Raw genomic sequence first — 57671 nt, 5'->3', positions numbered from 1 at the left:
GGACAAAAAATAGTAAAGGGAAGCCTGTAAACCGCGTGGCAAGAAAAGCCAAGCTAACAATTAAAGTGGCACAGGTTACGTTCAAAACGAAAGGTGAGACTAAGCCAGTAAACGTGGTGTACGCTCAAGAAAAAACATCAAAAAGCGTTACTGAGCCGTTGCGCTGGGTGCTATTAACAACAGAGCCAATCGATACGTTAATTCAAGCACTTCATATTATTGATATTTACACCGCAAGATGGCGAATTGAGGATTTTCATAAAGCATGGAAAACGGGTGCAGGAGCTGAGCGCCAAAGAATGACAGAGCCTAAGAACTTAGAAAGAGCGGTTTCAATCTTAGCTTTTATCGGCGTCCGTTTACTGCAACTCAGAGAAGCCATCACCATCCCTTATTATTTACGTAAAAAAGGGCTGGTTGAGGAGGCCAAAGCAGTGGAGGCTCAACGCTGTGACACGGTACTCGAAGAAGATGAATGGAAGGTGCTAATGCGGTTTAATAAGCCTAGAGGGCATAAAGATAAAGGCGCGCCGAGTCTGAAATGGGCGTATCAATCAATCGCAAAGTTGGGTGGTTTCACCGATACCAAACGAACAGGGATCGCAAGCTGGACGGCGGTTTGGGAAGGTTGGAGTACATTACAGTCTCATGTTGTAGGCTACCGAGTCGCGAAAGAAATGATTGCTGATGGCGAGAGCTTATGAGATCTGATCAAGAGACAGGGACCAGGGCTTAAGATATTGACTCGAGGATGACGATTAGCCAGTTTAATCAGCTCCCACACATTGATTTTAAGCTTGTCACTAATAACAGATAATTCATTAGCAAAAGCAATATTGACGTCACGGAACGAGTTTTCAGTAAGTTTTGCCATTTCAGCTGTACGCGCATTGGTGATAATACATTCGCCACGGACAAATGTTTCATATAGTTCCACCGCTCTCAAACTACAGGCTTTGCTCATTCCACCAATAACACGGTCATTAGAAACTAATTCTTGCAATACATAGCCAGGTAAAACACGTTCTGGACAATGCGCAATTTTGATGTCCGCACTATCACCTAAGTCTTGTGGGAAAGTTAAGTCAGGACGAGCCTCCTTTAACCAAGCTGATAGTTTTTCTGTTGCACCAACTGGTGATGTCGATTCTAGAATAACCAAGTTGCCCTTTTCTAATACAGGCGCAATCGCTTTTGCCGCCGCTTCTATGTATTTAAGATCTGGCGCATTACCTTCTTTAAAGGGAGTTGGCACGGCAATCATAAATGCTTCTGCTGGCTCTGGGATTGTTGTCGCGCGAAGGTTTCCGGTAGTCACTACACCACGAACGACGATGTCTAGATCCGGTTCTACAATATGAATACGCCCTTCGTTTATTGTATCAACGGCTTGTTGATTGACATCAACACCAACTACTTCTAAACCGCGAGATGCTAAAACTGCAGCAGTTGGTAAACCAATATAGCCTAAACCAATAACAGAAACCTTTTTGAACGACATGACTATTCCTTAAAACGAATTTGATATGTATGAAAATGTAGTTAATATTTAAACAGCTTGATTAATTAGTTTTATTAGCAAAATGCTGTTTAATACTGTCAATAATCCGCTCGCAAGCTTTACCATCACCATAAGGGTTATGTGCTCGGCTCATTGCGCGGTATTCATCTTTATTAACCAATAAGCTTTCAACTGCATCAATGATAACTTGCTTGTCTGTACCAACCAGTTTTACCGTACCTGCGTTGACAGCTTCAGGACGCTCTGTTGTATCGCGCATGACTAAAACAGGCTTACCCAGTGATGGGGCTTCTTCTTGTATACCACCAGAATCAGTTAGTAGAATGTGAGCTTGGTTCATGAAATACACGAAAGGGAGATAATCTAAAGGTTCGATTAAATGGACATTATTAACATTTTTCAGGATACGATTAACCGGTTCGCGCACGTTTGGGTTTAAATGTACCGGATATATGATTTGGCACTCAGGATGATTGCTTGCTATTGTCACTAAAGCTTCGCATATACGTTCAAATCCACCACCAAAACTTTCGCGACGATGGCCAGTTACTAAGATCATTTTTTTCTTTTTATCAATTACTGGGTATTGTGCCGCCAAAGCTGCATTTAGGTCAGCATCTGTATCCAGTTTATTTTTTATAATGAACAAAGCATCAATGACAGTATTACCCGTTGTTGCTATTTGGCTTTGTTTTACACCTTCATTTAATAAGTTATTTAATGAAGCTTCGGTAGGCGCAAAATGCAAAGTTGCAATGGCTCCAGTTAATTTACGATTGCCTTCTTCTGGCCAGGGAGAATAAATATTACCGGTTCTTAATCCAGCTTCTACATGGCCTACGGGGATTTGTTGATAGTATGCAGCTAAACTGGTTGATAACGTTGTCGCTGTATCGCCATGCACTAAAACGATATCTGGTTTGAACTCTTCTAATACAGGTTTTAAACCAAGCAAAATATTAGTCGTTACGTCATAAAGTGTCTGACCCGGCTTCATGATATTTAGATCGAAATCTGGTTTTATGTCGAATAAGTTTAATACTTGATCAAGCATTTCTCTGTGCTGAGCGGTAACACATACTTTTGCATCGATACCGTTATCAATTTCTAAGGCTTTGACCAACGGGGCCATCTTTATCGCTTCTGGCCTTGTGCCAAATACAGATAATACTTTCAACATTATAAATTCCTTTGATTTTTAGTCATTACCAAATAAATCTCTGGTATAAACTTTATCGGTAACATCACTAAGCTCATCAGCGGCTCTATTAGAGACAATTACATCCGCATCGGCTTTAAACTGTTCGAGGTCACGGTATACTTTCGAATTAAAGAACTCGTCTTGTTCTAGTACAGGTTCATAAATGATGACTTCTACGCCCTTGGCTTTAATGCGCTTCATGATCCCTTGAATACTCGATGATCTAAAATTATCTGAGCCTGACTTCATGATTAAACGATAGATACCGACTATTTTAGGGTTACGCTTTAGAATCGATTCAGCGATAAAATCTTTACGAGTGGTATTGGAATCAACAATTGCACTAATTAAGTTATTTGGCACATCGGCATAGTTTGCACGCAATTGCTTAGTATCTTTTGGTAAACAATATCCGCCATAGCCAAACGATGGGTTGTTGTAGTGATTACCTATACGAGGGTCTAAGCAGACTCCGTCGATAATTTGTTTACTTTCGAGTCCGTGTGCTTCTGCATAGGTGTCTAGCTCGTTAAAGTAAGCAACACGTAAAGCTAAGTAAGTGTTTGAAAACAATTTTACAGCTTCGGCTTCGGTTGATTGGGTAAACAAAACCTCAATGTCTTGTTTAATCGCACCTTGCAGTAACAAGTTAGCGAAGGTTTGTGCACGTTCGCTTTGTTCGCCAACAATAATACGTGACGGATATAAGTTATCGTGCAGAGCTTTACCTTCGCGTAAAAACTCTGGTGAGAACAGAATATTAGGACAATCAAACTGTTGCTTTATGCGCTCGGTATAACCAACCGGCACAGTAGATTTTATGATCATCACCGCATTAGGGTTTATGCTCATAACGTCTTTTATGACTGACTCTACCGATGAAGTATTAAAATAGTTAGTCGCTGGATCATAATCTGTTGGTGTTGCAATAATAACAAAATTTGCATCTTTATAAGCTGATACTTTATCTAACGTTGCAGTAAAATTTAGTTTTTTATTTACTAGAAAGTCTTCGATTTCTGTATCGGCTATTGGTGAGATTTGGTCATTAAGTAAGGCAATTTTTTCTTCTACTATGTCGACTGCGACAACCTGATTGTGTTGTGCCAATAACATAGCGTTAGATAAGCCTACATAGCCTGTGCCTGCGATGGCAATTTTCATATAAATAAACGTCCTGGTGATTCTTAATATAAGAGTAAAGATAGAAAACGTTGTTGAGCTTGATAAGAAGAGATTACGAGCTAGATCAAAAGCTGAAGCAGGATCTATTGATAACGACTTGATTAATCCATCGATGACGCCTGGTTAGCTGAAAAAAGACACGCTACCGCCACTAGATTACAGCTTCCAGATTGCTGAGACACGTTTCAAATTTTTACTCTGTTGGAGTTTGACGTTTCAGAACGAAACTGTAGATAGGTTCCCACAAGATGTTAATTAAACATCTTCAACTTGTTTGTTTAGCTTTCTATATCGAGCTTGTCGATTGTTAAGCATAACCAGTTATTGCATCTAACAGGTGATTTAGCACAAGGCTTTACTCCTGAATTGATGTAGTAGGATACTGCAGGAAAAAACAATGATATGAGGTTGCATCGGTAAGCTAATGAAGCAAAAACTATAGGTTTATTGGCTTCAATACAGTTATCGTTGGCGTCATGCCTTGCTTAAAATTTCCCTTTCTACTTTCTGTTTTACGTCAATCCTCATTAATTAGTTGGTAATTATAATGTATACAGTAATTTAATGACAGTTTTTTGACGTTTTTTTGCTAAGTGTCACTTTTTAGTTGTTTCAACCCAATTAAAACGTAAATTGGCATATATTTACTCCTTTAGTACTAGTTGCAAGAAGTATGTTTACAAAAGGCCTACTACGATTAATTTGTTCATTAAATAATCTACCAGTGATTGTATAAGTCTCTTTCTGATTACTACTTTTGCACACCAAAATGCCACTTTATAGTTCACCTGCACTTTTTTTGTGCTGATAAAACATCAAACCACCAAGTTATATCGCAAATCAATTAAAAAAAAGCTAACCAACATCAAAAAACAAACAATCAACCATAAGTAACTGTTTGTAAATTCTATTTAGATATGGCTGAAACAAAATTATTCGATCCATGCGATATTTTTTAATCGTTTTTAATTCAAGTAATCCCATTAATGCCTGCAAACAAGCTAGTACTACTGTTTATATGACAATTGGCATGCCAATAAATTGACCTTATCAAAGCTCAATAATGATATGAGATCGTCTAGATAGCCCATTTTAACGGATTAGCTTAATACCACTTTCATACTAGAGGGGAATTAGTTTGTAAATTCAAACACTCAAAATAAGAATGTGTCGTCATTTTATTGTCGTTTTACGACTAACTAGCTTATGATATGCATCGTTATCGCATAAATTCTGTAAAATTATTACAGTGTTATCATTAACTATCATTTGCAGTGAGATTTGCGTATTAAACTCGTTTTGTGTTGCATAGATAGATATCGCCACTGGCTTGTTACGTCATTGGTGTTTTCGGCTGTGTGTGTTGCCACCATAACTGACGATTTATTTACCACTGATTTTTTTACACAAGTAGAGCAGCGCTATGGCTCTGATCGAGTAGAAGATTTTAGTGACTGGCAAGACACTATAAATGATGGCGTTACATTGAACGATTACGACAAGCTTAATTTAGCCAATCAGTTTGCTAATAGGCGGATTCGATTTGTGAGTGATAGCGACCATTGGCATAAAAGTGATTATTGGGCCACGCCGCTTGAATCCTTAGGCACTAAAGGCGGCGATTGTGAAGACTTTGCCATCTTTAAGTATTTTACTTTAAAGGCCATGGGTGTTGATGAGAGCAAAATGCGCTTGATGTATGTGCGTGCGTTATTGATTAATGAGCCTCATATGGTGTTGATTTACTTTGAAGACCCTAAAGCGATGCCTTTAGTGTTGGATAATTTAAAAACCAAAATTTTACCCGCTAGCCAGCGCCGAGATTTAAAACCAATTTATTCATTTAATGGTCAAGGGCTATGGTTAGCAAAGGCACAAGGGTTGGGCAGTAACAAACCCACTAGCAGCGGTACAAAAAGTTGGACTGATTTAGTTAATCGAATTGAAAACGGTGAGTAATCGTTACAAAATGATCTGGAGCAAACAATGTTTACAAAAGGAATGTCTTTGCGGCTACAGCTTTATCTGCTGATAGGTTGTTTATCTTTATTTAGCTTCGGTACCGCGTTATATAATAACGTATCGAACATGCGTGGCTATTTAAATGAACAGTTAGCATCTCATGCGCAAGGAGCAGCGCACAGTTTAGGTTTATCTATCTCACCTTATATGGATGAAGAAGGTTTGGTGATTGCCGAGACAATGACTAATGCAATTTTCGATTCAGGCTATTACCAACATATTATTTTTACCGACTTGGACGGCAAAGTCTTATTTGAGCGCAATAATCCTCAAGGTAATTTTGCTGTTCCACAGTGGTTTATTAACTGGTTTACCCTGCATCCTCCGATAATGACAAGTGAAGTGAGTGATGGTTGGCGTATTGCAGGTAAATTAGAAGTGCAATCGCATGCGGGTATCTCATATAAAAGTTTATGGGATCACGCGGTTAATAATTTAACCTCTGCATTATTTCAACTGGTTATTGCACTGTTATGTGCTTACTTTATTCTAAAAGCGGTGTTGACCCCACTGAGTAGTATTGAAAAACAGGCTGAGTCGGTCATTCAAAAGCGCTTTGAGCTTAATCCTATTAAGCCTTTCACCTCTGAGTTACGCACGCTAGTGAATGCGATTAACCGCATGATTGAGAACATTCAGCGCTCGTTTAATGAACAAACTCAATTGGCTGAAGCCTTGTCGAAGGAGGTTTATATTGACTCGCATACTGGTTTACCTAATCGCCGCGCGTTGTTAAAGAAGTTTGAGTCAATTCAAGCTGAATATGAGCAACACGGTAACCGTTTTTATTTAGGCTTATTGTCGATGACCTCTTTAAAGCAGGTTAATGACAACGATGGTTATGGCAGCGGAGATGACTATATTTTATCTGGTGCGCAGCTTTTTAGTGAACAAATGAATAGTTTGCAAGAAGCAACCTTATACCGCATTTCAGGCTCAGAATTTGCTTTTTTAAGCTTACTTACTGAAGATGCCGCCAAAGAAGTCGATCAGCAAATAGCCTCTTGTATTTTAATAGAAAGCTCGTCGCGTTTTAGTAATGGCTTTGCAAAACATAGTCTCACCCGTGTAAATCACCAAGAAGACTTTGCTGATGTGGTCATGCGTTTAGATAACCAACTGGTGCATAATCAATATGCTGATAACCCTATGGGGTTGGTTTCTGCTAAGGGCATGCAAAAGAATCATTCACGTGAGGAATGGGTGGGTATTTTGACCCAATTTACTCAGTATTTTAAAGACGAAATTAATCACTCAAATAGCAAAGATTTTGCGATTAAGTGTATTCCGTTAGATAAATTATTCGATTTAATGTTGCAGCCTGTGGTGGATGAAAATCAATCTATTTTGTATGTTGAGTCGTTTGTGCGCTTTAAAATAGCGGGCGAAACACTATCGACTTTAGATGTGTTTGCCATGGCAGAAAGATTGGGCGTGTTACAAGAACTCGAACAAGCTGTTGTGTGCTTTATTTTTTATAAGCTGCAACACATTGAACACACCCGCGTAGCCATTAATATTAGTAATCGTGCGCTGCATAATCCGGTGTTTACCGATTGGTTGTTTGATTTATACCAAAAAATGCATAAAACGCTTCCACCACTTTTGTATGAATTTAACGAGTCTGGCGCAATGCTTTCGCTTGAATCGACAGAGAGTTTTATTCGCCGAGCAAAACAATTAGATATTGATATTGCCATTGAACGTTTTGGGTCTAGTTTGAGTTCGTTTTGCTATATTAGAAACTTAAACATTGATTATATTAAGATTGATCCTAGTTACGTGCGTGATATAGCAGAAGCTGATACGCGCTTTTTTGTGCAAACAGTGATTCAAATTTGTCATGGTATTGGTATTAAAATCATCGCACCACAGGTAGAATCGGCTGTTATAGGTGAACACTTTTCACTCATGAACATCGATGGTTTGCAGGGTAATGGATTGTATGCTGTACGAAATTTCAGTACAATAATCCCTGCAAACGCAACAAGTACATGGATCAGTGCATTGCAGCTGAACTACTTTAGTAATTCACCAAACCACGAGGCAGAATAATGCGCAAAAATAAATTTACCTTGTTATTAGTTTCAGCATTAATGACAGCGGGCATGTCTGCCGGTGCGATAGCTGCAGAAACCTTAACGGCTAGTACTCAAACGGTTCCTGTATCAGAAGCTGCTACACAGTTAGCTAATTCCTTTGTTGCTGCTAATGGCGATGAAGCATTGATTATCGAAGCGATACAAGCGGCTGTTGCAGCAGGTATGACTCCTGATGAAATTTTAGCAGTTGCTGTTGCTAACGGTATTGACCCTGCAATTGTTGCTGCGAATCTTGAAGATGCGCAAACAGCAGGTGGTGGCGCATTTGGTGCTGCACCATCACCAGGCGGCCCAGGCTTCGGCGGCGGTTCAGGCGGCGGTGCTGGAACAATATCTAGCAATTAATCGTATTCTAGATTGTTGAAGAATAATGAAAGCCCATTAAATTGGGCTTTTTTGTGGGTGTTTGTAAAAGAAGGTACTAGGTTCTAGGTTCTAGGTACTAGGTTTACCCCCCCCCGCACGTCATCCCTGAGTGCTCGTATCAGGGATCCAGGTGTTTCTTTAAAATCAGGTACTAGGTTCTAGGTTTCGTCCCACCCGCCCGTCATCCCTGAGTGCTTGTATCAGGGATCCAGGTGTTTTGTTTGACTTACCGCTTGTATAATTTTTTACTGCAGTGCTTGTTCTATATCCGCGATAAGATCTTCTACATTCTCTAATCCGACTGAGATACGTAGTAGGTTGTCGGTAATGCCTGCGGCTAGTCGGGCTTCTGGGGTGTAAGGGGAATGGGTCATTGATGCAGGGTGTTGGATCAGCGATTCTGCGTCACCTAAGCTTACGGCGATGGTAAATAGCTTTACACGATTAACAAAGTTGATTGCGTCTTGCTTATCACCCGCCAACTCAAATGCGATAACGCCGCCGGCGCGTTTCATTTGGTTACCAATGAAGCGATGACCTTGGTGGTGTTCTAAGCCTGGATAAAAGACCTGGCTGAATTTAGGGTGTTTATCTAAATATTCGGCTAACACTTCTGCATTGTCGCAGTGACGAGTTAACCGTACGTCGAGGGTTTTTAAACCGCGTAAAATTAACCATGCATCGTGAGGTGAAATCACGCCACCGAAGTCTTTTAGGATTTCGTATTTCAATCTGTGCATGTGCTCTGCATTGCCGCACACAATACCTGCGATGACATCGCCATGACCGTTTAAGTATTTGGTGGCACTGTGGATCACCATGTCAATGCCTAACGCTAGCGGTTGCTGCAAAAGTGGTGTCATAAAGGTGTTGTCGACGATTGAAACTAGATTATGTGCTTTAGCTACTTTGGCCATAGCAGCAAGATCGAATACTTGTAAATGTGGATTTACTGGTGTTTCGCAAAACAACACTTTGGTGTTTGGTTTAATGGCGGCTTCGATTGCAGCTATGTCGGAAAAATCGACCAATGTTGATGTAATGCCTAAGCGCGTTAGCTGAGTGGTCATGAGCGCGAAGGTACAACCATAAACCGCTTTAGATGCGATTAAGTGATCGCCTGCATGCAGATGAGTTAATAATGCACTGGATACTGCCGCCATACCAGATGCAGTTGCTGCGGCATCTTCAGCACCTTCTAGCAGCGCCATTTTACGCTCGAGCTCTGCGGTGGTTGGGTTACCGAGACGAGTATAAATATAGCCAGGTTCTTCTCCGGCAAAACGTGCTCCGCCTTGTTCGGCTGTATCAAATACAAAGGTGGCAGTTTGATACAAAGGTGTGGTGAGTGAGCCAAAGGCTTCGCGTTGATGTCCGCCATGAATGGCTAATGTGGCTAAGTTCCATTTACCCTGATTGTTATCTTGCATTGCTTCTCCCTGCGCCACCTTGTTATGAGTTGTTACCCTCTTTGGGGTTATTGTTGTGGTGGTCGGAATTTAAGATACAGTGGAATAAAATATAACCAAGTGATTATTAAAAAATAACTACAGCAACTGATGTAAAAACAATTTTACAAACAATTTTACAAACAATTGTTTGCATCATTTACTTTGGGGCAATCGTGAATATATTTGAGCTACCCACAGGCGTGCTTAAGGTCAGTTAAGTTATCTGAGTAATGATGATTTGCCATTAGAATTATCGTTAACAGGCGGATAAAGCCAGTTGCTATCTTAAGCCGCTAACATAAACAACTAGCTTAAATAGCAACGATAACCGTTAGTGCGAGAGCGATTGCTTAAGCTTGTCCATTCCTTGGTCAATACTCACTAGCGGTTGGTAACCTAAATCTTGTTTGGCAGCGCTGATGTCAAAGTAATGGCTGGTTGATAGTTGTCTTGCGACAAAACGCGTCATGATAGGTTCTTGAGATTTATTGAGTAAACCATATGCTGTTTCGAGCACCACACCTGCGACATAAGCAACACTTGCAGGAACACGTTTGGTTACGGGTGGTAAATCAACACACGCGAGAATACGATTAAGCATATCTGCCATGGTAATAGGTTGATCGTTACTGAGAAAATATGCTTTACCTGCGCACTTAGCATTAGTGACTAAATCTAACGCTGCTAAAACATGGGCATAAGCAGCATTGTCGACATAAATGGTATCGACCCGTTTATCTTCATGACCCACGAGCTTTAATCGCCCTGCCCGTGCACGCTCAATCACTCTAGGCACAAGATGAGGATCGTTTGGTCCCCAAATTAAGTGTGGCCGCAAAGCGGTAGTGTAAAGTTGAGCGGAATTAGCCGCAAGCACATGTTGCTCTGCTATGGCTTTAGATTCACCATAGTAATTGAGGTATGAGTCTGCGTAAGGTGCAGACTCATTGATGCCGTTTTCATCACGTCCGGCAAACGTCACGCTTGGGGTGCTGGTATAGACTAAACGTTTAATATTAAGCGTTTTACAAGCATTGATAATGTTGTTTGCACCATCGACATTGGGCGAGTAATAGCTTTGTTTACTGCCCCAAACACCTGCCTTTGATGCTACATGAAATACCATGTCGCAACCTTGCATGGCTTGTTTAACGCTTTTGTAGTCACTAATATCGCCTTGACGCATATCGACGCCCAGTTCGACTAGTTTAGGATAGTGGCCTCTGGCAAACCCAACTACCTCAATTCCGGCGGCTAATAAACGCTGACAAAGAGCCAAACCGAGAAAACCACCCGCCCCGGTAACCAACACTTTGCTCACCGACAATGCTAATTGCTTAAGCGCGGTTTGCTCTAGAGAATGTAACTCTGTCAGATTCATGCTGATGACCTTATTGATACTTTGAGACGACTTTAAGACGAGGCTTATTCTTTCCACTGCTTTTGTGCCCAAACCGCCAGTTTTTCTCTGAATACTTTTGCGTTATGACGCACGTCGACCGGAAATTGAGGATGAATTAAAAAGCGCCCTATTCCGTCGGTATGCGGATATTGTTCTGCGATGGCTAATAGCTCTTGATAAAGGGCTTTAGAGGTTGAACACACTATGTCTTTTTGTAGTTCAATACACAAAACTGGCACTCTATCACCAGCGATAGTCACACCAACGATAGCCGAACGTTTTACTTGTGGATGGGTGTTAAATACACGCTCACACGGTAATGTATAAAAGCGCTTTATTTTTTGCTGGCCTCGCGTAGCATCAACAATATGGCCTTTACGACCGCACATCCACAGTAAGCCGTTATCGTCTACATACCCCACGTCACCCATACGATGCATAATACGTTGGCCGTCGCTCATTTTAGCTAAATCAGTTGCATGTTGACGTTGATAATAGGCCTGGCTGACCATTGGACCGCTGACGACTATTTCGCCAATTTCGTTAGCGACAAGTTTTTTAACATCGACCCAATCAGGCTGAGCCTTATCTGTGATGGCAATAATATCCACACTTACCGACGATATTGGTTTGCCGACACAAATGCCTTTGCCTTGGTCGGTTAATTCGCTGGTCGCAAACAATGCGTGGCTGCCGATCATGCTGATGGGCAAAGATTCAGTCGCACCGTAAGAATTAAGCACTTCAACCTGTGGATTGAGCATTTGGCTAAAGCGTTTAATAGAACTAATGGTTGCCGGTGCGCCAGCTGATATCACTCGCTTAACGCTAGTGAGTTTATGCTGAGTTTGCTCGCCTGCTTGACCTAAGCGCTCTAACAAGGCTGGGTTAACAAACATGTTGCTGCATTGATATTGCTCTATTGCGGCAAACAAATGCGCAGGATTTGCCGTTATCGGTTTACTGGCGTCCATGTCTGGCACAATCGATGCCATGCCAAGCGCAGGGCCAAATAATGAAAACAGCGGAAACGTTGCTAAGTCGCGCTCACCTGGGCTAATGCCATAATCATGTTTTAGGGCACTGATTTGTGCTTCAAACATGGCGTGGCTGTACACCACGCCTTTTGGGGTACCTGTGCTGCCACTGGTAAATAAAATGGCCGCCATATCATCTGGTTTTAACAAGGCCATTTCAAAGGGATAAGCCTCATTTCGGCCTATTTCTATAATAGTTTCAAGACTGGTGGCATTGGCTAGCCAACGCTGTAAACCTGAACCACCGACATTAATAACCTGTTTAACACTGCCTTTGCCCCAACCCAGTACGCGCCTGGCAATATGTGCTTTAGGGATGCCAATAAATACATCGGGCTGAGACTCTTCAAAACACTGCTTAAGATTTTTGATGCCCATACCAGGGTCGACTAAAATAGGGATAATACCCGCTTTAAATAAGCCAAAGGTTAACGAGAAAAACTCAATGCTTGGGGTGACCATTAACACCGCTTTCATGCCACGCTTGATGCCGTATTGAATTAACCCTTTGGCAATCATGTCCGATTGACGGTGTAAGGTCACAAAGTCGATTTCTTGATAATTGAATTGGCCTTGCTTAACGTGTTGCACTGCAACAGCAAGTCCGGCAGGCATAGTTTGCGCAGCCGTTTTAAGGTGCTGACAGATATTGGCATTAGCAAGTGCAGAGGTTTGAGTCATGTGGCTTCATTTTGGGCTAATGTGAATAACGCATATGCTGGCTAACGACAATAACGAGCCAATATATAGATAATTTTAGACGATTAAATAGCTAAAAGGCTCAAATGAGCCTTTTAGGGTGTAATTAATTTTTTGCGATAAAGTCTTTAATTAAGCCAATCACTTCATCGCTGGCATCTTCAAGAATGTAATGACCGCAGTCAGCAAACTCGTGCACCGTGGCGTGAGGCATTCGCTGTCGCCATTCTTCTAAAAAATACTTATCGAATACAAAATCTTGTAAACCAAAACAAATCAATGTCGGTACTTCAGCAAACTCGCTTAAGCTATCGCCAATACTGGTCACTAGGTCGTAGTTTCTGTCGCCAGGTTTGAGTGGAATGTCTTGTACGAAACGTAAGGTCGAAATACGGTTTTTCCACGAATCAAACGGCGCTACGTAAGCTTCACGCACTTCTTTAGACATGGGTTTACGTTTAACACCTACATAGGATGCGGCTGATGAAAATGCATTTAAACCACGAACCAACAAGGTGCCGAGTAAGGTTTCGCGGCAAATCCACAATGCCCACGGAAAAGGCTTAGTTTTAGGAAGATGAAACGCTGCCGTGTTTAAACACACAATGCGTTTGATGCGCTCAGGATGACGAGCCGCAAAGCCCATTCCAATCATACCGCCCCAGTCGTGTACCACTAGGGTGATGTTTTGTTTTACATCTAAACTGTCAAGCAAGGCTTCTAAGTCATCAATACGGTTTTTTAGGGTGTAATCATATTGTGGATCATCGGGTTTGTCTGATAAGCCGCAACCAATATGGTCTGGCACAATACACTGATGCTTATCGCTCAACGCGCTCACTAAATTACGGTAGTAGTAACTCCAACTAGGATTACCGTGCACCATAACGACGGGCTCGCCTTGGCCTTCGTTTATGTAATGTAGTTTATTGCCGTTACGGTCTAAATAATGACTTTTAAATGGCAGTAAGTTGTCTAGCATGATGCATCCTGTTAACTATTTTTATAATGATATGCAAAAACTCAGTGCAGCCCAAGGCTTACCACTTAATTCCTAACATCATGCAGTTCAAACCACTGCCTATCCCTAAAAAGCTGACTTGATCGCCAACACGTAAAAAACCTTCATCGTGGGCAATTGCAGCAGTAACCGGTAGTGAAACCGTGCCCATGTTGCCTAAGGTTTGATAGGTGGGATATTCTTTTTCGTGGGGGATGTTTAATGCATTTAGCACTTGTCGGCGGTTTGATGCGCCCACTTGGTGACAAATCACTTTATCAACTTGCTCAACAACCCAATCACGCTGCTCTAGAAAGTGCTCCCACGTGTGCTTAGCAAGTTCTACGCCTTCTTTGAGCAAGGTAACTGCATCGGTACGCATAAACTCGCGATACAATAAGTGCCCTGCTTCTTGTAGGCCCCACTGACACAATTGGTGATGCTCTGGTGCAGACAAATGGCTCGCACCTAGCAATTGATGCTGGCGTGTGGTGGTAAGTGGCAAAGTGCCATCGGTTAAAATGACTGCTACCGCACCTGAACCACCGGTTAACGTAGCCAATGACTGAGCAAAATTCTGCATTGTCGGTTCGGCTAGCATGTGATCGATGGTGGCATCAACGATATCTCGTGCAGATTCGCACGACACAACCATGCCGGCTTTGATTTGCCCAAGTTCAATACGATTGGCAATATCTAAAATACCCGACAACACCCCTAAACAAGCATTGCTGATGTCGTAAATGGCAGTGTCTTTAGACACGCCAAGTTCGGCAGCAATACGGCAAGCGGTTGCTGGTTCGTGTTGGTCACGGCACACACCCGTGTAAACCACAGCACCTAAGTCGCTGACATTAATACCGGTTTCATTCACGGCTTTACGTGCAGCAGCAATAGCGCCGTCTGATAAACGATGACCTTTAGGCCACCAACGACGCTCGGTAATTCCGGTTAATGCGGCAAGTTGCCCCATAGGAATACGAAACTTTTGATAAAGCGGGGCCAAGCGAGATTCTAAATCGCTACTCGACACTACTTGGGGTGCTAGCTCATAAGCCAGACTATTGATAAAGACGCGTGAATATTTCATTAAACCGTATAATTCGCTTCGCTCTAGCAAGCACAAAAGCCACTAGAATAGTTGTTATTCGTTATTAACCCGCCATTTGAACAAGAATGGCTTAATTATTCAATCAAAAACAGCAAGCTAATGCGGTAATTTGGATAATATATTGTGGTTAGATTTTATTATTTGATTAACTAGTTTGTTGATTTTCACAGTTTTAGGGCAAATAGACTAGTATAAACAAAGGTTTAATTTACAGTTTTGTGACAAAGGCTGCTATTAGTTTGTTTTAATTGCTTGGATCATCGCATTTCGTGGTGTAACACTGTTTGCACAAAATTCAGTCAAAGCCACTTGATATCCCTGCTCTTGTAAAAAACACACTCGATCGAGCAACAGCCAATGCTCCAAAGCTCGGCGAAATAGATGGGCCACTAAATCTATTCGCTTAGTAAGCCGTTGTCGCTCAATTCCGCGGTGCAAATAATGGCTCAAATTAATCTCACTGGATATAACTAAATGCTTTTGATTTGCAGCCCATTGGCAAAAGTCGCTAAAACTGCCACTAAGCTGGCTTTTTTTAATGGTCGGCACCGATAAATAAGCATCGATGCCGCGAATTTCTCGTTGCAAACTGTCAAAACCTAAGCGCCATGATATCTCTTGATTGCGTAATGTTTGTTTTTTGGTGCCTGCAATAACGCTTTGTTGCAATGGCAGCTGTAAGTCATGCTTTGACAATTTGACCGCACTGACTTTGGCTAAGGCCGATAGCGGTTGATAATGTGTATGTTCAATCAAATGATAACAGCAGGGTGAAATAGACATCACCCGAGTGCCTGCCGATACTGCGAGTTGGAGTAAACGAATGTGTAAATCACCACAGGCGTGCAATGCGATTGCATGTTGATCAATTAACAAAAGCGGTTTACCTGGGTCGATTGGCGCAAAAGCATCGGCACAAATAAAAGTTTGCGGTAATTGCCATTGTTCTGCAAAAACCTGGCCTTGTGAGCATAAACTCGCTTGCCACTCAATACTTGTTACCTCAACATTTTGCTGCTTAGCCACCAAGCGGCCCAAATGCCCTTTACCAGCACACCACTCTAAAATAGGTAACCGAGGTAGTTGGGGTTGAGATTGTGGATCAACTTGCTCCGAGAACGCGGTAATCTGTTGCCACTTTCGACCTTTAATATGGGCACTAAAATGCGCTGAATCGCTATTTAGGTGATCATTCACGAGTGTTTCAGTGTCAGAAACAGCTTGAGCATCGTCACTGTTAATCGTACTTGTAGGCAAAGTGATGACTAACAAGCTTAATTGGCTAATTAACTGATCAACCTGCGGCAGTTTGCTTTGCTTGATATCGCTAATCAGACTTGGCAACAACGACTCTACAAGCTGTTGCTGATCCATATCAATAGTATCAATTTCTACATCATCAAGTTGCCACACCTTTTGGGCTAATTGTGGGAAATCGTGCTGCCAAGGTAAGTGGTCACACTCAAACGCGACCAGCTGCCATAAGGGTTTTAGAGCCTCAAGAAGTGAGTCTATGGCATTAAAGGTCTGTTGATATTTGATTACGGACATATTGAGACTTGTAGTTAACCTTAGCCGATTGAAATGATAGGATGCGAGTCATTAAATCACCGAACTGGAATTATAAACTATGCACTCACCTTGTGTCGCCCGTTGTGGCTTAAATGCTGACGATTATTGTATGGGCTGTTTTCGTCACATTGATGAAATTGTAACGTGGTCACAAGCCAGTGAAGAACGTAAGAAACAAATTTTTGATAGTTTAGAAGGCAGAAAACAGCTGTATTTAGGCGACAACAACAACCAAACGTTGTCACGGGCAAAATGGTTAGAAGCTGAAAAGCGGATTAAACGGTAATAAGTGATTACGAGCGATTACGAGCGATTACGAGCGATTACGAGCGATTACGAGCGATTACGAGCGATTACGAGCGATTACGAGCGATTACGAGCGATTACGAGCCTAGATGCTAGGGCGGACTTCGTCCAGCTAGTGCGCTTCGCTTCTATAACAACGGTAAAGCATCAAGCAGATCCAGCTCAGAAGTATTTCCATGATGGGACCTAGCCCTAAGCTTTTATCTTTTGAATTTGATTTTATAGCATCTCGCCGCGAAGCGACCTAGCTCCGAGGCGGTTTCCCGCTTGTCATCGCCTGTTATCGATTTTTATCGTTCTTACCAGCTTTTGACATTGCCTGTATAGCATCTCGCCGCGAAGCGACCTAGCGTCTAGGCGGTTTCCCGCTTGTCATCGATTTTTATCGTTCTTACCAGCTTTGACATTGCCTGTATAGTATCTCGCCGCGAAGCGTCCTAGTTCCTAGGCTTTTTATCGCTCGCCATCGCTTGTTATCGATTTTCATCGATCTTACCGACTTTCACCGTCTCAGCTCTACTTCTTCATCATCGCTTTTAAGTCTGCGAACGGATTGAAAGTGGCAGCATCTTGTTTGGCTTCTTTAGTGCTACCGTAACGAATAAGCTCTTCAAAGCGTGAGTGTTCATTGTCGTGACAGTACAGGCACAACAACTCCCAATTCGTACCATCTGACGGGTTATTGTCATGATTATGATCACGGTGATGCACAGTTAATTCAGATAAATTTTTATGAGTAAATTCTCTAGTGCAACGCCCACATACCCAAGGATAGAGCTTAAGCGCTTGCTCACGATATCCTTTTTCACGAGAGGCTTTGTAGTCTCTGGCTTCAGCTAATACTTTATCTAATTTACTTTCGTTGGCTGACATTAATTTATCACTCGTAAAAAAAAATTACCCCAAGGATAATCACTGTTATCGCTTGGGGCAATTGTTTGCTAGATCTTATTTTACGATTATTCAGCTACAGGCGAAGAATTCGATAAATAAAGGTAATGTAAATAACGCTCATATTGAGTCACGATATCTGCAATTATCTGTGATTGGGTATAACCCATCACATCATATTGCTGACCGCCGTGCTCAAGATACACTTCAACACGATAGAAAGCTTGTTCAGCATTTTCGACAGTTAATTCAGCACCCATCATGTTGTGTGCTCGAATCCGTAAACCATACGCAAACGCCAGAGCTTCATCTGAACCAATCACCAAACGTATACGCTCATCACTCAGTATCATTTCAGCTTTAATATTTTTTGCGATAAAGGTGTCTTTGACTTCATTAAGTGCAGGACGAGCAATGGTGTCGAGAAACACCTGTGCATCTTGATGGCTTGGTTGTGACACCAATACGTCAAGGCGATCTTGCCAGCTCATGTTAGCTTTAACATATTGCACACTCGTATTATGCGACTGCACACTGTTGATTTTAAGCCAATCATCTTGCAATGCTCGGTACAAACCAACACACATAAATAACATTACAATTAAAAATGGTAATGCACTGGCAATTGCCGCGGTTTGTAAGGCTTGTAATCCGCCAGCAACTAACAATACAGAAGCAACAACACCTTGTAACAGAGCCCAAAAAATACGTTGCCAAACAGGCGCGAAAGCATCGCCACCAGATGTGAGGTTATCAATCACTAATGAACCCGAATCCGATGACGTAACAAAGAAAGTTACCACTAAACATAAGGCGATAACAGACAACAAATTTGACATTGGCATATGCTCAAAAAACATAAACAATGCCACTGATACGTCACTTGATACCGCTTCAGCCAAATAAGTTGCACCATGATTCATGATGGCATCAATTGCTGTGTTACCAAATACCGTCATCCATAAGAATGTTAACGCACTAGGTACAAACAACACACCAATTAAGAATTCGCGAATTGTACGACCACGACTTACGCGGGCAATGAAAGTACCGACGAAAGGTGACCATGAAATCCACCAGCCCCAATAAAGCAGAGTCCAACCACCGATCCAGTCGTCTTTTTGCTGATAGGCGTATAAGTTAAACGTTTTACCAACAATATCACTTAAGTAACTACCTGTGTTTTGTACAAAAGCTTGCAATAACATTACGGTCGGACCAAGTAATAACACTGCAAGTAATAACAAACATGCTAAACCAAGATTTAACTCACTTAAGCGTTTAACCCCTTTATCAAGGCCAGAAAATACCGATACAGTTGCAATTAAGGTGATAACAATAATTAAGCAAACTTGCACTGTGGTATTGTTTGGAATATCGCTCATTAGATAGCTCAGGCCAGAGTTAACCTGTAAAACACCAAAGCCTAATGACGTTGCCACACCAAACATGGTACCGATAACCGCAAAAGTATCGACCGCATGACCTATTGGGCCGTATATGCGCTCACCAATCAGCGGATAAAGCGCAGAACGAGGTAACAAGGGTAACTTATGACGGTAGGAAAAATACGCTAAACTTAAGGCGACTACAGCATAAATAGCCCAAGCATGAATACCCCAATGGAAAAAGGTAATTTTAAGCGCATCTTTTGCTGCTTGGATGGTTTCTGGCGTCGCATCTGGTGGGGCTAAATAATGCATCACCGGCTCTGCTACACCAAAGAACATCAAACCAATCCCCATACCAGCAGAAAATAGCATCGCTATCCAGCTTTTATAGCTGTAGTCAGGTACGGAATGATCTGGGCCAAGCTTTATGTCACCGAAGCGACTAACCATGACAAAAATAATAAAGATTAAAAATATCGCAACACTGAGGATATAAAGCCAACCGACTTTTACTTCAACCCAAGATTGGACACTTTTAAAAAATTGACTGGCACCTTCCGGCCAAACAGCACAGAGCAACACCATTAAAAATATGATCACCACCGACGAGAAAAAAACAGGTGGATTGATACTCGACTTTATAGCCACAAACTCTCCTTTTCGAGTGAAAAACACTCGAAAATCAAAAATACCGAAATAAGTGCAAGAAATTCTATCTAATAAAAATGGCTTGCTTTATAAAGAATAACGGACGTTATTCACACATATTGTTGGTTAACTAGATGATAGTTACCATTTTGTGCACTTATACTAAAACTATGCTGACAATGCAACAAAGATAAACTAAAGCCTAAAACCAATCTCTGCCTGACTAACTACAGGTTAGAACTTAGCATTGCTAGATGCTATACAAGCAAAGTAACAAACGATGATAAGCGCATCGCTCGCCGTTATCGCGTGATACCGATTGTTACCGTCAACTGGCTCTTATAGCAGCGAAGCGAACTAGCAGTCCGCTCTAGTCTCTAGGTTTGTTATCGCTTGTTATCGCCATTATCGTTTATTAGAGCCGCTATCGCTTGATACCGATTGTTACCGTCAACTGGCTCTTATAGCAGCGAAGCGAACTAGCAGGACGCAGTCCGCTCTTGTATCTAGGTTTGTTATCGCTTGTTATCGCCGTTATCGCTTGATACTGCTCGATACCGATTGTTTCCGCTTCAACAGGCTCTTATAGCAGCGAAGCGAACTAGCAGGACGCAGTCCGCTCTAGTCTATAGGTTTGTTATCGCTTGTTAGCACCGTTATCGCTTGTTAGCACCGTTATCGCTTGTTATCGCCGCTATCGCTTGATACCGCTTTTATCAGCGTTATCGCTCAAACCGTCTTCCAGCCTATTTAAGTTGCTTTACTGTTCGATATTCCAGCGGTTAAATTAAAGCGCATTGCATCTTCAAATGACCAATCGACAAAAATAAGGTCGTCGCGTTTAACCAAACTTGTCACCCCAGCTATTTGGTAACTGAGTTGGAATAATACTGGCACCCAATCACCTTCTGGCAATGCATCGGCAAGGGGTTGTGGTGCTGAGTCACTCATAATAAAGCCCACGACAAAACTACCATTGGCTTGTTTGACTAATACCGTTTTTTGGGTTTTAGGTTGGCCGTCGCGGTTCATTAAACTGGCGATATCACGAATACTGCCATAAACAGATTTAAACAAAGGAAACTTCATCAGTTGGTTTTCTACCCAACTGTACACCCAAGCAATTGGACTAACGGAAAATAATAATCCCGCTACAAACACTAAACTCGCCACCAAACAAAATCCTGCGCCAACAAAAGCCGATTTTACCCCCACAATATCAAGCAATAATTTACCTAAGCCATCGAGTGAGATAAACAATGACCAAAATAGCCAAATAGACAACACCATAGGTAATAAATTGGTTAAACCACGAGCAAGGGTATTTTTCATGAACGATTTCTTCTACATCAGATTTAGGCGCCAAAGATAACAAATATCCATCAAAACCGCTAAACAAAAACGCCCTATGCGGGGCTGTTTGTTAGATAAACAGTGCAACATAGGGCGTTTCTAAAGTCGCTAAGACCTATTACAGCTCTTTTTCCATTTCTTCGTAAGAAATATGGCGAACGTCTTTACCTTTCACATAGTAAATAACGTATTCACAGATATTTTTACAACGGTCGCCGACACGCTCAACTGCACGCGCAGCCCATAATACGTCTAACACACCAGGGATTGAACGAGGATCTTCCATCATATGAGTCATTAATTGACGAATAATACCTTCATACTCTTTGTCTAATTTCGCATCTTCTTTGTGTAACTCAAATGCTTGATCAGCATCCATACGTGCTAATGCATCTAACGTTGAGTGCAACATACGTGTGGCGTGACGCCCCATGTTTTCAATACTCACCAATAAAGGCTGTTGACTGTTAGCGCGCTTTTCTACCGCGGCTTTGGCGATACGAACACAAGCATCACCAATGCGTTCAAGATCGGTAATGGTTTTAGAAATAGCCAAAATTAAGCGTAAATCACTGGCAGCAGGTTGACGCTTAGCAATAATACGGGTGCACTCTTCATCAATAGCCACTTCCATACCATTGACTTTGTGGTCGCCTTCAATCACTTGTTGCGCTAATTCTGAGTCAAGTGTTGCTAGCGCATCCAATGCTTGCTCAAGCTGGCGCTCAACAAGCCCGCCCATGGCTAATACGCGATTACGAATATCATCAAGCTCGGCATTAAACTGACCTGATATGTGTTTACTTAAATTCATTTTTTCCATGATACCCACCTAAATTCTGTATGTTAATTAAAAGCGTTTTAAGCAAGATTAACCGTAACGACCAGTAATATAATCTTCTGTTTTACGCTTTTTAGGGGTCGTGAAAATGGTGTTGGTATTAGCGTACTCAACCAATTCACCCATGTACATAAAGGCCGTTTGATCTGACACTCGTGCCGCTTGTTGCATGTTATGCGTCACAATCACCACGGTATATTTTTGCTTTAACTCAGTAATCAATTCTTCAATAGTTAAGGTTGAGATTGGGTCAAGTGCTGAAGTTGGTTCATCGAGCAGCAGTACTTCTGGCTCAATGGCAATGGCACGGGCAATCACCAAACGTTGTTGCTGACCACCGGATAAACCAAATGCATTGTCGTGTAGACGGTCTTTCACTTCGTCCCAAATCGCTGCGCCACGCAATGAACGCTCTGCCGCTTCGTCTAAATCACGACGATTACTTAACCCTTGCAAACGTAAACCATACACCACGTTTTCGTAAATTGACTTAGGGAACGGGTTAGGACGCTGAAACACCATGCCGACGTTACGACGTAGTGCCGCTACATCGACTTTCTTGTCATAAATGTTCTGCCCATGAAGTAAGATTTCACCTTCAATTTTACAACTATCAACCAAATCATTCATGCGGTTAATACAACGTAACAGCGTTGATTTACCGCAACCACTTGGGCCGATAAATGCCGTAACTTGTTTTTTAGGGATCTTCATCGACACATCAAATAGCGCTTGTTTGTCACCGTAACGTAAATCAAGATTACGGATTTCAAGTGCGGTATCCTGTGCCGGTAAATTAGCTAAATCAACGGCTTCTGTTTGCATTGCTGAACTATCAATAGAAATCATTTTATCTTTCCTCAGGATATCGCTAATTAATGTTCTAGCGAACGGAATTTTTCACGTAAATGGTTGCGCACGCTGATAGCGGTTAAATTAAGAGCAACAATTACAGATACTAATAAGAACGAAGTTGCGTACACCAATGGGCGTGCAGCTTCTACGTTAGGGCTTTGGAAGCCTACATCGTAAATATGGAAACCTAAGTGCATGAACTTACGTTCTAAATGCACAAACGGGAAGTTCATATCAATCGGTAATGTTGGGGCTAATTTTACTACACCCACTAACATCAACGGCGCCACTTCACCGGCAGCACGTGCCACGGCTAAAATCAAACCAGTCATAATTGCTGGGCTTGCCATTGGAATAACAATGCGCCATAAGGTCTCGGCTTTAGTCGCGCCTAATGCCAAGCTGCCTTGACGTACCGCACTCGGAATTCGGCTTAAACCCTCTTCGGTTGATACAATCACCACCGGCAAGGTTAAAATGGCTAAAGTTAATGCAGACCAAATCACCCCAGGAGAGCCAAATGTCGGAGCTGGTAACGCCTCAGGGAAGAACAATTGGTCAATTGAGCCGCCCATCATGTACACAAAGAAACCTAAACCAAACACACCATAAACAATTGACGGTACACCGGCTAAGTTAATCACCGCAATACGGATAAGCTTAGTAATAGGGCCTTTCTTGGCGTACTCGTGCAAGTAAATAGCAGCGACAACTCCAAATGGGGTCACAATAACGGCCATGAGCATCACCATAAATACCGTGCCAAAAATTGCGGGGAATACACCACCTTCAGTATTGGCTTCACGCGGGTCATCACTCACAAAGCGACCTATTCCCACAAACCAGTGACCCACTTTACCTAGCAAACTCATGTGATTGACATAACTTACGTCTAAAATTGAGTCCAGTTGCAAGGTGACTTCAACACCGCGCATGTCTTTAATCACCACAGAATCACGCGCCGCTTTATCACGCAGGGCAAACAAGTCTTTTTCAAGCACTAAGTAGTCTTGGTTAAGCAGTTCAATTTGCGCCTTGATATCCGCTTTACGCTCAGCAGTTAACTCACCATCAAGCTCATAACCACGCTCTTTCAAACGTAGACGTTCCATTTGATAATTTATCGAGCCAATATCGCTTTTTTGCAACGCCAAGGCTTCGTCAGAAATTGCCACTGCGCGGTCGATATGGTCAAACAAAGACGCTTCTATGTCTGCTTCATTAGTTAACTCTAAACGTTTACCGTCTTCGATTACCGCAACAGGATAACCGTAAAAATTACCGTTTTTAGTTCGTTCAAGTTTAGCGACATCAGCAGGCATAGAGCGGCTAACGATATCGGTTCCTAAAATCCAACGAAAATCTAAACCAACAAACTCACGGTTACCGGTTTTTACCAAGTAACGAGTAACAAACTCACCAGGGTGTTTGGCAAATTTATGACCAGCTGAAATTAAGCGCTCTGTAGGCACCTCTTCACGGTCGTAAATCTCACCAATTAAGGTACTTTTAACACCATTGTTGTCTTCGAGTTGCCATTCATAAACATCAGCAGGCCAAAAGTAACTCAAGCCACGCCAAGCGATTAACAGTAATAAGCCTAAAACGGCAATCAAACTGATACTAACGGCACCACCGGTCATCCAAATCCACGGTGAACCTGATTTAAACCACTTACCCATTGCACAAACCTCTCAAGGCGATTGGCGAATTAATCATTAATTGAGTCATCATCTTTCCTTACAGTGAGCTATAACGTTCGCGTAAACGTTGGCGAACAACTTCAGCAATGGTATTAAAGAAGAAGGTGAACACGAACAATACAAAGGCAGCTAAGAACAATACGCGATAATGCGTACTGCCAATGGCCGACTCAGGCATTTCTACGGCAATGTTTGCCGCTAAGGTACGCATACCTTCAAATACACTCCACTCAAGGATTGCAGTATTACCGGTAGCCATTAACACAATCATGGTTTCACCCACTGCACGGCCTAAGCCCATCATGATAGCCGAGAAAATACCCGGACTGGCGGTAAGCAATACCACCTTGGTCAGGGTTTGCCAGTTTGTTGCACCCAGTGCCAAACTGCCGTTTGATAAATGACGTGGTACAGAGAAAATCGCATCTTCAGCAATCGAGAATATGGTTGGAATTACCGCAAATCCCATGGCAATACCCACAACCAGCGCATTACGTTGGTCGAATGTGATGCCTAAATCATTGGTAATAAATTGACGAGTATTGCCGTCAAATAACGCCACTTCAATTATTGGGCTGATTTCAAAGGAGAACCAACCAATAAATAGAATCACTGGCAATAGCATTAGCTCTTGATAGGTTTCAGGTAAGCGCTGCTTCCATTTTTCTGGCAATTTACTCCAAGCAAATGCAGTGGCAAGTATTGATGTGGGCAATAACATCAACAACACCACAATGCCGGGCAAATGATCTTCAATCAGTGGCGCTAACCATAAACCAGCCAAGAAACCTAAAATAACCGTCGGTAATGCTTCCATGATTTCAATGGTAGGCTTTACTACATTACGCACTTTAGGTGTCATGAAGTAAGCGGTATATATCGCCCCCGCAATCGCCAATGGCGCAGCGAATAGCATGGCGTAAAATGCCGCTTTCATGGTACCAAATGCCAGTGGCATTAAGCTCAACTTGGCTTCAAAGTCGTCAGAACCAGAAGTGGACTGCCACACATATTGTGGTTCGGGGTAACCTTCGTACCATACTTTTTCCCACAGAGCGCTCCACGATATTTCTGGATGATCATTTTCAACAGAGAAAAGGTTAAGTTTGTTATCGGCTTCAATCACCAAGGCGTTTGAACGCGGGCTAAAGCCCATTTTACCTGGGTTAGTTAACTGAAATTTCTCGTCAAATAACTGACGTTCACTGGTTGTATAAAGCAGGGTTAATTCGCCATCTGCACTCAACACTGCAAAGCTTTTACGATAAAACTCTGTCGCCATTACACTGACAGGAGCAAGATCATCAAACTCACGAATCTGCTGATATAAACGACCTTTTTCGCTATTAACTTGGAAGTACTGACTCACAATACCGCTGTCATAACTCACCAATATAGAGCTTGCTCCGGCAAGTAAATTTACTTGCTTAACTTCAGCATTCACTTTTTTAACATCGACAACTTGTAGTAACTCAATAGAGTCGGCATCGCGAGTGTTATAAATAAATAGTTTATTATTGGTACTCAAAATAAGCTGACGATGATCAGGAGTCATTATTGCTGATATAACATTACTAGGAGCATCGCTTATAAACACTTCAATAGATGACCACTCAACTTCTTCAGTCATCATGTTTTCTTCGCCTTCTTGGCGATTAAGCTTCCAAGCACCATTGGCATTTTGGTAAGCAAAGCTCATGCGGCTGTCGCTAAAATCAAACACCAGATTATAAACAGCGCCCTCACTATTAATCGTTAATGGCGTTTCTCCCATCGGATAACGTAAAGTCGGCGTAATCAAGCGTTTATTGTCTGGGTAGGTTAATCCAAACTCAATGCCGACAACAATCACTTGGCCGTTGCTCAGCCCTAATGCAAAACGTTGCTCACTTGGGCTCGATTTAGCACTGCTGGTGACCGTTGTGCCTTCAGGAATTTTTGGCTTAAAAGATGAAATCAATTCACCGCTCGCGGCTGAATAAAAGTCAACTATACCCGATTCGGTCACGCGATAGAGCACTTCGTTTTGTTCATCGCTACCAACAGTTAAGGTTTTAACATCAGCATGTTGATAACTCACACTCGTAACAGGTTCTATATGTGCCCCATCAAAAATGGGCTTGATGACATACAGCAAATAGAAAAATATTAATAACAGGGTGACAAACACTAATGTGCCGCCAACGGTTACCCCAATCTCTGCTGCTTTATCCTTAAATGCTCTGCGGGTTGCATGTCTATCAACGAGTAGACTTTTTTCCGCAGAACCAGGTTTATTGACCTGACTTTCCATTAAGAACCTCTAATAATTAATCGATGCCATAATTAGCGCTTTGAATGTGTAGTCTACTATGCTAACAATAAATATTTATGACTAAATATATGAAAGTAAACAGCAGTAAAACAATAACACAATCTTAAGTGGCTGCGATTATATGACGTAAATATGACATTTGTGTTACAGACATTATTTATAGGAGAAATATCGAATGATGCGTTATCTTATTACTCTTCAAGCACCTGATAGAAAAGGTTTAGTAGAACAAATTGCTAATGTAGTTAGTCGCCATGGTGGTAACTGGCTAGACTCTGAAATGCGCCATATAGACGGTATTTTTGCAGCAATATTACAATTAGAAGTGCCTGCGCTAAAATGGGATGAGTTAATTGACGCCTTGGAATGCATTGACGGCTTAACTTTAACCTTCGCTAAAACAACCTTAAGTGCTAAACCTATTAAACATTTACACTATAACTTAGTCGCATATGATCGCCCAGGGATTGTGTTGCATATATCTAATAAAATGAATGCCCTAGGCGTAAATATAGAACAATTTAGTAGCCAATATGAAACCGCCAGTCACACGGGCATTGCATTATTTAGAGCTACTATGGCATTAGGATTAACCGATCCGAGCCAAGAAGAGCAAATTACAGCATCACTGTATGAGATGGGTGATGATGTTGTATTAGATAAACTGAGTAAATCAGCATAAGTTAATTTAGACATTGAAAACCAATTAAGTCTAAAATCCGTTTTGATCCTCTGTTAAACTGCCACGAAATAATGATGATAAAAATGGATTAACCATGTTTGGAACGCTATCAAAACTGAAAACCCACCTCAATGATAACCATGAGGTGGAATATCATTTACCTGTTGGTGAAGCGCGTTTGGCGCTTAACCCGCTTATTGGTAAGTCATTAACCATGACTCATACAGGTAATATTTTTTGCAGCAACTGCGGTAAAAAGACCAAGAAAAGTTATTCTCAAGGTCACTGCTACGTATGCATGACAAAACTGGCCAGTTGCGACTTGTGTATAATGAAACCAGAAACATGCCATTTTGATCAAGGCACTTGCCGCGAACCTGAATGGGGCATATCAAATTGCTTTGTGCCCCACTACGTGTATTTATCGAATACATCAGGGATTAAAGTCGGCATTACTCGCCATACTCAAATCCCAACCCGTTGGATAGACCAAGGGGCGACTCAGGGCTTACCGATTTTTAAAGTGTCGACGCGTAAAATGTCGGGCTTAATCGAAATTGAATTAGCTAAATTCATTAACGACAAAACCCATTGGCAAGCTATGCTAAAAGGCCATAATGATGATGTCGATTTGGTTGAACAAGCAGCCCAACTTATTCCGCTAATTGAAGATAAACTGCAAGCGCTCGCAGTCGAATACCAAGACATTGTTATTGAACGCCTTGATGCCAACATTCAAGCGATTAGCTACCCAATTACGCAGTTTCCGGTGAAAGTTAAATCACACAACTTTGATAAAATTGCTGAAGTCACTGGTATTTTGCAAGGCATAAAAGGTCAATACCTTATTTTTGATACTGGGGTAATTAATATTCGTAAGTTTTCATCTTATGAAGTAGACGTTAGTTATTAAACTATCTAGCGATTAACTTGCTAATGACTTGTAACTTAATCGCTAAAAACCGTCTACATGCCGAAATAACGAGTTCAAAGGTAAAACTTGAACTTGTTAAGTAAAAATGACCAACTAGAATTACACTTAGTAACTAATAATTTATTTGATAAATATCAAACCGTTAACAGTAAAACGAGTGTTTTTTTAGTCTTGAAATGACAAATTTAACCAAGCGTTAAAAAAATCATTATGGTGAATCACTCATTTCCCCTAGAATTCGATTTATAAAAATATCTTATTAATTCACTACAGAGACCCTTTCATGGAGTTAGTATTCGCTATTGCTTTATTTGCTTTTTCTGCCGGTATTACTCCTGGCCCTAACAACATTATGCTAATGACCTCTGGGGTTAATTTTGGTATTAAGCGCAGTATTCCGCACTTAATGGGTATTAGCTTGGGTTTTCCGACCATGATATTAGCGGTCGGGCTTGGGTTAAGTGCAATATTTCAAGCTTATCCTTTTATTCATATTGTGATTAAAGTGATTGGTATTAGTTACCTACTTTATCTGTCATGGTTAATTGCCAATAGCAGCAGTAAAATGGAAGGTAAAAAAGTAAGCAAACCGTTTAGCTTTTTACAAGCGGCAGCATTTCAATGGGTAAATCCAAAGGGATGGATTATGGCGGTAGGTGCCATTGCTACATTTACCTCAGTACAACAAGAGATCAATAGCCAAGTCGTGACCATTGCCAGCGTATTTTTATGCGTGGCATTTCCGTGTGCGATTGTTTGGTTAGGGTTTGGCGTGGCACTTAAACGTTTACTTAAAAATGAGCGTCAGCAACGTATTTTTAATATCACAATGGCTTTATTATTAGTGGCATCGATCATTCCAATGATGTTACCGCCAGCAACCCACTAATCAATTTTTTAGCGTTAAAAGGTTAACTAATGGAACAACATGAATGTCTTACTCATACTGAAAATTGGGTAAAAGATGTCATTATGAAATACAACATTTGTCCGTTTGCCCGTCGAGAAGTCGAACGCGCTAGCATTCGTTATGTTGCCATTGAAGAAACTAAAACAAAGTCTGTGTTAAAGACGCTAATTGAAGAGTGCCAATACTTAGATAATCATCCTGAAACTGAAACCACGCTGTTTATTTTGCCGCGAGGTTTTGAAGGTTTTTACCCTTATTTAGATTTAGTCGATTACGCTACCGATGAGTTAATTGAGCAAGGCTATGAAGGTGTTTATCAATTAGCGACCTTTCATCCGGACTATTGTTTTGAAGGTGAACCACAAGACAGTGCGGCTAATTTTACCAATCGCTCCCCCTACCCTTGTTTGCATATTATCCGTGAAGCCAGCATGGAAATGGCATTAGCCAACTATACTGATCCTGAATCCATTCCTGAGCGAAATATAGCTTTTGCGGAACGTAAAGGCAGCGATTTCTTTGTCCAATTACTGCAACATTGCACTAAATGAGTTGAGAAAGGTCACAGGCGATAAAGAGCGCTGACAAGCGATTAACAGCCTAGAGACTAGGGCGGACTTCGTCCTGCTAGACGCTGCGCGGCTATAAGAGCGGACAATAGTTGGCTCCGTGGTGTAGCAAAAAACCTTCAGACTTAGTCGCTCAAGCTTTTATAGCCTCTAGCCGCGAAGCGTTCTAGCATCTAGGCTCTTTCGCTTGTCATAGCCCTTACCGCTTGTTATCAATTTATAGCCTAGAGACTAGGGCGGACTTCGTCCTGCTAGACGCTGCGCGGCTATAAGAGCAGATAACAGTTGGCTCCGTGGTGTACCAAAAAACCTTCAGACTTAGTCGCTCAAGCTTTTATAGCCTCTAGCAGCGAAGCGTTCTAGCATCTAGGCTCGTTCGCTTGTCATCGCTCGTTACCGTTCGTTATCGATTTATCGCCTTAGCTTTTAGAAAGGATAAATTTGCTGACTTGTTGTGACATATCACTGGCATCACTTAATAGGTTGTCATTGAGCAAAGCAATCTGTTGTGATATTTCCTGCGTATGGTGATAAATATCGTTGATTTTCATGGCATTACGATTTACTTCTTCTGCTACGGCCGATTGTTCATGTGTTGAAGCGGCAATTTATTGGTTCATGCTGTCAATCACGCTAACGTGTTGAGCAATCAATTTAAGCTCATTGCCTGCATGTTGTGACTCTGTAACGCTTTGTTGTGCTTGTACTTGGCCTCGCTGCATAGCACTGACGGCAGTGGCTGCACCCGCTTTAAGGCGCTCGGTCATCGCTTTAATGTCTTCTGTTGAACGTTGTGATCGCTGAGCTAAAGTACGAACCTCATCTGCAACAACGGCAAAACCTCTTCCTTGCTCACCCGCTCTAGCAGCTTCAATTGCCGCATTTAATGCGAGTAAATTAGTTTGGTCAGCAATAGAGCTGATGACCGCTAAAATGGTCACAATATCTTGTACATCTTTATCTAAACGTTCAATACTTTGTGCGGCATTAGCTATCTCTTTAGCCAACAATTGAATCGCATCGCTAGTTTTACTGACATCATTGTTGCCACTCTGCACTTCGATATTGGCATTGGCTGAAGCTTCTGAAACCTGTACCGCATTGGCAGCAATTTCATGGACGGTTGCGCTCATTTCTGTCATAGCAGATGCAACTTGTTCGGCTTCTGACGAACCTTGTTCAACATCGGCTTGCATTGAACGAGTAAAGCCATTCATTTGTTCAACGGCATGAACCAAACTCAATGCATTTCGACGTACGTGGGTAATAACGTGTTCAAATTCTGCCATCATTTGATTAAATGCTATCGAGATTTGGCCAAACTCATCATCAGATTGATGGCTTAAGCGAGTGGTTAAATCAAACTGAGTACCAGCATGCAATATCTGCTTGTGTAGCTGACTTAAACTACGATGCAAATAGCGAGAAACAACCATGCTCATCACAATAGCAAAAATCAGAGCCAGCAATAACACCGCGCCTGTGAGATACATATGCTCAGTTGCTTGTGACAATTTGTCTTGGCTTAATTGCGACAAATCTTGGCTGAATTGTTTTTCAAGCTGAGTTAACAGCTCAATACGTACCGTTGCGATTTTAAACCAATCTTCAGGGCTTTGCTGCGCCATTGCAGCGCTGTCTTGTGCAAAAGCAATTTCACGAAGTTGACTAACATTTGCCATAGCACTGTCTTGTTGGGCTTGTTTAAAAATGCGAATGTTTTCTGGGCTAGCTGCGGCAATAAACCGTTCGGCATAAGTTTGTTGTTCCGCCACCAAAGTGACAAACTTTCGATATAACCCAGGGGGGAATTCACTGCGACCAAAAGTTGTGCTGAGTACTGCTCGCTCTATTCCTGCGCGTTCTTTTAATTGTAAAAATGCTGCGAACGCTTTGAGTGTTATACCTATTTGGCTATCTACACTCTGACTAGCTGCATTATCGACCATAGATAATAATAGGGTGTTGATGCGGGTATAATAACTAACTTGCTCTGCGACACTGATGTTAAGGGCCGTGACATTATTACGCATTTGGCTTAGCTGATTAAATGCTGAAGCAACTTCATTGTATGTGGATTGTAATTGTTGCGGAAAATCGTCTTGCTGAGCAACAAGATTAAAACGTTGAATTTGTATGTCTGTTTGAGCACGTTGAGTCACTAAATTGTCTTTAAATGCTTGTCCTTTAGATCCGAGGAAACCGGCACTCATACCTCGCTCTTTTTGCAGTTCATGTACTAAGGAGCTATTGATAATGGCAGCCTGGGTTAAATCAATAACCAGTGCTAACTGATGCTGAGTTTTGTACTCATTATTAAGGTACATACCACCGAATAAAATACTGGTTAATAAAGGGGGAATGACAAGTAAGGCCAGTTTACGCGAAATATTGAGGTTGCTAATCCATTGCCAATTCATACATCATCCTTTTTAAAACACTTGCGATAAGTAAATTTTTCTTCACTGAACCATAAACTAGATTAATAGATTTTAGTAAGTTATTTACAACAAACTCAGATCTTGCTCACAGCTAATTTAGTTTCTTTTAATTTAATAATGCTTTAAATACATATAATTGAATAGTGAAAGTTATTCCACCTGCGTTAACGCCATACTTACGACATTGTCGGACAATAAAATCAATGAATGTTTTTATCGTGAATGGTTGCAGCGATAAACAAACTAAACACTATTTTTAGACCATCAATAACTACTTATAAACAGAGGCAAAACTCACTGATCAATTCAGGCCATTCATTAACCTCATCTATCGAGTCTGCAATGTGTAAGGTCGAATTAGGTATTGTGGCATGTAATTGAATGGCAGTTTCTATGGGATGGGTCTTGTCGCCGTGCCACGCTAAAATCAGGGTTGGCATGGTCAGTTCGGCAAGTTGCTGCTTACTGGGCAGATCGTTAAGGGCGGCAGCGCGAAACAAATGATCTAGCGTTTGACGTGTCATTAGTTTTAATCCGTCGAGCATGCCTAATACACTATGTTCATGACCATTAATCAGCCAACTTGGAAGTAATTTATCCCAATGTTTAGCGTTTATTTTAGCTAAACCTTTACCACCAAAAATGCGCGCTGCTTTGGCCATTTTATGATATTCGCCTACTTGTACTGCACGAGCATGCCATGCTGTGGGCGGGTTCATCAAGATTAACCCTTTTACCTTATGCGTATGTTTTAATGCTGCGAACAAACACGTAGCACTGCCCATTGATTGGCCACCTAAAATAAGCGATGGCGTTGCGTTAAAGTGCGTCGCGATACTTATCATGTCATTGGCCAGTTCTGGCCATAAATAGTCTTCTACGCACTTACCGGCAGAAGATAAGCCATGGCCGACGGCATCATAGCGAATAAGCTGTAATTTTTTAGGAAACCGATGCCAGGCATATAAACCAATCGCATCTTCACTTTGGATACTGCCGGTTGACCCATGAGCCCAAATCAAAGTTTGTCCTTTACCATTAATGGAACAATTAAATTGATTGATATTAAATTGCTCTGTCATGATGCGGCACTCCTAATGAGGTTATTTATCCTCTTACTATTTCAATCAACCTATTAATAAATAATTTGATTGCATCTGTGGTATCAAACCGAAATGCTAAACCGTAATGAATTTCACTTAAGCCTTTGTTGCGACGAGTTGGAAATCGGGTCATTTGAGCATTGTGATAGTAATCATATTTCGCGTGTACCCCGTCAATCGTAGCCAGCTCAGTGGAAAAAACTTCAAATGCAGGACGAATGATCAGTAATGGCGTTTTTCCTTCTACATGCAAATAAACCGGCTCTTTTAACTCAGGTAGCATGTATTCGGTGACATTCTTAATATTAAAATTAGTACGACATTGCAGTTCATTCAAGGTTGATGCGACTTGTTCAAGGGTGATGCTCATAAAGTAGATGCCTGTGCTGGAGAATGTCATTGATTTATATCACTAGAGTATATGGCCTAGCCGAATAAATAAAAACAAAAAGCCCCGAACAATTGTTCAGGGCTAATGGTGTTTATCAGTGGGCATTGGTTACAAACAATGCTGGTTACTGACAGTACTGGTTATAAAACCAGAATTACGCGTCAATACCTTTACTCACTAAGAATTCGTCGTAAGTGCCTTTAAAGTCATTAATTCCGTTAGGAGTCACTTCAAGAATACGAGTGGCTAGTGACGATACAAATGCACGGTCATGAGACACGAACATTAACGTCCCTTCGTATTTTTCAAGCGCGTTGTTTAATGACTCAATAGATTCCATGTCCATGTGGTTGGTTGGCTCATCGAGTAATAAAATGTTCGGCTTTTGCATGATAAGTTTACCGAAATACATACGGCCTTTCTCACCACCAGATAATACTTTAACTGACTTTTTAATGTCATCTGCACCAAACAGCATACGGCCTAAAATACCGCGTACAGATTGATCATCGTCATTTTCTTTGCGCCATTGGCTCATCCACTCGAACAAGGTCATTTCATTAGCAAAATCTGCTTCATGGTCCTGGGCGTAGTAACCAATATTGGCATTTTCAGACCAATTAATGGTGCCATCGTCTTGCGGGATATCATGTACTAAAGTACGTAACAAGGTGGTTTTACCCACACCGTTTTGACCCAAGATAGCAATACGTTCACCCACTTCAACCATTAGGTTAAGTTTGCTGAACAATGGTGTGTCGTAACCTTTGGCTAAGTTTTCAACCACTAATGCATTACGGAACAATTTCTTTTCTTGTTCAAAACGAATAAACGGATTGACGCGGCTTGATGCTTTGATGTCATCTAGCTTAATTTTATCAATTTGCTTAGCGCGTGATGTAGCTTGTTTCGCTTTAGATGCGTTAGCAGAGAAACGGGCGACGAAGGTTTGTAATTCAGCAATTTGCGCTTTCTTCTTGGCGTTGTCACTCATTAAACGTTCACGTGATTGCTGTGCAGCCATCATGTATTCGTCGTAGTTGCCAGGGAACACTCGTAGCTCACCGTAATCTAAGTCAGCCATGTGAGTACACACTGAGTTTAAGAAATAACGGTCATGCGAAATAATAATCATGGTGCTGTTACGTTGATTCAACATGTCTTGTAACCAACGAATAGTATCGATGTCCAAGTTGTTGGTAGGTTCATCAAGTAGCAGTAAATCTGGATTTGAGAATAGTGCTTGTGCCAATAACACACGCAATTTAAAACCTGGAGCAATTTCACTCATTAAACCAAAGTGTTGCTCAATGGAAATACCTACACCTAGTAGTAAGTCACCTGCGCGGGATTCAGCAGTGTAACCGTCCATTTCAGCAAATTCCATCTCAAGCTCAGACACTTTGATGCCGTCTTCTTCGCTCATTTCAGGTAAAGAATAAATACGGTCACGTTCTTGCTTTACTTTCCACAGTTCTCTGTGGCCCATGATCACAGTATCGACTACTGAAAAGTTTTCGTAGGCAAACTGGTCCTGGTTTAATTTACCCATGCGTTCGTTAACATCTATAGAGACGTTACCGCTTGATGGCTCTAAATCACCGGCAAGGATTTTCATAAAGGTGGATTTACCACAACCATTCGCGCCAATTAAACCGTAGCGATTACCGCCACCAAATTTTACTGAGAGATTTTCAAACAGTGGCTTAGCGCCAAACTGCATCGTGATGTTAGCTGTTGTAATCAAAATGAAATTCCAAATCGTGTTGTGTGTTAAAGCCCATATCAAATTGTAGTCTACTTGCTCGAGTTGACATCTATATGACTCAAGCAAGCAAAAATGATATTGAAACTGGCATACGGCAGAGCCGAGGTAAATACGAAGCGCGACAGTGTAAGGATTTTTGGCCTAATTATCAACCTAGCAATGATACAAATACTGCCCGTTTTGAGATGTGACTGTGATGAAAGAAGTATTTGCGCGTCATTATAAATGTCTAAATAGCGATAATGCGTCAGCGTTGATTTAATGCCGAAAACCTAGAGCAGCTTTCGGCATCAACCATAACCTTGTGAACCGTTTAGTAAAAATCTTAATTACATTATACCTTTGCAGGTTCAGCCACATCATCTGAGAGATTTTCAGCTTGAGTAAAGCAGTTTTGTAGAATTTTTTTAGACGGATATACACCCACAGCACTATCAATCATCTGCGCATCAAAATCGATAATAATTGGAATTAAATTAGTTGCTTTGGTGATTTGACGTTTTCTCAATGCTTTCAATATATTGATGTCTGCTTTTGATGGAGTGTTGTCGAAAGTAAAATACAGATAATGAATCGTACTTTGAGACGTCATCCCTAGGGTTTTCTTCAACCCAAGTAACGCAGTAAATAGCTGCTCATGCTGAGCTTGAACTTGCTCAATTGACACCTTACCCATATCAATTACAGATATTGAAATAATATTGTTAAAATACTTTTTCGCCGCAATAAATGCTATGCCTTCAACTTTGGGTTTACCTTCTGTCTCGATAACAGATAGGTCTAACTCAGTAAAGTCATTTATTGATTAAGATATCTTTCAATCGCTCACGTCCAGTCGCTAACGAGCTAAAATAAGCCGCCTTTTTTTGCATGCGCTGTCCAACGTAAAGTGCTAATGAGCCACAAAGCAGTAAAAAAACTATTTTCCCACCGATACGATGCCAGAAATCGAGGTATGGAGCTTTGGGTAATACCACGCCAGCCTCTAAAACGAGTCCAGTGACTTCCAAGGGGGTTAAGTCTATATACAGGTCTTGTTGTGACAACATTCCAGCAAAACGGCCATCATAATTCCACAGTGGTAGAAACAATATATCAACAGATTTATAGATATAACCTACATCAATGAATTCACCATCTTGTGTTTGAAAACGTGGATCATCAGGAAGTGCCACAACAGGTACAATGTTTTCACCACCAAAAGAGATTAAACCCGCTTTGGCGTGTGCAAGATGGGGCGTCATCGATAAACAGAATAGACATAGCAACAGAGTATTTTTCATTTTAATCCTTTATTAATAAAAAATAGGTGACTAGCGAGGAGGCTAATCAATAACCGAGGAACCACAGGTTTTAACAGCAATGAGTCTTTTAGATTCCATTCAAACAGCGACTCACCGCCATTATACTAAAATATGTCTAGACGACAACGGCATCGCTTGTAATCGTCTATATCACTTAACGTTTTTTAGAGCTTCAAATAACCAATAAGATAATCCAATCCACCAGTGATAGCGGCGACTTGAGCATCGTTACATTCTTGTGCTGTCACGTTTGGACTGTCTGGATAAACCTCTGTGGTGGTATTGAAGTGATTGTCAGTAATACCAGCACATAAACTGAGTTTTTTGACCGGATAGTTAATCACCCCAAATTGCTCAATCGGTACTTCAATTAATTGTCCATTATCGTCAGGCGCGATATGAGTCACTTTAGCCACAGAGTCAATCACTGCTTTTTGGAACGCTGGAGTTGGGTTATCACTGTCGCCGACTAGGTAGAAACCGTCAGGAATAATGCCTTTATCGTATTCAACGCCATCACGTGCAGACAGCAAAGGTCTAAACTCTAACTCATCAGTGTCAGTCGTTTCATGTAAATCGATATGGGCATATACATCTCCCAAACTCGCGACAAATGCTATCAATGCAGCAGACTCTTCTGCTGGGCTATCGGCATAAAAAGAGCGATTAGGATCAATGGCTTTCGGATTCCAACGGTTAACGGTCTCATAACCCCACGGGCTAACACACGGCGCGATGGCCACATTAAAATACTGAGTATAATCCTGTGCTTTAGTGGTTAAAAACTGAATCGCGCCATGTACGCCGCTGGTTTCATAACCGTGTACGCCACCGGTCACAAGAATGGTTTTTTTATTGCTATCCCACTGCTGAGATTTAAATGCAAACAGTGGATACTTATCAGCGTCATAAGATAATGCGCCGTATTGTACTTGTTCAAACGGACCAGTAATCTGAGCCAGTTTACTCACCACTTCATCTTGATATGAGCGTTTTATGGCAACTTGTGCTAACCATTGTGCTTTATCTGCATCGGTCCATTTTTGACCTGGAGTACCAATTGGATACGGTGTTGAATTGCTCATATTACCTCGTTAATCATTTATTTTATTGAGTTATGTATGTGTAAGTCACTTGGTTTTAACTGATGTTTATTGCTCAACTATTTGTTTACTTATATACCGTTTTACTGACCATTTCGCTGGCTAACTGGATGGGCTTTGGCAAAGATAACCAATGCAATCCCAACAAAGATAATGCCAGCCGATACACCTAGATGAAAACTGATTACTTCATCTAAAAAGAGAATGCCACCCACAGCGGCAATAACAGGCACGGTTAGTTGTAAAACAGCAGCATGGGTTGATGTAAGTCCGCGCAATGCTTGATACCACAACGCATAACCAATACCCGAAGCAATTGCACCTGATAAGACGGCTAACAACACTCCTTTGGCAGACAATACCGTTGCTTGTGGTATTGAGACTAATTGCGACGCTGATGTTAATTGAGGTAAGAGCCACACCACCAATATCATCACCGTGACCAAAGGTAAACTGCGAATAAAGTTATAACCTGTATCAAATAATGGGTTAACTGACTTTTTGCCAAGCAAAGTATATCCACCCCAAGCACAGCCGCTGATCGCCATTAGTACTAAGCCGGTCATCGAAGGCGCACTCACGCCGGGCAACACTAAATAAGCAAAACCACTGAAAGCCAATAATGCGCCAATCCATTCAAGTAGGGTTAAGCGTTGGCCTTGAACATAGCTGATTAACATCATGCTAATTTGCACCGCGGCAAACAAAATCAACGCACCAGTGGCGGTATCGAGTAGCACATAGGCGTATGAAAAAGTCACCGCGTAGATAAACAGTAATCCACCCGCAAACATGCTGCCACGACTAGCAGAGTTACTCACTGTGGTTTTAGTACCTCGCAACAGCTTTAATAACCACAATACCAACGCACCAGCAACTAAACGAATCGCAGTAAAACTACTGGGATCAATGAGTGCCGGAGTTTGTTGGGTCGATAATGCCATACGACACAAAACTGAATTGGCAGCAAAGGCGACCAAGGCAATTAAGGTATACAAAGCGATAGAAAACCTTGATAAAAATGCGGATAAGCTAGACATAACAGAGCTACTTAGTCGATTTTTTGAAACTAAATTTATGAGTAAACCACTGTATTACAGCCACTTGCTGTACGTGGGTTAAGCCAAAGTAAACACAAATCCACGGTGAAATGAGTAAAAACCACGGGAGCGCCGCAGTCGAACGACCTGAAAACAATAAATACAAAAAACCGCCATAAATAATAATCACGCCCAGAATGCCTACGATTAGCATGATTTTTTTAAGCAGGTATTCTAACTTCGCCACGTCATTAATCCTTAAAAGTAAAAAAGCCACGCCGAGCATAAGCTCGGCGTGACAGCATCATAACAAACTGAATGTGGGTAACACCAATCACATTCATTATATGAAAGTGCGCAACGCGTTATATTGCATTGGGCGAACAGATAATGAGCACAATGTATATACTCTATCGCTTATAAGCGAATACCGCCGTCAATTTCAAATACACGGCCGTTAACGTAATCGTTTTCAATAATAAAACGTACGGTTGCAGCCACTTCTTCAGGCTGACCTAAGCGCCCTACTGGGACCATTTTTTCTAAACGCTCTAATGCTTCAGGTTTCATCGCTGCGGTCATTTCGGTAGCAATAACACCAGGAGCCACAGCGGCACTGCGAATATTATGACGGGCTAACTCTTTTGCCCACCCAACCGACATTGCAGCAACGCCTGCTTTAGACGCTGAGTAGTTAGATTGCCCCATGTTACCGGCTTTAGCAACGCTAGAGATATTAATAATTACCCCTGCTTGCTTGGTTTCAATCATCGCTGCTGCGGCTTCACGGCCACATAAAAAAGTGCCAGTTAAGTTAACATTGATGACAGACTGAAACTGCTGATACGACATGCGATCGGTGACAACGCCATCTTTGGCTTTAATCATTAGCCCATCACGTAAAATACCGGCATTGTTAATTAACACATTCACTTTACCAAAGTCTTCAACGATAAATTTAAAGCCAGAGACCACATCTTCTTCATCAGTAATGTCTAGGGCGTAACCTTGAACTTCAGTTACAGAACCTAAATCAGCACAAGCTTGTTCAAGTTTAGCCTGATCAACATCGATAAGCGCCAATTTAGCACCTTGGGCAGCTAAATCATGCGCCATAGCTAGACCTAACCCACCAGCTCCGCCAGTAATGACGACAACCTTATCTTTTAATTCCATCAACTGAATCCTTTATTTTTTCTTTGAAAATTGTTCAAAAATACTCGAAAAATCGCGACGACCATGGCCTTGGCGAGCATGATTAACATATAAACTGCGAGCCAGAGAACCCATTGGTGTGCTTGAATTAGAGGCGACCGCCGCTTCTTGCGACAACCCTAAATCTTTAACCATCAAGTCAACCATAAAGCCACCTTGGTAATCTTTTGACGACGGCACATTCTCCATCACATCTGGGCATGGATTGTACTTTTCTAACGTCCAGTTACCGCCGCTACTGACTTTCATGATATCAGACAACACTTTAGGATCTAAACCATTATCCAAACCAAGTTGTAATGACTCGCTAGTACCCACCATTAACACAGACAACAGCATGTTATTACAAATTTTAGCAATTTGACCTGCACCTACTACACCAGCGTGAAAAATATTGCCGCCCATAACCGTTAATACCGTTTGCGCTTGTTGATAGGCTGCTTCACTACCACCACAAATAAAGGTTAAGGTACCGGCTGCCGCGCCTGCTGTGCCGCCTGATACTGGCGCATCCATAAACTCAATGCCCTTTTCGGCGGCTTTTGCACCCACTAAACGCGCACTGTCGGCATCTATGGTTGAGCAATCTATCAGTAATGCCTGTTTAGACACGACATCTAACAAACCTTTATTATTGTCATCGCCTAGGTACAAGCTGCGAACATGCTTGCCTGCTGGCAGCATGGTAATGACAAAATCGGCGGCTGCCGCTGCGCCGCACGCGGTTTTAGCTCTGAGTGCGCCTTGCGCCGTTAACGCTTCTACTGCGACAGGGTTTAAGTCAAACACAGTGACTGTCATACCCGCGTTAACTAAATTGGCCGCCATTGGGCCACCCATGTTACCTAAACCAATAAATGCTACTGTTGCCATTTCGTTAATCCTTTTTAAGTAAAGTCTGCTAATGGGTGTCTATCTTCAGCCCAAGGCGAGGTAACCAATTGGGTCACTTTATTCGCATCCACTGCGTCTACATCTGCAAATAACCATTTAGGTTGGCGATCTTTATCAATCAGTAAGGCGCGAACACCTTCGCAAAAATCACCCATAGAGCAACAATTGACACTCACACCTAACTCCCACTTAAAGCAATCAGCTAAGCTAAGTTCTGTGCCAAGTTCTGCCTGAGCAAAAATCAAGTGCCAGCTAATAGGACTGCCAGCTAACGCGGTCTTTTGGGCTCGTTTTAGCCAATCAAGCTCAGTGTTTAATGTCGATAATTGATGATGCACATCAAGGATGTCACCCGCCATCAACAAATCAATTTGTGCTTGAAATTGTTGCAGTTGGCTAACGGATAATGCCGCTAAGTGTGGCTGACTCATATTGGTCAACAATCCGCTTAGCAGTTGATGGTTTATCTCACTATCTTGACTCCAAGCCAGTTCAGCCATGGCATCGAATAACGGCTCTTTTTCATCGCTATTAAGAAGATGATTCCCTAAACCGACATACAGCGCATCTGCACAGTTCATGTTGTAAGCGGTTAAGCCTAAAAACAACCCTGTTTTTCCCGGCATACGGTTTAAAAAGTAGCTACCGCCAACGTCTGGGTATAAACCAATGGTCACTTCAGGCATTGCAATACGGCTACGCTCGGTAACAACACGATGGCTCCCGCCCGCCATTAGCCCGAGTCCACCGCCCATAACAATGCCGTCACCCCACACTAAAACGGGTTTGCCGAATTGATGCAGTAAATAATCAAGTTGGTATTCTTGGGTAAAGAACTCACACGCCTCTGTGGTCATGTTGTTCGGATTGGCGATGGATGCATGGTAAATGGCACGTACATCTCCACCAGCGCAAAAGGCTTTTTCGCCGGCGCCATCAAGCACAACACACGCAATACTGTCGTCTTGTTGCCATTTAGTGAGTTGTGCTTGCATTGCTGCAACCATGTCGAGGGTTAATGCATTAAGTGCTTTTTCAATATTCAGAGTTACCACGCCAATAGATTGACCTGATAACGTGCCTAAGGTTTGAAATATTACATCTTGAGTCATTAGCAGTTCTTCCAGTTTGGGGCGCGTTTTTGTAAAAAGGCCTTCACACCTTCAGCCTGATCTTCGGTATTAAATAAGCCAACAAACAGTTCACGCTCAAGCGGTAATGCTTGAGTTCGCGGCATAGTTCGTCCAGCTTGAATAAGGGTTTTACATACGCTGACACTGCTAGGTGATTGCTTAGCCACTTTCGCTGCTAGCGCCACTGCGGCATCTAAGACATGGCCTTGTTCAACGACTTCTTCCACTAAGCCAATTTTTTCAGCCTTCGCAGCATCAATACGCTCGCCACATAAAATCATCCGTTTTGCCCAACCTTCACCCACTAATGCGGTTAAGTTTTGGGTGCCACCAGCACAAGGCAGTAAACCCACTGAGGCCTCAGGCAATGCCAATTGGGCTTGCGCTTCTGCAATTCGTAAATCACAAGCTAATGCCACTTCTAACCCGCCGCCCATGGCATAACCATTAATTGCCGCAATAGATACACCTCTAAACGCACTTAAGGCTTCAAACGCTTCGCCGAAATGTGTTGCCATGGAAGCTGCATTGTCTTTATCGCCGTCAGCAAACAAATTCAAATCAGCACCTGCTGAGAAAAACTTGTCACCTTGACCAGTGATCACAAGCGCATAAACATCTTTGTTTTGATTCAGTTCGAGCACGATATGTTTCAGCGCTTGCAAACTGTCAGCGGTCCAAGTATTAGCTGGCGGATTATTCAGAGTCAAAATGGCCGTGTGGCCGACTATATGTTTTAGAATTGCAGGGTGTGTAGTCATAATGCTATGTCCTTATGCTAAAGCTAGTGAGTCACGAGTGGAACCGCTAATTACAGGATCGGATGAGCATCGCTAGCGAGCAAACGGCGAGCAATAATCAGGCGCATAATTTCATTAGTGCCTTCTAAAATCTGGTGCACGCGCACATCTCTGAAATGACGTTCTAAAGGGTATTCACGGATATAACCGTAACCGCCGTGAATTTGCAGCGCACCGTCACACACTTGGAAACCTACATCGGTCGCAAAACGTTTCGCCATAGCACAATAAGCACTGGCTTCAGGGTCTTGAGTGTCTAATTTAAAAGCTGCTAAACGTACCATTTGACGGGCAGCCACTAATTCGGTTGCCATGTCAGCCAGTTTAAACTGCAATGCTTGGAATGCCGCCAGCGGTTTACCAAATTGCTTACGCTCATTCATGTATTGAGTTGCGCGAGTCAGTGCAGCTTGCGCGGTGCCAATTGAACAGGTGGCAATGTTAATACGTCCGCCGTCTAGGCCTTTCATCGCAAAGGTAAAACCTTGGCCTTCTTCACCAAGTAAATTGGCAGCCGGTACACGCACGTTTTCAAAACTGATCATTCTTGTTGGCTGTGCGTTCCAGCCCATTTTATCTTCTGCTTTTCCGTAAGTGACGCCTACTGCATCTGCTGGTACGGCAATCGCTGAAATCCCTTTAGGGCCAGATTCACCGGTACGGCACATCACTACGAGTAACTCGGTTTCACCGGCACCAGAGATAAACATTTTTGAACCGGTGATCAAGTAATCATCACCATCACGCACAGCTTTAGTTTGCAATGAAGCGGCATCGCTGCCGGCACCAGGTTCTGTTAAACAGTAAGATGCTAATAACTGCCCTGTGGTTAAGCCTTCTGACCACTGCTTACGCAAGGTTTCTGTACCCCACGTAGTCACCATCCAGGTTGCCATATTATGAATAGTTAACATTGCTGTGGTGGCTGTACAACCATGGGCTAATTCTTCAAAAATAATTGAAGCGTCTAACCGGGATAAGCCCATGCCGCCTTCTGATTCTGGCGAATACAAAGAACAAAAGCCCAGTTCCCCGGCTTTTTGAATAACGTCTTTAGGAAAATGATGTTCTTCATCCCACTTGGCGGCGAATGGCGCGAGTTCTTCGGCAGCGAATTGACGGGCTAAATCAGCAAACTGACGCTGATCTTCGTTTAAATTAAAATCCATGCTGGACTCCTAATATTGTCTTGGATGACTCTTGGGTCATTTATTGCCTTAGCCGCATACCGCTTTAAGCGGTTAACTCATTACTAGCGGCAATGGGAGGTAAGGTGGTCTTGTTGTTTAGCGAAAAATATTACCGTGACAGCGTCACGGCAATAAACATCATTTCTATTTAAGATCAATACTCATGTTAGGACCGCTAACGGCTTCTGAGTCAAACCAACGAGTGGTGATAGTTTTGGTTTCTGTGCAGAAACGTACCGCTTGCTTGCCGTAGGCGTGTTGGTCACCATAGAAACTGCCTTTCCAACCGGTGAATGAGAAGAATGGTAATGGCACCGGAATTGGCACGTTAATACCCACTTGGCCTACTTCAATTTCATGTTGATATTTACGTGCAGCTCCGCCTGATGCAGTAAAGATTGAGGTACCGTTACCGTAAGGGCTGTTGTTAACCAGTTCGATAGCATCGTCTAAGTTATCCGCTTCCATACAACACAGTACCGGACCAAAAATCTCTTCTTTGTAAATGCTCATGTCGGTGGTGACATTGGTAAACATCGTTGGGCCAACCCAGTTACCCGACTCGTAACCTGCAACGGTGAAATCGGTTCCATCGAGTAAGCAATCAGCACCTTCAGCTTTACCTTGAGCAATCAGTTTGAGTACACGCTCTTTTGCTGCAGGACTGATAACAGGGCCGTAAGCAGCATCTTTGTCATCCCATAAACCAGGACGAACCTTAGCTAACGCTTCTTTTAATTCAGGGATCCACTCTTTAGCTTTACCGACAAAAATAGCGACTGAAATCGCCATACAACGCTGACCAGCAGCACCAACAGAGGCACCAACCATGTTATTGATCACTTGCTGTTTGTTCGCATCAGGCATGATCACGCAATGGTTTTTAGCTCCTGCAAACGCTTGCACACGTTTTAGATTGTCGGTACCGGTTTTGTAAATGTATTGACCAACCCCCACAGAACCAACAAACGAAATCGCTTTAATGGCTGGGTCTCTTAGCAAGATGTCGACTGCTGTTTTGTCGCCATGAATAAGTTGTAACACGCCTTTTGGCGCGCCTGCTTCAACAAACAATTCAACTAAACGCTGTGGCGTCATAGGATCTTGTTCTGACGGCTTTAAAATAAACGTATTACCACAAGCGATAGATAACGGGAACATCCATAATGGGATCATCGCAGGGAAATTAAACGGAGTAATACCGGCACATACACCTAAAGGTTGAGTGTAGCTATAGGTATCGATATTACGAGCGACGTTTTCAACGGTTTCGCCCATCATTAACGAGGCAACACCACAAGCATGTTCAGCAACTTCAATGCCGCGCCATACATCACCTTTAGCATCTTCAAAAGTTTTACCGGTCTCGTGAGCTAAAATAGTTGCTAGTTCATCGTGATGCTCTTTGAGCAAATGTTGATAACGCAACATGACGCGCGCACGTTCAGACACGGGGACTTCTTTCCAGGTTTTAAACGCTTCTTTGGCACTGTGAATGGCCTGCTCTACTTCGGCAGTAGTAGCGCAGTTAATTTTAGCAATAACGCTATTATTGGCTGGATTGGTGACATCAATATTGCGATCGCCGCTGCCATAAGTGAATTCGCCATCAATATAATGCTTAACTTGTGTGATCATGTTGTTTTCCTCGATCCTTGAACATCTTATGAGTGAATAACATCACTCGTATTGAGTTACTGCGCAGGTAATGCGATTTATTATGTTTGTCAGTCGCACATATTAAGTGGCTGCGTATACATTTACCTGTGCGGTGGTCTTGTCGAACTTAACTTGTATTGTCTATTTACACTTCTATCGCCATTGCTGTGGCTTCGCCGCCACCAATACATAACGATGCCACGCCGCGCTTAAGGCCGCGTGCTTTTAAGGCATAAATTAATGTGACTAACAAACGCGCTCCAGAACAACCAATTGGGTGTCCCATTGCACATGCGCCGCCATTAACGTTAACTTTATTGGCATCTAAGCCAAGTTCAGAAATCGCTAACATGGTCACCATGGCAAACGCTTCGTTGATTTCATATAAATCGACATCATCTTTGTTCCACTGCACTTTATCGAACAGTTTTTGCATCGCGCCAACCGGTGCGGTAGTGAACATTGACGGTTCTTGTGAATGAGTAGTGTGACCTTTGATGGTGGCTAAAACATTTAAGCCAAGTTGCTGGGCTTTTTCGCGCGTCATTAACATTAACGCTGCAGCACCGTCTGAAATAGAACTTGAGTTGGCGGCAGTGATCGTGCCGTCTTTAGTAAATGCAGGGCGTAATGTTGGGATTTTTTCAGGACGGGCGTTACCCGGTTGTTCATCTATCTCAACCGTCACGTCGCCACGACGTGTGCTGATGGTTACTGGCACGACTTCGTCTTTAAATGCGCCAGAGTTAATCGCTGCATTGGCTTTTTCGAGCGAACTTAATGCAAAAGCATCCATTTGCTCACGAGTTAAACCAAAGTCATCAGCGGTTTTTTGAGCAAATGTGCCCATTGCGCCACCAGTGTAAGCATCTTCAAGGCCGTCTAAAAACATGTGGTCCATGACTTTGCCGTGCCCCATACGCATGCCGCTGCGTGCTTTGTCGAGTAAATATGGTGCTTGGCTCATGCTTTCCATGCCACCCGCAACCACAACTTGGCTGCTGCCCGCTTTAATTAAATCGTGGGCTAACATGACGGTTTTCATACCAGAACCACAGACTTTATTGACTGTTGTTGCACCAACACTTAACGGTAAACCTGCACCTAGAGTTGCTTGGCGAGCAGGTGCTTGGCCTAAACCGGCAGGCAATACACAACCCATCAATACTTCGTCAACAGCATCAACGCTGATCCCCGTTTGGGCGATAAGACCTTTGATAGCGGTTGCAGCTAATACTGGAGAAGCTACCTCAGACAATGCGCCTTGAAACCCACCCATTGGTGTACGTTTCGCGGCAACAAAAACGATATCTTGACCTGTTTGCTCTGTACTCATAACCACTCCAATTTACTGCGCTTGAAAAATTAACATCAATAATATGCATATCACTTTGACGTTGACGCGAACGTAAAGCAAGTAAAAAATGGTCTAAATACTGATGTTAATTAATAGGAATTGTCAGTGAAGATTTACAGTTTAAGAATGTCACGTTTAAATTTGATGTAAGATATTGTTTTTATGATACATATCAATATCTATTTATCAGTAACATGATTACTGTTGAGTGATTTGTTGAGCGTAAAACTTTAGTCTAAGTAGAAAGTAGCCGCAGCGACCAAACAACTGCATCGGCACTTAGGCAGGGTTAATGATCGACAACCACGACTTGATTGCGACCGTTGTCTTTTGCTTGATATAAGCCTAAATCGGCTTGCTTAATAATGTCGACAAGCTCATGAGTTTGCGAGGTTAACATCGCAACAGCCACACTGATGGTGAAATTCATTTTAACATCGTTAAACACAAACTGGTTTGACTCAATACTGGTTCGCAATCGCTCGGCTATTTCAACGGCTTGTGCTTGCTCGGTATCAGGTAAAATAATTAAAAACTCTTCGCCACCGATGCGACCTAAAATATCGTTTTTCTTGAGCCAATTGCGTGCTCGTCTACCACACGCTTTTATGGCTAAATCGCCAATATCATGACCATAATGGTCATTAATGGTCATTAATGGCTTTAAAGTTATCGATATCGAACATAATAACGGCTAGTGATCGATGATGTTTTTTAGCCTGATAAAAGCGCTTTTTACCCTGTTCAAAAGTATGACGTCGATTAGCAATCCCCGTCAAATAATCCGTTTGAGAGCGGCGTTTAAATTGTCGGCGAGATTGCCACAAGAAAATGACCACCACCAATAACACCAATGCAATTAGCACTGCGATTGCCATTGATAAGTTAGTAATTTTTTGAGAATCTATTTCAGCCTCTAAATTCAACTTATTGATGGCCAATTGCTTTTCGAGCAGACGATTATTGAACTCAGCCACGGTAAGATTATGGTCTAATGATGAATTAACCACATCGTTATTTATGATGTTAGCAAAGTGCTTTTTTTGTAAATCGATGGTATCCAAAAGCTTATTCATGCCCAGATTACTCGATCCATTGGCGTAATCAATAATGGCCGCAATCATCAATTTCAGTTCATTGGAATGGCCGTCATAAGTCGCCGAACCAGAAAATATTTCAGCATACTTAAAAGCTTTATCTGGTTGTTTTTGGCGAAAATAACTCAATGCCAACCATGCATGCGTAGCGTCGACAAAGTATTTTTCTTGGGTTGTATCTTGCACTTCAAGTGCGCGCAAAAAATGATCTATACCTTCTTGAAATAAACCTTGAGCCCAACAGCTAATACCCGTATTAAATTGATAGAAAAAATCAAAGTCAGCAAACTCTGGCGATTGTCCTACCAGTTGCTGCATTTGGGCTAAATGAGCTTTATTTTCCCCCCACAAGGCCAATTTAATCGATTCGCCCACCATGTTATGCAACATATTAAACATGTCTTGTTTATCTTGGGCTTGCTCCCAAAAGTCATAGGCTTTGTTAAAGTATTCGTAGGCTTTACGGTTTAAACCATTATCACGATAGATAGCAGCCGTGGCATTGAATATCATCGCTTGACGACTCAGTCCTAATTGATGTTGTTGCGCTAACGCTAAAGCTTCATTTAACCTTTTGAGACCTTCGCCAAAATCACTTGGTTTATTATGGCAATACGCACTTTGCGCTAACACTTCGGCCAAGATATCAACGTTTCCAAGCTGACGGGCTAATGTAATCGCCACTTCACGATCTGGGCAATAAATTTGGGTGTCGTTAGTTTGAAGGTAAAGTATGAATGAGCGTTCGAGATAGCTTTTGACCAGTTCTTTGCTAAGAGGATGTGGTGTAAGTAATTTAATGGCATGGCTATAGCTGTTAATTACAGCAACAAGATCACTGTTAACTTCTTGCTCTATTGCCAGTAAATGCAATAACTGGCCTTGCTGTTCAATCGGCCATTGAGCACTTTGTGGTCGCTGTTGTTGTAAAAAGTCAATGCGTTGTTGTGGTGAGCTTAATGTGGCTAACTGTTGTTTGATATCAGTAATTTTTGTGCTATCAGTAATTTCTGTGCTATCAGTATTATCGCTAACAGTATTGTTGCTAACAGTATTGTTGCTAACGGTATTGTCGCTAACATTGGCACCATTCATAATAGTGCCATTAGCGTCACTAAAAATGTCACCGGCCCCCCAGGTAGTTAGCGGCCAGCTTACTGCACACACCAATATTATCATCAACTTGGTTTTAACCATTTAACCTCGACCTTACAATAAAAACATCTAAGTTTAACAATAGCTTTTATCGAAACGAAGTCAACGTTAAAACGCTGGTGAAACTATATTCAAATTTACTTTTTACTTTCCCATGGTGTTTTCGCATTCATGTCAGACAAGTCATATGGCGTTAACTGGTAAACATAATAATTAAGCCAATTACTGACTAATAAGCTGCCATGACTATGCCAACGAACAATAGTATCTTGTGTTGGGTCATCTTGTCGGTAATAGTTTTGCGGAATATCTGGCTTGAGGCCTTCGCCAACATCGCGCACATATTCTTCATTCAAGGTGTCTTTTTGATACTCAGGGTGACCCATAACAAACACATTATGATTATCACGACTGAGCACAATATACGCGCCAGCCTCGTCTGATTCAGCCAACACTTCTAAATCTGGATGTTGACGAATTTGTTCAATATCCATTTCAGCAAATCGTGAGTGCGGTGCAAAAAACTCATCATCAAAACCGCGCAGTAGTGGGTGTGGGTCGCTGGTTCTTCGATGATTAAATACACCTGAACGTTTATTCGCTAATAACTGACGATGTAAATCATAAAGATGATATAAACCAGCATGAGCTGCCCAACATAAAAACAGTACTGAAGTGACATGTTGTTGTGACCAGTCAATAATTTCGCGAATGTGGTCCCAATACACCACATCTTTAAAATCAATTTTTCCTAACGGTGCACCTGTAATAATCAAACCATCGTAATTGTTATTTCTAATGTCTTCAAAATCACGATAAAAAGTATTCATGTGATCCACTGATGTATGCTTTGATTCCTTATCATGAATGCGTAATAAATCGACCCCAACTTGCAAGGGCGTATTGCCCAGTAATCGCAACAACTGGGTTTCAGTTTCGATTTTATTAGGCATTAGATTCAAGATTAATACCCGCATTGGACGAATGTCCTGATTAGCAGCTCGGGTTTCAGACATCACAAAGATATTTTCTGACTCTAAAATACCTGCTGCAGGCAGGTTATCTGGAATTCGAACCGGCATACGTCTCACCTTTAGATTAATTAAACACATGTACCTGATTAACCAACGTTCGGTTAACCAACCAGCCTTTTCACAATAACGTTAATGTCTGTTATGTCACAGTTTCAACATTCAGTTTAGCGCTAAAAACAGCGGTCATCATCGATTGTCAAATGTCGTTTGCAAACATAACTAACCTACTCACCCAGCCTAAACCGCGACAGAATGGCTTATTGCTAACGTTAATATCGGTCAATCTGTTAGATAACCATCATACACTTGGATGGCTAGAAGTCTACACGTCTCAAGTTGAATTTTTTTCTTACTTGTTATCAACTGATGTTATTTCTATTATGAGTCATTATTTTTGATGAGATGAATCATGTCTACAGCGACAGCGATGATTATTGGCGCCAGCTCTCAACTGAGCCAAGCCTTAGCCAGACAGTTATCTGCACAGCAAGTTTCGCTGGTGCTCTTTGTTAACGACCCTGAATCACTTAACGAGTTTAGTCAAAGTCTGCCTGGCGATGTCAGCGTATATCCGTTAGTAATTAATCAACCTGACACACTAATAGCACAGCTGAATGCCGCTTGGAGCAAACATAATGGCGCCCATTTGGTGATTGTTAATACCGGTGTTAATGACTACGATTCTACCCTGCCTTGGGCAATTGATAAGCACACTATCGATATTAACGTAATGGGCTTTGCTGCGGCAAATAACTGTATTTTTAAATTAATGTGCGAGCAAGGTTACGGCCAACTAGCCGCCATTAACTCAATAGCCGGTCAACGTGGAGGGCCTAATGTGGCTTATCATGCCTCCAAAGCCTTTGCTGAAAATTACCTGCAAGGCTTGAGTATGCATGCACAACGATTAAAGCTGCCTATTACCATTAGTGATATTCAATTAGGGTTATTTGATAAAGCCGTTCATTTGAATACACAATTGCTGTTGTCGCCTATCGATAAAGTGGCTACACAAATCATCTCAGCCTTGCAAAAAGGTAAACGCCGAGTGTATGTAACTAAACGCTGGCGCATTGTCGCGTGGATAAATCGTTTATTACCAGAGTACATTTACAATACTCGCCATTGGAAACCGCGTAAAAAGTCTCCATAAGTGCCATCAACAAAAACAGGAACCCGTAGGTTCCTGTTTCATATGTTCGTTTTTCACTAACGTATTCTACCTAGCTTAATAAGTATAACCGACGCTGATCATGTAAACCCAAGGATCAATGTCTGTATCAACCACAACATGATCTGCCCCCATATCAAAGCTCACATCCGTTGCAATTTGAGCATACCAAACAGACGCGTTAACCAACCATTTCTTGTCAATTTGATAATCAAGCCCAACTTGAGCCGCCATGCCCCAAGAGTTCGATAGGCTCAAATTATCTAAGCCAAGATCTTTCGCCTCTTGAGTAAATTCACTGTCATAAAAATTGGTAAAATTAACCCCTAAGCCAATATAAGGACGTAAAGCAGACTGTGAATCGCCAAAGTAATATTGTGCGACCAGTGTTGGAGGTAATTGCTTTGAGTCAGCAATTTTACCGAGTTCACCCAGTGACACATCGTGACTAAAAGGCGATGCCGCTAATAATTCAATACCGATATTATCAGTTAGCATATAACCAAAATTTAGCCCTAATTGGACATCGTTATCTACGCTAAATTCAGCAATATTTGCGACTACAGGGCTTGACTCATTTGGAGCAACCATTGCCACACCAGCACGAACAATAATATCTCCTGCTTGATGGGCCGCAGCACCAAATGAAAAACCAGCAGTTAATAAAGAAGCAGCAACTAAACTTAGGGTAATTTTCTTATTCATTTTTTAACACTCCTTGGCAATGACAACTAGATGCAATTCTGTGCATCCTTAACATTTGCGGTTAACCTACTGAAGTTAATCGTTAACATCATTGATTCAGATCAACAAAACAGCAGTACCCCTATAGAGGTACCTAATTAGATCCCAGACACATGATTTAGATCACAAAGTGAGGCGGTAAAGAGATGAAAGAGGTATTTAACAGTTAGGTTTTGTGAGGTTGAACAGGTGAATTATTATTGATGATTAATCTGTTACAGATAGTTTGCAGTAATGCATTAACCATCCCTTTTGGGACACGCGATGGTTAAAAATAGCTTTGTCACGCTTTGGGTTTGGACTTAATGACAAGTCAAACAAACAGCCTAAACCAAACACACTCGTCACGTGTAATTGAAACTCAGCTGTTGTATGGTCATCAGAGGGGACTAATTTAACCCCAATAGCCGTTTGTTTTTCTGGCCAAAATGACATGGCATCAACACAAGAACTATAGGGCATATCACCATTTCTAAGATGCATTCTGGCTTGGTTTTTCGCCGACCATGGCAGACCTATCTGCTTAACGAGTAAAGCTTCAATCGCCTGGTCTTCTGCAGAAGATGGGGTGTTATCACACCAGTAAATGACATCAATGTCGTTTAAGGGCTGTGAGGTCATGCTGTGCAAATTATCCCAGATCAAATTGCGTATAAAACCCGCACTAATTAACCAATCTGTGATCCCTTGTTGTTGCATCACTTTCTGACACGTCATTAAGGCTGCCATTCTAAGTTCATCTTGTTGTAACCACTGCCACAACAAGAACAATGGCTTAGCCTGCCCATGTTGCAGCTGATCAATGGCCACTTGGTTTAACAGGGGCGGATTTAACTGGTGCTGATTAAACAAGGTTTGATTACGTCGCGTCATGCTGTTGTTCTGGCGCGGCATCAGCAAATGCAGGTAACTTATGGCACTCATCCCAAATTCTGACAATATTAGGATACGCAGCAAGCTCTAAATTAAAGCGTTTGGCATTATACACTTGCGGGATCAGACAAATATCGGCCAGCGAAGGCGTATCACCAAAGCAGAAACGTCCAGAATATCGGCTTAACTGCTGTTCTAAAGCAGCAAAACCAAGGTGTATCCAATGGTGATACCAACGCATTTTATCAGCTTCTGATACACCCATTTCGTTAACTAAATATTGTAATACTCGAAGATTATCTAAAGGATGAATTTCACATGCTATGGCTTGAGCCATGCTGCGAACAATAGCTCGCTGCTCAATATTGCTGGGAAGTAACGGTTGCTGAGGGTGTTTTTCGTCGAGGTATTCTATAATGGCTAACGATTGCGATAAGTTAATCTCGCCTGACTCATTATTGTCGATAAACGTCGGCACAAGATCCGAGGGGTTGAGTTGATGGTAAGCCTCAGAATGTTGCTCACCACCATTATTAACCAAATGAACTGAAATATGTTCAGCCGTTAACTGCTTTAAATTTAACGCAATACGCACGCGATATGCCGCACTTGAACGCCAGTAGCCATAGAGTTTCATGTCAATTCCCTTATTTTTATTTTAATCTGCCTAACAAAAAGGCAATAACGATTAACCGCTATTGCCTTTATATTTCGATTTATATCGCTTTCATAATCTTAAGCTTTGTATTCAACCACTTTTTGATCGATAGAACCAAAGATACTCACACCGTTATCATCAAACATTTCAATGCGAACAGTGTCACCAAAATGCATAAAGGGTGTTGATGCTTTACCATCGGCAATGATTTCAAGCATGCGTTTTTCAGCTAAACAACTTGAACCAGCACTGCGATCGTAGTTAGAAATAGTACCAGAACCAATAATTGCACCTGCGCCTAATGGACGTGTTTTAGCCACGTGCTCTACTAACTGGCTAAAGTTAAACGTCATGTCGACGCCGGCATTCGGGCGGCCAAACAACTCACTGTTTAAATGAGTCACTAACGGCAAATGTACTTTGCTGTCTTGCCATTTGTCACCTAACTCGTCTGGGGTAATCGCAATGGGTGAAAAGGCACTCGATGGCTTAGATTGGAAAAAGCCAAAGCCTTTGCCTAATTCACCTGGGATTAAGTTACGCAGTGATACGTCGTTAACTAACATCAATAATTTGATGTGCTTAGTTGCATCTTCGCTGTTAACACCCATGGCAACATCATCAGTAACAATAGCGATTTCTGATTCGAAATCGATACCGTATTCTTCACTGGCCATTTGAATATCCGCTTTAGGGGCGATAAAACAGTCAGAACCACCTTGATACACTAAAGGATCAGTCCAAAACGATGCAGGCATTTCAGCGCCACGAGCTTTGCGTACTAACTCAACATGGTTAACATACGCACTGCCATCGGCCCATTGGTAGGCTCTTGGTAAAGGAGATAAACAACGTGCTTCATCAAAATCTACTGCATTGTCCATCTGGCCGGCGTTTAGTGCTTCATACAACTCATTAAGTTGTGGATATAGCAAATCCCAAGCATCTAATAATTGCTGCATAGTATGGGCAATAGCGGGTACCGCGACTGTTTTGGTCAAATCTTTACTGACTAACATCAATTGGCCGTCGCGACGTCCGTTGTGATAACTTGCAAGTTTCATTACTGCTCCTAAATTCTGGGTGAGATCTGCGTCCTACTCGATACAAGACTCTCAATCTAACCATAGAAATAACCGATCGTGACGGAAAATCCTATAGTAGGTACTAAATCACATTTTTGCGGTGCTAATCGTGATTTGTAAATTATTCGTTACAAAATATAAAAGGCCACGTCAACACTGATTGTTAGCGTTAAAATGACCAAAATGCCAGCACTTGGCTGGCATTAAATCGTTACATTACTTTTTCTTACTAATACTGTAATCACGCAACTTGTTAGCAATAGCGGTATGAGACACACCTAACTTTTTGGCTAATTGGCGTGTACTTGGGTACGCGGGATATAACCGACGTAATAAACTGGCTTCATATTCTTTCATCGCCTCGTCTAACGTGCCTTCGAACTCTTCATCGAAGTAGCCAAAGCCTTCAGCATATGAAGGTAATTTAAGTTGCTCAACGGTCAATTCTGTTGAGCCATCCCACATTGATACCGCTCTAAAAATCGCATTTTTCAATTGGCGCACATTACCCGGCCATGCATAGGTAAATAGGTAATCGCGACAACTTGCCGAGATACGTCTTAAGGGACTCGATAACTGCTGACTATAATGCTCTAAAAACATCTCAGTTAATGGAATCACATCTACACGACGCTCACGCAGTGATGGCATGTGATAGCTTAAGACATGGATTCGATAGTACAAATCTTCTCTAAACTCACCGGATTGGCAAAGTTCAGCCAAATGTTTTTGGGTTGAACAAATAATCCGCACATCGGCGCGTACTTCTTCATCGCCACCAATCCGTCTAAAAGTTCCGTCTTGTAATAAACGCAATAATTTAACTTGTGCGGTTTTAGACATCTCGGCAATTTCATCAAGAAACACCGTACCGCCTTTTGCTTCTTCAAATAGACCGCGTTTAACGACGGTGCCATTGCTAACAAAGCCAAACAACTCTTCCTCTGCGACACTATCGGGCAAAGCCGCACAGTTTATTGCGATAAAAGGATGTTCACGGCGCATGCTGGCATCATGACTCGCACGGGCCATCAACTCTTTACCCGTTCCTGTTTCACCGGTGATAAGTAACGGTGCATCAAGTTGCGCCATACGCTTGGCTTGCTTGAGTATGTCTTTCATTTTGTCACTGATAGCCAATACATTATCAAAACCAGTGGTTTGATTTTGCAGAGCATTAAACTGTTTACCCACTCTAGCGGGTGATTTCAGCGAGATAACCGCACCCGCCAAAATAGTTTTTTCATCGTCATCGGGTAAGTAAATTGGCAGCATTTCAGCCAAATACTCGCTCGAGTTAATTTGAACTCGTGTGGCTTGCGCCAACACCGGTATTTCACTCATCCAACGAGCAAAGTTAAACCCTTGTACCCAATGATTAAGTGACTCGCCCACCACTTCATGTTCAGCCATACCAAGCGTCAATAATGCCGACTCATTGGCTATGCGGATCCGCCCTTTCGCGTCTGTTGAAAACACCGAATCGGGTAAGGTTTTAAGTAAGGTTTTTAGGGCGTAATGTTCTTGCTCTGACGGCATAAAAGATACGGTACGGACATCGTGCACACTTTCGACTTTACGAATTTGTGGCATTAGCTCACGCAGGGTTTCGAAACTGATTTCTGCAAACTGCAAAAACAGGAAACCTTTATTACTAGCATCAATGGCAATTAAGTTAATACCATGTTTTTCAAGCACGACGAGGATGTCTTTCGCTAAACCCACGCGATCGATACAGCTGACTTCCAAACGCATAATGTAACGATTCCCTATTTATTAATGTTTTATTGCGGAAATTTGGCATAACGTTAGAGGGATATGGCTTCAGTGGCAAGTGAAGTTTACAGCAGAATTGTAACAGAGAAACTATTTCAGCACATTACGTTAACGTAACATGCTGAAATGGATGACGATAGTAACTAGTCTAACAACTGGTCTGTCTTGGCAGCCATAATGAAATCGTTTTTGTGTAAGCCTTTAATTGAGTGTGACCACCACGTCACTGTGACTTTGCCCCATTCGGTTAAGATACCTGGGTGATGGAACTCTGCTTCAGCTAAATCGGCCAACTTATTGGTAAAGGCCATCGCTAACTTAAAGTTTTTAAATTTATATACCCGCTCTAACTGCATAATGCCGTCACGAACTTCAACGCCCCAATCAGGGATCATACCGACAAGCTCTGCTAACTCTGCATCCGTTACTTTTGGTGCATCTGCTTGGCATGCTTCACATTTCATCTCGGTTAATGCGTTCATTTGTACTCCTTGGCTTAATTAAATAGTGTCTCACTTGCAGGTTGTTGAGCTAACTTATTGGTTGCTCATCTGCAATAAATCGTTAACTGGCTTTGACTTTTAGAGCAAATTTAGGCTCAAACATGCCTAAA

At 42.0% G+C, this 57671-nt stretch carries 50 protein-coding genes and 2 pseudogenes (2 of these 52 cut by a window edge); 10 read left to right on the top strand and 42 right to left on the bottom strand.

What is annotated here, in order from left to right; all coding sequences use genetic code 11:
• Positions 1-704, top strand: partial view of an IS4 family transposase gene (locus HNW13_RS03945; protein WP_192114377.1) — the 3' portion only. It extends 727 nt beyond the left edge of the window; only the last 704 of its 1431 coding nucleotides appear in the window; its start codon lies beyond the left edge, outside the window; the stop codon is at positions 702-704.
• Between the two features lie 17 nt (positions 705-721).
• Here HNW13_RS03945 and wecC read toward each other — a convergent pair.
• The 3 genes and pseudogenes from wecC to HNW13_RS03930 all read right to left on the bottom strand — a co-directional run.
• Positions 722-1501: pseudogene (wecC, locus tag HNW13_RS03940) on the bottom strand (UDP-N-acetyl-D-mannosamine dehydrogenase); the annotation flags it as partial.
• Positions 1502-1562: 61 nt separating this feature from the next.
• Positions 1563-2702: a UDP-N-acetylglucosamine 2-epimerase (non-hydrolyzing) gene (wecB, locus tag HNW13_RS03935; RefSeq protein WP_192115231.1), complete on the bottom strand. Its 1140-nt coding sequence runs from the start codon at positions 2700-2702 to the stop codon at positions 1563-1565.
• Positions 2703-2720: 18 nt separating this feature from the next.
• On the bottom strand, positions 2721-3887 hold the full coding sequence (locus HNW13_RS03930; protein ID WP_192115232.1) for a nucleotide sugar dehydrogenase: 1167 nt from the start codon (positions 3885-3887) through the stop codon (positions 2721-2723).
• 1377 nt (positions 3888-5264) lie between these two features.
• Between HNW13_RS03930 and HNW13_RS03925 the strand changes: the two genes are divergently transcribed.
• Genes HNW13_RS03925 through HNW13_RS03915 form a run of 3 tightly spaced genes read left to right on the top strand, consistent with a single transcriptional unit; the run spans position 5265 to position 8377 of the window.
• Positions 5265-5867, top strand: a complete 603-nt coding sequence (locus HNW13_RS03925; protein WP_192115233.1) for a transglutaminase-like cysteine peptidase — start codon at positions 5265-5267, stop codon at positions 5865-5867.
• 27 nt (positions 5868-5894) lie between these two features.
• Positions 5895-7985: a LapD/MoxY N-terminal periplasmic domain-containing protein gene (locus HNW13_RS03920; protein WP_192115234.1), complete on the top strand. Its 2091-nt coding sequence runs from the start codon at positions 5895-5897 to the stop codon at positions 7983-7985.
• Positions 7985-8377, top strand: coding sequence for a hypothetical protein (locus HNW13_RS03915; RefSeq protein WP_192115235.1), 393 nt, complete (start codon positions 7985-7987; stop codon positions 8375-8377). Before HNW13_RS03920 ends, HNW13_RS03915 begins: the two co-directional genes overlap by 1 nt.
• Positions 8378-8643: 266 nt before the next feature.
• Here the strand turns inward: HNW13_RS03915 and megL are convergent, their stop codons facing one another.
• From megL to HNW13_RS03885, 6 genes are all read right to left on the bottom strand, one after another.
• Positions 8644-9828: a methionine gamma-lyase gene (megL, locus tag HNW13_RS03910; RefSeq protein ID WP_192115236.1), complete on the bottom strand. Its 1185-nt coding sequence runs from the start codon at positions 9826-9828 to the stop codon at positions 8644-8646.
• A 352-nt stretch (positions 9829-10180) separates the two neighbouring features.
• The gene (gene oleD, locus HNW13_RS03905; RefSeq protein WP_192115237.1) at positions 10181-11230 is read right to left on the bottom strand and encodes a 2-alkyl-3-oxoalkanoate reductase; all 1050 of its coding nucleotides are present in this window, start codon (positions 11228-11230) and stop codon (positions 10181-10183) included.
• Between the two features lie 44 nt (positions 11231-11274).
• Positions 11275-12969: an olefin beta-lactone synthetase gene (gene oleC / locus HNW13_RS03900; RefSeq protein WP_192115238.1), complete on the bottom strand. Its 1695-nt coding sequence runs from the start codon at positions 12967-12969 to the stop codon at positions 11275-11277.
• Positions 12970-13093: 124 nt separating this feature from the next.
• Positions 13094-13969, bottom strand: coding sequence for an alpha/beta fold hydrolase (locus tag HNW13_RS03895; protein ID WP_011636840.1), 876 nt, complete (start codon positions 13967-13969; stop codon positions 13094-13096).
• 58 nt (positions 13970-14027) lie between these two features.
• Complete coding sequence (locus HNW13_RS03890; RefSeq protein WP_101086711.1) at positions 14028-15077, bottom strand: 3-oxoacyl-ACP synthase III; 1050 nt, start codon at positions 15075-15077, stop codon at positions 14028-14030.
• Between the two features lie 255 nt (positions 15078-15332).
• The gene (locus HNW13_RS03885) at positions 15333-16649 is read right to left on the bottom strand and encodes a methyltransferase (protein ID WP_192115239.1); all 1317 of its coding nucleotides are present in this window, start codon (positions 16647-16649) and stop codon (positions 15333-15335) included.
• Positions 16650-16728: 79 nt separating this feature from the next.
• On the opposite strand from HNW13_RS03885, the gene HNW13_RS03880 reads away from it, so the two are divergent.
• Positions 16729-16956, top strand: coding sequence for a DUF1289 domain-containing protein (locus tag HNW13_RS03880; RefSeq protein WP_101086709.1), 228 nt, complete (start codon positions 16729-16731; stop codon positions 16954-16956).
• Positions 16957-17492: 536 nt separating this feature from the next.
• Here the strand turns inward: HNW13_RS03880 and HNW13_RS03875 are convergent.
• The 7 genes from HNW13_RS03875 to HNW13_RS03845 form a co-directional block, all read right to left on the bottom strand.
• Positions 17493-17849, bottom strand: coding sequence for a YajD family HNH nuclease (locus HNW13_RS03875; protein ID WP_041413485.1), 357 nt, complete (start codon positions 17847-17849; stop codon positions 17493-17495).
• 86 nt (positions 17850-17935) lie between these two features.
• Complete coding sequence (locus HNW13_RS03870) at positions 17936-19906, bottom strand: BCCT family transporter (protein ID WP_192115240.1); 1971 nt, start codon at positions 19904-19906, stop codon at positions 17936-17938.
• Between the two features lie 750 nt (positions 19907-20656).
• Positions 20657-21238 (bottom strand): DUF502 domain-containing protein, encoded by a 582-nt coding sequence (locus tag HNW13_RS03865; RefSeq protein ID WP_192115241.1) that lies wholly within the window; start codon positions 21236-21238, stop codon positions 20657-20659.
• A gap of 139 nt (positions 21239-21377) precedes the next feature.
• The gene (gene phoU, locus HNW13_RS03860; RefSeq protein ID WP_041412865.1) at positions 21378-22082 is read right to left on the bottom strand and encodes a phosphate signaling complex protein PhoU; all 705 of its coding nucleotides are present in this window, start codon (positions 22080-22082) and stop codon (positions 21378-21380) included.
• Positions 22083-22130: 48 nt separating this feature from the next.
• Positions 22131-22949, bottom strand: a complete 819-nt coding sequence (gene pstB, locus HNW13_RS03855) for a phosphate ABC transporter ATP-binding protein PstB (RefSeq protein ID WP_101086707.1) — start codon at positions 22947-22949, stop codon at positions 22131-22133.
• A 26-nt stretch (positions 22950-22975) separates the two neighbouring features.
• On the bottom strand, positions 22976-24637 hold the full coding sequence (gene pstA / locus HNW13_RS03850; protein WP_192115242.1) for a phosphate ABC transporter permease PstA: 1662 nt from the start codon (positions 24635-24637) through the stop codon (positions 22976-22978).
• A 58-nt stretch (positions 24638-24695) separates the two neighbouring features.
• Complete coding sequence (locus HNW13_RS03845; protein ID WP_192115243.1) at positions 24696-26951, bottom strand: ABC transporter permease subunit; 2256 nt, start codon at positions 26949-26951, stop codon at positions 24696-24698.
• Between the two features lie 196 nt (positions 26952-27147).
• On the opposite strand from HNW13_RS03845, the gene HNW13_RS03840 reads away from it, so the two are divergent.
• The 4 genes from HNW13_RS03840 to HNW13_RS03825 all read left to right on the top strand — a co-directional run bounded on the left by HNW13_RS03840 (position 27148) and on the right by HNW13_RS03825 (position 30049).
• The gene (locus HNW13_RS03840; protein WP_011636830.1) at positions 27148-27654 is read left to right on the top strand and encodes an ACT domain-containing protein; all 507 of its coding nucleotides are present in this window, start codon (positions 27148-27150) and stop codon (positions 27652-27654) included.
• A 94-nt stretch (positions 27655-27748) separates the two neighbouring features.
• Complete coding sequence (locus tag HNW13_RS03835) at positions 27749-28567, top strand: DUF2797 domain-containing protein (RefSeq protein WP_101086704.1); 819 nt, start codon at positions 27749-27751, stop codon at positions 28565-28567.
• Between the two features lie 304 nt (positions 28568-28871).
• Positions 28872-29477 carry a LysE family translocator gene (locus HNW13_RS03830; protein ID WP_101086703.1) on the top strand — a complete coding sequence of 202 codons (606 nt, stop codon included), beginning with the start codon at positions 28872-28874 and terminating at the stop codon, positions 29475-29477.
• Between the two features lie 29 nt (positions 29478-29506).
• Positions 29507-30049: a DUF1415 domain-containing protein gene (locus HNW13_RS03825; protein ID WP_192115244.1), complete on the top strand. Its 543-nt coding sequence runs from the start codon at positions 29507-29509 to the stop codon at positions 30047-30049.
• 437 nt (positions 30050-30486) lie between these two features.
• On the opposite strand, the pseudogene HNW13_RS03820 reads toward HNW13_RS03825, so the two are convergent.
• The 19 genes and pseudogenes from HNW13_RS03820 to metA form a co-directional block, all read right to left on the bottom strand.
• Positions 30487-32487 (bottom strand): annotated as a pseudogene (locus HNW13_RS03820) (methyl-accepting chemotaxis protein).
• 296 nt (positions 32488-32783) lie between these two features.
• Positions 32784-33590: an alpha/beta hydrolase gene (locus HNW13_RS03815; protein ID WP_192115245.1), complete on the bottom strand. Its 807-nt coding sequence runs from the start codon at positions 33588-33590 to the stop codon at positions 32784-32786.
• A 25-nt stretch (positions 33591-33615) separates the two neighbouring features.
• Positions 33616-33981, bottom strand: a complete 366-nt coding sequence (locus HNW13_RS03810; RefSeq protein WP_162023454.1) for a hypothetical protein — start codon at positions 33979-33981, stop codon at positions 33616-33618.
• Between the two features lie 175 nt (positions 33982-34156).
• Positions 34157-35749, bottom strand: coding sequence for an ABC-F family ATPase (locus HNW13_RS03805; RefSeq protein ID WP_101086698.1), 1593 nt, complete (start codon positions 35747-35749; stop codon positions 34157-34159).
• 355 nt (positions 35750-36104) lie between these two features.
• Complete coding sequence (locus HNW13_RS03800; RefSeq protein WP_192115246.1) at positions 36105-36446, bottom strand: hypothetical protein; 342 nt, start codon at positions 36444-36446, stop codon at positions 36105-36107.
• 118 nt (positions 36447-36564) lie between these two features.
• Complete coding sequence (locus HNW13_RS03795) at positions 36565-37053, bottom strand: hypothetical protein (RefSeq protein WP_192115247.1); 489 nt, start codon at positions 37051-37053, stop codon at positions 36565-36567.
• A 185-nt stretch (positions 37054-37238) separates the two neighbouring features.
• Positions 37239-38159, bottom strand: coding sequence for a M14 family metallocarboxypeptidase (locus HNW13_RS03790; protein ID WP_192115248.1), 921 nt, complete (start codon positions 38157-38159; stop codon positions 37239-37241).
• A gap of 101 nt (positions 38160-38260) precedes the next feature.
• On the bottom strand, positions 38261-39217 hold the full coding sequence (locus HNW13_RS03785; RefSeq protein WP_192115249.1) for a DMT family transporter: 957 nt from the start codon (positions 39215-39217) through the stop codon (positions 38261-38263).
• Between the two features lie 7 nt (positions 39218-39224).
• Positions 39225-39431, bottom strand: coding sequence for a hypothetical protein (locus HNW13_RS03780; protein ID WP_101087206.1), 207 nt, complete (start codon positions 39429-39431; stop codon positions 39225-39227).
• A gap of 203 nt (positions 39432-39634) precedes the next feature.
• Entirely contained in the window at positions 39635-40393 is a 759-nt protein-coding gene (locus HNW13_RS03775; protein ID WP_011636818.1) for an SDR family oxidoreductase, read from the bottom strand.
• 12 nt (positions 40394-40405) lie between these two features.
• Positions 40406-41305, bottom strand: coding sequence for a 3-hydroxyisobutyrate dehydrogenase (gene mmsB / locus HNW13_RS03770; RefSeq protein ID WP_192115250.1), 900 nt, complete (start codon positions 41303-41305; stop codon positions 40406-40408).
• 14 nt (positions 41306-41319) lie between these two features.
• Positions 41320-42438: an enoyl-CoA hydratase/isomerase family protein gene (locus tag HNW13_RS03765; protein WP_192115251.1), complete on the bottom strand. Its 1119-nt coding sequence runs from the start codon at positions 42436-42438 to the stop codon at positions 41320-41322.
• Positions 42438-43220, bottom strand: a complete 783-nt coding sequence (locus tag HNW13_RS03760; RefSeq protein WP_162023460.1) for an enoyl-CoA hydratase — start codon at positions 43218-43220, stop codon at positions 42438-42440. Before HNW13_RS03760 ends, HNW13_RS03765 begins: the two co-directional genes overlap by 1 nt.
• A 50-nt stretch (positions 43221-43270) precedes the next feature.
• A complete protein-coding gene (locus tag HNW13_RS03755; protein WP_101086691.1) occupies positions 43271-44428 on the bottom strand; it encodes an acyl-CoA dehydrogenase family protein in 1158 nt (385 codons plus the stop codon).
• Between the two features lie 165 nt (positions 44429-44593).
• Positions 44594-46087 carry a CoA-acylating methylmalonate-semialdehyde dehydrogenase gene (locus HNW13_RS03750; protein ID WP_192115252.1) on the bottom strand — a complete coding sequence of 498 codons (1494 nt, stop codon included), beginning with the start codon at positions 46085-46087 and terminating at the stop codon, positions 44594-44596.
• Positions 46088-46253: 166 nt separating this feature from the next.
• On the bottom strand, positions 46254-47444 hold the full coding sequence (locus tag HNW13_RS03745; RefSeq protein WP_192115253.1) for an acetyl-CoA C-acyltransferase: 1191 nt from the start codon (positions 47442-47444) through the stop codon (positions 46254-46256).
• A 310-nt stretch (positions 47445-47754) separates the two neighbouring features.
• Complete coding sequence (locus HNW13_RS23620) at positions 47755-48120, bottom strand: GGDEF domain-containing protein (RefSeq protein ID WP_192115254.1); 366 nt, start codon at positions 48118-48120, stop codon at positions 47755-47757.
• Positions 48110-49759 (bottom strand): diguanylate cyclase, encoded by a 1650-nt coding sequence (locus HNW13_RS23615; RefSeq protein ID WP_192115255.1) that lies wholly within the window; start codon positions 49757-49759, stop codon positions 48110-48112. Before HNW13_RS23615 ends, HNW13_RS23620 begins: the two co-directional genes overlap by 11 nt.
• Before the next feature lie 95 nt (positions 49760-49854).
• Complete coding sequence (gene metA, locus HNW13_RS03730) at positions 49855-50799, bottom strand: homoserine O-succinyltransferase (RefSeq protein ID WP_101086687.1); 945 nt, start codon at positions 50797-50799, stop codon at positions 49855-49857.
• A 361-nt stretch (positions 50800-51160) separates the two neighbouring features.
• Between metA and HNW13_RS03725 the strand changes: the two genes are divergently transcribed.
• Positions 51161-51904 carry an SDR family NAD(P)-dependent oxidoreductase gene (locus HNW13_RS03725; protein ID WP_192115256.1) on the top strand — a complete coding sequence of 248 codons (744 nt, stop codon included), beginning with the start codon at positions 51161-51163 and terminating at the stop codon, positions 51902-51904.
• Positions 51905-51979: 75 nt separating this feature from the next.
• Here the strand turns inward: HNW13_RS03725 and ompW are convergent, their stop codons facing one another.
• From ompW to phhA, 7 genes are all read right to left on the bottom strand, one after another.
• The gene (ompW, locus tag HNW13_RS03720; protein WP_192115257.1) at positions 51980-52627 is read right to left on the bottom strand and encodes an outer membrane protein OmpW; all 648 of its coding nucleotides are present in this window, start codon (positions 52625-52627) and stop codon (positions 51980-51982) included.
• A gap of 246 nt (positions 52628-52873) precedes the next feature.
• Complete coding sequence (locus HNW13_RS03715; protein ID WP_192115258.1) at positions 52874-53539, bottom strand: nucleotidyltransferase family protein; 666 nt, start codon at positions 53537-53539, stop codon at positions 52874-52876.
• Positions 53526-54176 (bottom strand): maleylacetoacetate isomerase, encoded by a 651-nt coding sequence (gene maiA / locus HNW13_RS03710; RefSeq protein WP_162023467.1) that lies wholly within the window; start codon positions 54174-54176, stop codon positions 53526-53528. The genes HNW13_RS03715 and maiA overlap by 14 nt, the downstream gene beginning before the upstream one ends.
• 98 nt (positions 54177-54274) lie before the next feature.
• A complete protein-coding gene (locus HNW13_RS03705) occupies positions 54275-55261 on the bottom strand; it encodes a fumarylacetoacetate hydrolase family protein (protein WP_162023468.1) in 987 nt (328 codons plus the stop codon).
• Between the two features lie 237 nt (positions 55262-55498).
• Positions 55499-57037, bottom strand: coding sequence for a transcriptional regulator TyrR (tyrR, locus tag HNW13_RS03700; RefSeq protein ID WP_101086681.1), 1539 nt, complete (start codon positions 57035-57037; stop codon positions 55499-55501).
• Between the two features lie 164 nt (positions 57038-57201).
• Complete coding sequence (locus tag HNW13_RS03695; RefSeq protein WP_059747329.1) at positions 57202-57540, bottom strand: 4a-hydroxytetrahydrobiopterin dehydratase; 339 nt, start codon at positions 57538-57540, stop codon at positions 57202-57204.
• Between the two features lie 82 nt (positions 57541-57622).
• Positions 57623-57671: the end of a phenylalanine 4-monooxygenase gene (phhA, locus tag HNW13_RS03690; RefSeq protein ID WP_101086680.1), read on the bottom strand. Its footprint extends 749 nt past the window's final position; the window shows 49 of its 798 coding nt (coding positions 750-798); its start codon lies off the right edge, out of view; the stop codon is at positions 57623-57625.

This window comes from Shewanella sp. BF02_Schw (genome assembly GCF_014596695.2).
Taxonomy (GTDB): domain Bacteria; phylum Pseudomonadota; class Gammaproteobacteria; order Enterobacterales; family Shewanellaceae; genus Shewanella.
The sequence above is the reverse complement of the archived record's forward strand: the minus strand, read 5'-3'. Positions and strand labels throughout refer to the sequence as shown.

What these genes read in the sequence shown, in the direction of transcription:
- HNW13_RS03885 (WP_192115239.1), bottom strand. Translation starts at nt 16,649, where the DNA reads ATGTCCGTAATCAAATATCAACAGACCTTTAATGCCATAGACTCACTT.
- HNW13_RS03865 (WP_192115241.1), bottom strand. Translation starts at nt 21,238, where the DNA reads ATGAAAAATACCCTTGCTCGTGGTTTAACCAATTTATTACCTATGGTG.
- HNW13_RS03920 (WP_192115234.1), top strand. Translation starts at nt 5,895, where the DNA reads ATGTTTACAAAAGGAATGTCTTTGCGGCTACAGCTTTATCTGCTGATA.
- HNW13_RS03810 (WP_162023454.1), bottom strand. Translation starts at nt 33,981, where the DNA reads ATGAGCATCACCCTTGAACAAGTCGCATCAACCTTGAATGAACTGCAA.
- HNW13_RS23615 (WP_192115255.1), bottom strand. Translation starts at nt 49,759, where the DNA reads ATGGTTAAAACCAAGTTGATGATAATATTGGTGTGTGCAGTAAGCTGG.
- HNW13_RS03830 (WP_101086703.1), top strand. Translation starts at nt 28,872, where the DNA reads ATGGAGTTAGTATTCGCTATTGCTTTATTTGCTTTTTCTGCCGGTATT.
- HNW13_RS03840 (WP_011636830.1), top strand. Translation starts at nt 27,148, where the DNA reads ATGATGCGTTATCTTATTACTCTTCAAGCACCTGATAGAAAAGGTTTA.
- HNW13_RS03725 (WP_192115256.1), top strand. Translation starts at nt 51,161, where the DNA reads ATGTCTACAGCGACAGCGATGATTATTGGCGCCAGCTCTCAACTGAGC.
- HNW13_RS03695 (WP_059747329.1), bottom strand. Translation starts at nt 57,540, where the DNA reads ATGAACGCATTAACCGAGATGAAATGTGAAGCATGCCAAGCAGATGCA.
- HNW13_RS03825 (WP_192115244.1), top strand. Translation starts at nt 29,507, where the DNA reads ATGGAACAACATGAATGTCTTACTCATACTGAAAATTGGGTAAAAGAT.
- oleD (WP_192115237.1), bottom strand. Translation starts at nt 11,230, where the DNA reads ATGAATCTGACAGAGTTACATTCTCTAGAGCAAACCGCGCTTAAGCAA.
- HNW13_RS23620 (WP_192115254.1), bottom strand. Translation starts at nt 48,120, where the DNA reads ATGACCATTAATGACCATTATGGTCATGATATTGGCGATTTAGCCATA.
- pstA (WP_192115242.1), bottom strand. Translation starts at nt 24,637, where the DNA reads ATGGGTAAGTGGTTTAAATCAGGTTCACCGTGGATTTGGATGACCGGT.
- metA (WP_101086687.1), bottom strand. Translation starts at nt 50,799, where the DNA reads ATGCCGGTTCGAATTCCAGATAACCTGCCTGCAGCAGGTATTTTAGAG.
- HNW13_RS03775 (WP_011636818.1), bottom strand. Translation starts at nt 40,393, where the DNA reads ATGGAATTAAAAGATAAGGTTGTCGTCATTACTGGCGGAGCTGGTGGG.
- HNW13_RS03835 (WP_101086704.1), top strand. Translation starts at nt 27,749, where the DNA reads ATGTTTGGAACGCTATCAAAACTGAAAACCCACCTCAATGATAACCAT.
- HNW13_RS03705 (WP_162023468.1), bottom strand. Translation starts at nt 55,261, where the DNA reads ATGAAACTTGCAAGTTATCACAACGGACGTCGCGACGGCCAATTGATG.
- HNW13_RS03815 (WP_192115245.1), bottom strand. Translation starts at nt 33,590, where the DNA reads ATGACAGAGCAATTTAATATCAATCAATTTAATTGTTCCATTAATGGT.
- HNW13_RS03915 (WP_192115235.1), top strand. Translation starts at nt 7,985, where the DNA reads ATGCGCAAAAATAAATTTACCTTGTTATTAGTTTCAGCATTAATGACA.
- HNW13_RS03800 (WP_192115246.1), bottom strand. Translation starts at nt 36,446, where the DNA reads ATGGGTAAGGTGTCAATTGAGCAAGTTCAAGCTCAGCATGAGCAGCTA.
- HNW13_RS03715 (WP_192115258.1), bottom strand. Translation starts at nt 53,539, where the DNA reads ATGACGCGACGTAATCAAACCTTGTTTAATCAGCACCAGTTAAATCCG.
- HNW13_RS03765 (WP_192115251.1), bottom strand. Translation starts at nt 42,438, where the DNA reads ATGACTCAAGATGTAATATTTCAAACCTTAGGCACGTTATCAGGTCAA.
- HNW13_RS03890 (WP_101086711.1), bottom strand. Translation starts at nt 15,077, where the DNA reads ATGAAATATTCACGCGTCTTTATCAATAGTCTGGCTTATGAGCTAGCA.
- HNW13_RS03745 (WP_192115253.1), bottom strand. Translation starts at nt 47,444, where the DNA reads ATGAGTACAGAGCAAACAGGTCAAGATATCGTTTTTGTTGCCGCGAAA.
- pstB (WP_101086707.1), bottom strand. Translation starts at nt 22,949, where the DNA reads ATGATTTCTATTGATAGTTCAGCAATGCAAACAGAAGCCGTTGATTTA.
- HNW13_RS03760 (WP_162023460.1), bottom strand. Translation starts at nt 43,220, where the DNA reads ATGACTACACACCCTGCAATTCTAAAACATATAGTCGGCCACACGGCC.
- HNW13_RS03755 (WP_101086691.1), bottom strand. Translation starts at nt 44,428, where the DNA reads ATGGATTTTAATTTAAACGAAGATCAGCGTCAGTTTGCTGATTTAGCC.
- wecB (WP_192115231.1), bottom strand. Translation starts at nt 2,702, where the DNA reads ATGTTGAAAGTATTATCTGTATTTGGCACAAGGCCAGAAGCGATAAAG.
- tyrR (WP_101086681.1), bottom strand. Translation starts at nt 57,037, where the DNA reads ATGCGTTTGGAAGTCAGCTGTATCGATCGCGTGGGTTTAGCGAAAGAC.
- megL (WP_192115236.1), bottom strand. Translation starts at nt 9,828, where the DNA reads ATGCAAGATAACAATCAGGGTAAATGGAACTTAGCCACATTAGCCATT.
- HNW13_RS03790 (WP_192115248.1), bottom strand. Translation starts at nt 38,159, where the DNA reads ATGAGCAATTCAACACCGTATCCAATTGGTACTCCAGGTCAAAAATGG.
- phoU (WP_041412865.1), bottom strand. Translation starts at nt 22,082, where the DNA reads ATGGAAAAAATGAATTTAAGTAAACACATATCAGGTCAGTTTAATGCC.
- HNW13_RS03780 (WP_101087206.1), bottom strand. Translation starts at nt 39,431, where the DNA reads ATGCTAATCGTAGGCATTCTGGGCGTGATTATTATTTATGGCGGTTTT.
- HNW13_RS03875 (WP_041413485.1), bottom strand. Translation starts at nt 17,849, where the DNA reads ATGTCAGCCAACGAAAGTAAATTAGATAAAGTATTAGCTGAAGCCAGA.
- ompW (WP_192115257.1), bottom strand. Translation starts at nt 52,627, where the DNA reads ATGAATAAGAAAATTACCCTAAGTTTAGTTGCTGCTTCTTTATTAACT.
- HNW13_RS03895 (WP_011636840.1), bottom strand. Translation starts at nt 13,969, where the DNA reads ATGCTAGACAACTTACTGCCATTTAAAAGTCATTATTTAGACCGTAAC.
- HNW13_RS03845 (WP_192115243.1), bottom strand. Translation starts at nt 26,951, where the DNA reads ATGGAAAGTCAGGTCAATAAACCTGGTTCTGCGGAAAAAAGTCTACTC.
- HNW13_RS03750 (WP_192115252.1), bottom strand. Translation starts at nt 46,087, where the DNA reads ATGATCACACAAGTTAAGCATTATATTGATGGCGAATTCACTTATGGC.
- HNW13_RS03880 (WP_101086709.1), top strand. Translation starts at nt 16,729, where the DNA reads ATGCACTCACCTTGTGTCGCCCGTTGTGGCTTAAATGCTGACGATTAT.
- HNW13_RS03930 (WP_192115232.1), bottom strand. Translation starts at nt 3,887, where the DNA reads ATGAAAATTGCCATCGCAGGCACAGGCTATGTAGGCTTATCTAACGCT.
- maiA (WP_162023467.1), bottom strand. Translation starts at nt 54,176, where the DNA reads ATGAAACTCTATGGCTACTGGCGTTCAAGTGCGGCATATCGCGTGCGT.
- mmsB (WP_192115250.1), bottom strand. Translation starts at nt 41,305, where the DNA reads ATGGCAACAGTAGCATTTATTGGTTTAGGTAACATGGGTGGCCCAATG.
- oleC (WP_192115238.1), bottom strand. Translation starts at nt 12,969, where the DNA reads ATGACTCAAACCTCTGCACTTGCTAATGCCAATATCTGTCAGCACCTT.
- HNW13_RS03795 (WP_192115247.1), bottom strand. Translation starts at nt 37,053, where the DNA reads ATGAAAAATACTCTGTTGCTATGTCTATTCTGTTTATCGATGACGCCC.
- HNW13_RS03785 (WP_192115249.1), bottom strand. Translation starts at nt 39,217, where the DNA reads ATGTCTAGCTTATCCGCATTTTTATCAAGGTTTTCTATCGCTTTGTAT.